This window comes from uncultured Clostridium sp., assembly GCF_934754915.1.
Classification (GTDB): domain Bacteria; phylum Bacillota; class Clostridia; order Clostridiales; family Clostridiaceae; genus Clostridium.
Genome location: NZ_CAKVKB010000020.1, coordinates 1 through 44,979 on the forward strand (window position 1 = coordinate 1; position 44,979 = coordinate 44,979).

23 protein-coding genes and 1 pseudogene are annotated in these 44,979 nt (G+C 27.5%); 18 read left to right on the plus strand and 6 right to left on the minus strand.

The window, feature by feature from the left end; genetic code table 11:
* Positions 1-14: 14 nt before the first annotated feature.
* The 3 genes from Q0F58_RS05350 to Q0F58_RS05360 form a co-directional block, all read right to left on the minus strand.
* A complete protein-coding gene (locus tag Q0F58_RS05350; RefSeq protein WP_294373355.1) occupies positions 15-356 on the minus strand; it encodes a hypothetical protein in 342 nt (113 codons plus the stop codon).
* Between the two features lie 226 nt (positions 357-582).
* Positions 583-1,263 (minus strand): Bax inhibitor-1/YccA family protein, encoded by a 681-nt coding sequence (locus Q0F58_RS05355; protein WP_294373358.1) that lies wholly within the window; start codon positions 1,261-1,263, stop codon positions 583-585.
* A 67-nt stretch (positions 1,264-1,330) separates the two neighbouring features.
* Entirely contained in the window at positions 1,331-1,960 is a 630-nt protein-coding gene (locus Q0F58_RS05360) for an adaptor protein MecA (protein WP_294373360.1), read from the minus strand.
* A gap of 238 nt (positions 1,961-2,198) precedes the next feature.
* Between Q0F58_RS05360 and Q0F58_RS05365 the strand changes: the two genes are divergently transcribed.
* The 7 genes from Q0F58_RS05365 (at position 2,199) to minC (ending at position 8,395) form a co-directional block, all read left to right on the plus strand.
* Positions 2,199-2,456: a DUF4321 domain-containing protein gene (locus tag Q0F58_RS05365; RefSeq protein WP_294373362.1), complete on the plus strand. Its 258-nt coding sequence runs from the start codon at positions 2,199-2,201 to the stop codon at positions 2,454-2,456.
* Between the two features lie 38 nt (positions 2,457-2,494).
* Positions 2,495-3,205, plus strand: a complete 711-nt coding sequence (gene radC / locus Q0F58_RS05370; RefSeq protein WP_294373363.1) for a DNA repair protein RadC — start codon at positions 2,495-2,497, stop codon at positions 3,203-3,205.
* Between the two features lie 5 nt (positions 3,206-3,210).
* The gene (locus Q0F58_RS05375) at positions 3,211-4,242 is read left to right on the plus strand and encodes a rod shape-determining protein (protein ID WP_294373365.1); all 1,032 of its coding nucleotides are present in this window, start codon (positions 3,211-3,213) and stop codon (positions 4,240-4,242) included.
* A gap of 21 nt (positions 4,243-4,263) precedes the next feature.
* Entirely contained in the window at positions 4,264-5,079 is an 816-nt protein-coding gene (gene mreC, locus Q0F58_RS05380; RefSeq protein ID WP_294373367.1) for a rod shape-determining protein MreC, read from the plus strand.
* 191 nt (positions 5,080-5,270) lie between these two features.
* The gene (gene mreD / locus Q0F58_RS05385; RefSeq protein ID WP_294373370.1) at positions 5,271-5,636 is read left to right on the plus strand and encodes a rod shape-determining protein MreD; all 366 of its coding nucleotides are present in this window, start codon (positions 5,271-5,273) and stop codon (positions 5,634-5,636) included.
* Positions 5,637-5,672: 36 nt separating this feature from the next.
* Positions 5,673-7,769: a penicillin-binding protein 2 gene (gene mrdA, locus Q0F58_RS05390; RefSeq protein ID WP_294373373.1), complete on the plus strand. Its 2,097-nt coding sequence runs from the start codon at positions 5,673-5,675 to the stop codon at positions 7,767-7,769.
* Positions 7,770-7,783: 14 nt separating this feature from the next.
* Complete coding sequence (gene minC / locus Q0F58_RS05395; protein ID WP_294373375.1) at positions 7,784-8,395, plus strand: septum site-determining protein MinC; 612 nt, start codon at positions 7,784-7,786, stop codon at positions 8,393-8,395.
* 84 nt (positions 8,396-8,479) lie between these two features.
* Here the strand turns inward: minC and Q0F58_RS05400 are convergent, their stop codons facing one another.
* From Q0F58_RS05400 to Q0F58_RS05410, 3 genes are read right to left on the minus strand one after another with little or no spacing between them, the layout of a single operon-like run.
* On the minus strand, positions 8,480-8,857 hold the full coding sequence (locus tag Q0F58_RS05400) for a hypothetical protein (protein ID WP_294373377.1): 378 nt from the start codon (positions 8,855-8,857) through the stop codon (positions 8,480-8,482).
* On the minus strand, positions 8,857-9,321 hold the full coding sequence (locus tag Q0F58_RS05405) for a hypothetical protein (RefSeq protein WP_294373378.1): 465 nt from the start codon (positions 9,319-9,321) through the stop codon (positions 8,857-8,859). The genes Q0F58_RS05400 and Q0F58_RS05405 overlap by 1 nt, the downstream gene beginning before the upstream one ends.
* 19 nt (positions 9,322-9,340) lie before the next feature.
* Entirely contained in the window at positions 9,341-9,496 is a 156-nt protein-coding gene (locus Q0F58_RS05410) for a hypothetical protein (RefSeq protein ID WP_294373380.1), read from the minus strand.
* Positions 9,497-9,847: 351 nt separating this feature from the next.
* Between Q0F58_RS05410 and Q0F58_RS05415 the strand changes: the two genes are divergently transcribed.
* The 11 genes and pseudogenes from Q0F58_RS05415 to Q0F58_RS05465 all read left to right on the plus strand — a co-directional run bounded on the left by Q0F58_RS05415 (position 9,848) and on the right by Q0F58_RS05465 (position 44,708).
* Positions 9,848-14,776 carry an SdrD B-like domain-containing protein gene (locus tag Q0F58_RS05415; protein ID WP_294373383.1) on the plus strand — a complete coding sequence of 1,643 codons (4,929 nt, stop codon included), beginning with the start codon at positions 9,848-9,850 and terminating at the stop codon, positions 14,774-14,776.
* A 16-nt stretch (positions 14,777-14,792) separates the two neighbouring features.
* The gene (locus tag Q0F58_RS05420; protein ID WP_294373385.1) at positions 14,793-19,460 is read left to right on the plus strand and encodes a collagen binding domain-containing protein; all 4,668 of its coding nucleotides are present in this window, start codon (positions 14,793-14,795) and stop codon (positions 19,458-19,460) included.
* Positions 19,461-19,706: 246 nt separating this feature from the next.
* Entirely contained in the window at positions 19,707-24,719 is a 5,013-nt protein-coding gene (locus Q0F58_RS05425) for an SdrD B-like domain-containing protein (RefSeq protein WP_294373387.1), read from the plus strand.
* Between the two features lie 27 nt (positions 24,720-24,746).
* Positions 24,747-26,180: a Cna B-type domain-containing protein gene (locus Q0F58_RS05430; RefSeq protein WP_294373389.1), complete on the plus strand. Its 1,434-nt coding sequence runs from the start codon at positions 24,747-24,749 to the stop codon at positions 26,178-26,180.
* Positions 26,170-31,038: a SpaA isopeptide-forming pilin-related protein gene (locus Q0F58_RS05435; protein WP_294373391.1), complete on the plus strand. Its 4,869-nt coding sequence runs from the start codon at positions 26,170-26,172 to the stop codon at positions 31,036-31,038. Before Q0F58_RS05430 ends, Q0F58_RS05435 begins: the two co-directional genes overlap by 11 nt.
* A gap of 226 nt (positions 31,039-31,264) precedes the next feature.
* Positions 31,265-39,946: an SdrD B-like domain-containing protein gene (locus tag Q0F58_RS05440; RefSeq protein ID WP_294373393.1), complete on the plus strand. Its 8,682-nt coding sequence runs from the start codon at positions 31,265-31,267 to the stop codon at positions 39,944-39,946.
* Between the two features lie 162 nt (positions 39,947-40,108).
* Positions 40,109-41,635 carry a WG repeat-containing protein gene (locus Q0F58_RS05445; RefSeq protein ID WP_294373394.1) on the plus strand — a complete coding sequence of 509 codons (1,527 nt, stop codon included), beginning with the start codon at positions 40,109-40,111 and terminating at the stop codon, positions 41,633-41,635.
* Positions 41,636-41,717: 82 nt separating this feature from the next.
* Complete coding sequence (locus Q0F58_RS05450) at positions 41,718-42,566, plus strand: patatin-like phospholipase family protein (RefSeq protein ID WP_294373397.1); 849 nt, start codon at positions 41,718-41,720, stop codon at positions 42,564-42,566.
* Positions 42,567-42,610: 44 nt separating this feature from the next.
* Positions 42,611-43,751 (plus strand): annotated as a pseudogene (gene nifS / locus Q0F58_RS05455) (cysteine desulfurase NifS).
* Between the two features lie 113 nt (positions 43,752-43,864).
* Positions 43,865-44,293, plus strand: a complete 429-nt coding sequence (locus tag Q0F58_RS05460) for a YitT family protein (RefSeq protein WP_294373401.1) — start codon at positions 43,865-43,867, stop codon at positions 44,291-44,293.
* Positions 44,229-44,708, plus strand: coding sequence for a YitT family protein (locus Q0F58_RS05465; RefSeq protein WP_294373403.1), 480 nt, complete (start codon positions 44,229-44,231; stop codon positions 44,706-44,708). Before Q0F58_RS05460 ends, Q0F58_RS05465 begins: the two co-directional genes overlap by 65 nt.
* Positions 44,709-44,979: the final 271 nt, after the last annotated feature.

A 44,979-nucleotide genomic window follows, 5' to 3' on the forward strand; every position in this document is an offset into this window, starting at 1 on the left:
TATACTTTTTTGGCTTACTTTATTTTCGTTAACAAAAACCCTGTTTCATCAGCTATAAGCGAAAAAACTCCTTTTTTGAAATCCTTTTTAAAAGTATCAACGAGGTTTTTAGAAATCCTTGAACTTTCATAATTTTCAACAATGTCATTTTTCATATCGTGAGTAAAAATACCATTTTTACCACAATTTATAGTTACAATGACTTTAGCAGGTTTTGTTAAAACCCAATAGCCATTACGGGATTCCTTTATTTGATATCCCTGATTTAAATAGCGGTCAATTGACTGCCGGTTACCTTGCATTTCAATAGTCGATGACTCAACATATTGAGGATAGATCCGTTCTGCTTTAAACATATGCAGAACCTCCTTTCTAAAATTTTACAATATTGTATCAAAATTTTATTAAAAAGTCAAATTATGTAAATTGGCATTTTTATATAACGGTTAATATATATAATATAAAATACTTTTCAGGCTATATCATAAACTTTTTATATTTTTCAGACTATAAATATTTTACATACTCATTCAATAATAAAAAAATACACTGCATTTAAAAGCAGTGTATTTAACTATATTTTTAATCTTTAGACTTTCCAAATAATGATAAAATGTTTAAAAATATGTTAATGAAATCTAAGTACAAGTCCATTGCACCATAAACATATAATTTTTCATCATTACAGAATTCACTATCATACATTAATTTAATCATATTTGTATCATAAATTGTTAATCCGAAAAATATAACTAGCATCCCCCAAGTTAAAACTATATCTAAAATTGTATTTCCCATAAATAAATTAATAAATGTTAGTACTATACCAACTGTAAGAGAAACTAAAAGTGGAGTCATCCAATTTGAGAGATCTTTATCTGTTTTATATCCAATATAAGCCAAAATACCAAACATAGCAGCAGTAGCAGAAAAGGCATAACCAATTGAAGTTATTTCGTAAGCAGAAAAAATAGTAGACAAAGTAAATCCATTTAAAAATGCATATCCAAAAAACATAATAGTAACAACTTTTGGAGAAGCTTTTTTAAAGAAGAGTGTAAACAGAATTACTATAATAATTTCAAAAATGGCAAAAGCATAATAAGCACCACTTTCAACCATATAAATATATATGTCTGAATAATATGTATATATAGCAGTGACAGCACTTGCGAGTAATCCTAAAAACATTCTAAAAAAAGTATTTGTAAGTATGGAATTAAAATCCATTGTGTGTGTTGCATTTGAAACATCAGACTCCATAAACTCACCTCCTATTAATATAATAAAATACTGTATCATATACAAGAAAAATTTACCATAATTTTCATTAAATATTCACAAAATATTTTATACCATTTCCTATAGCATTAGCCTTAAAAATAATTTTTCCGTGTTCCATCAATTTACTTTTTAGAACAATAGAATTACTAATCAAATTAGAAAATTCTGAAATTGATGTATAAAACAAATTTGTATATTTATATTCAATATTAATATTAGTAAAGACTAAATAATAAAAATTCTTATATTCATACAAAGAAATATTTTTGGCAAACCCTTTAAGGTCAGAGAGTTTACTAGAGTTACAATATGTACAAAAATTACAAAATTCGTCAAAATTATTAAATTTATAAATTGCATTTTTATATGAAGCTGAAAGAGTTTTTCTTTTGTATTTAACCTTTTTAGTTGTACTATTAGATAATGAATCATTTTTATATTTTGTCAAAGTAAAAACGATATAACCATCAGCAGTTGAAAAAGCTTCTACTAGTAATTTGCAGTTTTGAACTTTAAATCCGACTTGTTTTTCTGCTTCATTAAGAATAGTTTGAAACAGTAAATGAGCTTTATCATTATTTTTAATTAGGCTATTAACATCGATATTCTTTTCGGACAATTCATCTAAATCTATAATAATTCTAATTTTATTATCAGTAAGTTTTTCAATTTTCATATTAGAAATCCTCCTAACAATTATATGCTAATAAAACATATATTGTTTCTTTTATAATCTACTATGTACATTATACTACGAAAATCAATAGATTTAAAGAAACAAAATATGGTAATATAGACTGTAACACAAAAAATAAAAAAAATCTACAATTTGCTTGAAAAAAATGTAAAATGAATATATAATATAAAAGTCTTATAAACGCAAAAATCCGTAAGGAAAACAAAGGAGGAAAGAAATGGCTGCAAGAGATAAAAGTTTTTGGATATTATTAATATTTATTTTAAGTGGACTAGTAATAGGAGGATTATTGGGAGACTTAGCAGCAAATGTAAATGGACTATGGTGGTTATCATTTGGACAAGAATTCGGTTTAGAAAGTCCATTTGTGTTAAATTTGAGTATACTAAGTATAACATTTGCATTTTCAATAAAAATAAATATCGCAAGTATAATAGGAATGGCAATTGCAATATTTATTTATAGAAAAATATAATAAAAAAGAGGTAAAATAGGGGCGGAAAGGAAGCAAAATTGACAATAAAAGAATTACCTCAAAGTGAGAGACCATATGAAAAACTAGAGTTATATGGAGAAAAAAGCTTAAGTAATGCAGAATTATTAGCAATAATAATAAAAACAGGAACAAAGGAATATACAAGTGTTGATATAGCGAGAAAAATACTAAATTTAAATGAAATGTATGACGAAACAAGCTTATCATTCCTAAGAGATTTGAGCATTGAAGAAATAACAAAAATAAAAGGAATGGGAAGAATAAAAGCCATACAATTAAAGGCAATATGTGAACTTGCAAACAGAATGAATAAACCGTCCAACTATAAAAAAACACAAATAAAAGAACCAAATGATATTGTAAAAATACTAATGAATGAAATGCAGTATGAAAAAAAGGAAATAGCCAAGATAATATTACTAGACACAAAAAACAACATACTAAAAATAAAAGATGTTGCAATAGGTGGAAATAACTTTGTAAATATAGGAACTAAAGATATATTATCAGAAGCAGTAAAAATAAATGCACCTAAAATAATACTTGTTCATAATCATCCAAGTGGAAATTCAAATCCTAGTTTGCAAGACATAGAAGTTACCAACAAACTAGAAATGTCAGCTAAACTATTAGGAATAAAATTATTAGATCATATAGTAATTGGAAAAGGAGAATATACAAGTATAAAATCCATACAAAAATGGAAAACAAAAATAGAAGGGAAGTAGAGAAAATGAAACTATTTACATTTGGTTCAAAAGACATAGGAATTGATTTAGGAACAGCAAATATTTTAATGACATTAAAAGGAAAAGGTATAGTTCTAAAAGAACCTTCAGTTGTAGCTATAGATAGAAAAAATGGTGAAATAAAAGCAACAGGTTATGAGGCAAAAGAAATGTTAGGTAGAACACCAGAAGATATTAAAGCTGTAAGACCTTTAAAAGATGGAGTAATAGCGGATTTTACAGCAACTGGATTGATGCTTAAAAATATGATAAGAAAAGTGTCATCAAGATATAGTATTGGCAGACCAAGAGTAGTAGTTGGAGTGCCATCAGGAATAACAGAAGTTGAAGAAAGAGCAGTTGAAGAATCTATAATGCAAGCAGGAGCAAGAGAGGTGTACATTATAGAAGAACCAATGGCTGCAGCAATAGGAGCAGGGATTAATATAACAGAACCAAGTGGAAGCATGATAGTAGACATTGGTGGTGGAACTACAGAAGTTGCAGTAATATCGCTTGGAGGAATAGTTGTAAGCAACTCTTTAAGAATTGCTGGAGATGAATTGGATGAAGATATAGTAAATTATATAAGGAGAGAAGAAAATTTATCAATTGGAGAAACAACTGCTGAACAGATAAAAATGCAAATTGGATGTGCAACACCACTTATGACAGATATGTCAATGGAAATAAGAGGTAGAGATTTAGTAACAGGGCTTCCAAGAAATATAACTATAAAATCATCTCAAATAATGGAAGCAATATCAGAATCAATTTCAAAAATAGTAGAAACAGTAAAACAAACACTAGAAAAAACTCCACCAGAATTATCAGCCGATTTAGTAGAAAAAGGAATATATTTGGCAGGTGGAGGAGCATTAATTCAAAATTTAGATAAATTACTAAGTCAAGAGACAAATATGCCTGTTTATGTTGCAAACTCACCATTAGAATGTGTTGTAAATGGAACAGGAAAAACATTAGAGGATTTAGAAAAACTAAAAACAGTTTTAATAAATAGTAGAAAAAGAAGATAGAAAAAGAAAGGATAAATTATTATGTATAAAAATAAAAAGGGCGAAATAATAGGAATTATAGTAACTTTAATAGTATTAATATTACTAGTTATTTTAACAAATACAGAAAACAGTAATTTATCTTATGTCGAAAATGTAGCAAATAAATTAGTTAATCCATTACAAAATGGACTAACTTACGTAAAAAACAGAATACATGGAAATTCATCTTTTTTTACAAATATAAATGAATTAAAAACAGAAAATGATGAATTAAAAAATAAGAATAACCAATTAGAAGAAACACTAAGAGAGTTGGAGACAATTAAAGCGGAAAATCAAACTTTAAAAGAATATTTGGATTTAACAAAAAAATATACTGATTATAAAACAGTTGCAGCAGATGTAATAAGTAGAGATATTAGTAATTATTCAAAAACAATAGTAATAAATGCAGGAACTAAAAGTGGAATAAAAGAAAACATGACAGTAATTGCCGCAGATGGATTAGTGGGGTACGTAATATCAGCTACTGATACAACTTCGAAAGTTCAAACAATTATAGATTCTTCTAGCAATACAAGCGGTATTTTAAGCTCATCAAGAGAAAGTGTTGTATGTAAAGGACAGTTAGAAGAATGCAATAGTTTAAAAGCTGTATATATTCCAACAGATGCAACAGTCGCACAAGGAGATAGTGTTGAAACATCAGGACTTGGAGGAATATATCCTAAGGGAATTCATATAGGAAAAATATCAAAAGTAGTAAATACAACAAACCTTAATGATAGATATGCAATGGTTGAAACAGCTGTAAATTTCAATAAATTAGAAACAGTTTTAGTAATAACAAATTAGCAAAAAGGGAGGATAGGTAAAGTGAAAAAAGTATTAATAAATATATTTTTAGTAATATCATTCATAATTATATATTTTATACAAATAAACCTATTCTCTTGGTTAAAAATTGCACGGAGTAATGCCAAATTTATTTATAATATTTATACTTTTTATAGGACTTTTTTATAGTAGAACAGCTGGAATGACATATGGAATTGGTATTCGGAATAATGCTAGATTTATTTATAGGTAGAAAAGTAGGAATTACAGCAATAATGCTTGGAGCAGTTGGATTTATTGGTGGAATGTTTGATAAAAATTTCTCAAAAGAAAGTAGAATAACAATAATCATAATGGTTGTAGTAAGCACCTTTATTTATGAGATAGGTGCATATTTAATTGGATGCGTAATATATGGATATGCTGTAGAATTAATAAGTTTTATAAAAATATTATTAATAGAAATATTATACAATATTATAATAACTATAATATTATATCCATTAATACAAAAATTCGGATATCAAATTGAAGAAGAATACAAGGGAAATAAAATTTTGACAAGATATTTTTAAACAGCTCTAAATAAATTGGCAAGAGAAGGTGAAATATTGAAAAGAAAAATAAAAAAAGAACATACAAATTTTAGATTTAATATTTTAACTATTATAGTATACATTATAGGAATCATATTAATAATAAAATTATTTGAGCTGCAGATTATAAAAGGCTCTCAATATAGAGAAATTTCAAACACAAGACTTTCTAGGGAAAGCACACTAGAAGCTTCAAGAGGAGAGATTTTAGATAGGTCAGGAAACATTTTAGCAACAAGTACAAGTTCGTTTAATATAGAAATGTATAAAACTAAATCAGATGATGAAACATTAAATAAATGCATTTTAAACATTATAAATTTATTTGAAAGCAATCAAGTTAATTATCCTAACAATTTTCCGGTAAATGATGAATGTACAGGTTATACAATAGAAGGAGATACATTAAAAAAATGGCTTGCAAAATATAAATTAGCTGAAAATACAAAAGCAGAAGATACAATTACATATTTTAAAAACAAATATGGTATAAAATCGTCAGATATAAAAGAGGCAAGAAAGATAATATCAATTAGATATGAAATGACAACGAAAGGATATAGTAGTACAAGGTCATTGAGTCTTACAGAAAATGTATCAAGAGAAGTGGTTGCTCAAATTAGCGAAAGAAATTCGGAATTTCCAGGAGTTACAATAACAACGCAAAGTTCTAGAAAATATAATTATGGAAGTTTAGCATCACATATATTAGGATATATCGGAAAGATAAGTGAAAAAGAATATAATGAAGCACAAGATATATATGGAAATGATGATTATGTGGGAAGAACAGGAATAGAATCATTATTTGAAAATTATTTAAGAGGAAAAAAAGGAAAAGAAGAAATAGAAATGACAGTTGATGGAACAGTAACAGGAGAAACAGTTACAAAAGAACCAGAACAGGGATCAACTGTTGTATTAACAATAGATTCAAAATTACAAGAAGTTGCTGAAACAGCATTAAAGAATAATATAGAAAAAATAAAAAATGGTGGTTTTTCAAATAGGTATGATGCCAAAGGTGGTTGTGTTGCAGTAATAGATGTCCATTCTGGTGAAATACTTGCAATGGCGAGTTATCCAGATTACGATCCAAATTTATGGGTTGGAGGAATAAGTGTAGCAGATTATAACCAAATAAAGGAAAATAATTCGTTATTTAATAAAGCAATATCTGGTTCTTATGCACCAGGTTCAATATTTAAAATGGTAACAGCATTGGCAGGACTAGAATCGGGAGTAATATCAACAACGGAAAAAATAAATGATACAGGTATATATACAAAATACAGGGATTATCAACCAAGATGTTGGTATTACAATAGTTATCATAGAGGACATGGATATTTAGACGTTTCTGGTGCTATAGAGAAATCTTGTAACTATTTCTTTTATGAAACTGGAAACAGAATGGGAATAGGAACATTAGATAAATATGCAAACTATTTTGGTTTAGGTAGAAAAACGGGTATAGAGCTACCAAGCGAGACCGCTGGAACTTTGGCTTCGCCTGAAGCAGCAAAAAAATTAAATGAAACATGGTCATCAGGTCAAACTTTGCAAGCAGCAATAGGCCAAAGTTATAATAATTTTTCACCTATTCAACTAGTTAAATATATAGGAATGGTAGCGAATGGTGGAAATAAAATAAAACCAACACTAATAAAGAGAATATTAAACGCAGATGGAACTGAAAGTGCTAAATCTGAAATAAATCAATATGTAAAAGAAAAACTAGGATTAGATGATGATAATACAGAAGATTTAACTTTTTCACAATCAAATATAAACGCAGTATTAGAAGGAATGAGGTCAGTTACTGAAGAAGGTGGAACTGCAAGTAGTATATTTAAAAACTTTGATATAGAAGTTGGAGGAAAAACAGGATCAGCAGAGGCTGGACAAAATGTAAATGCTTGGTTCGCTGGATTTGCACCATTTAATGACCCTGAAATAGCGGTTGTAGTAATGGTTGAAAATGGTGGACACGGATTTTATACAGCAGAAGTTGCAAGAGAGATAATTGCAGAGTATTTTGGAATGAATATAAATTCAAATGAAATACAAGAATCAAACCAGGCAACAAACTATGTAGAGACAATACAATAAAGAGGGAGATAATAATGAGAAATTGTATAAATGTAAGTCAAAAAAATAATTTGGTAATTATAAAAATACATCCAGAGGCAAAAATTGAAGACATAATACCACAAATAAGAAAAAAAGCATCACAATTACAAAAAATATACAAACAAGAAAAAACACCAATAATGATTACGGGAAAAGTACTTAAAAACAAGGAAATGGATGAAATTGAAAAAATAATCAAAGAAAAACTAGAAGTAGAAGTTGATTTTGATATGCCAAAAGAATTGGGCCTTCATAATATCAAAAAAACATTTATACAAGAAGTGTCAATATCAGAAACAAAGTTTCACAGAGGATCATTAAGGTCTGGTCAAAAAATAGAAGAAGACGGAAGTATTGTAATAATAGGAGATGTAAATTCAGGAGCAGAAGTAGTTGCAGCTGATAATATAATTGTACTTGGGACACTTAGAGGTTTAGCTCATGCAGGGGCAAAAGGAAATGCAAAAGCTATAATTGCAGCAGGAAAATTAGACACAGTTCAACTTCGTATTGCTAATATTGTTAGAGAAATTGATAGAGATGAAGAACCTCTTCATAGACAAGCATATGTTTATATAGAAGATAACAAAGTTGTAATTGAATAAATTTTTATTGGTAGCAGAAGATATTATAGGTTCTTTTGTGGAGCACTAAAAAAGGGACCAAAAAGAACCGGTCCCAATGGTCCATTAACTTAAAAGTAACAAAATTAAACTAATGAATAGTTCATCATCTTTTACACCTTCTTGATACAAAAAGAAAATTAAGCAAATTAAAAGAATATCATCAAAATAAAGTTTTAAACCAAATAATTCAAAAAAATAGTCAGAGTTAGAATCTGATTTTTTTGAATTATTTTTTTCGTCCAAATTATCAATATTGTTATGTAAAGTATCAGAATTACCTTGAGTGTTATTATGATATTTATTCACATTATTATGTAAAGAATTACGGGAATTGCTTTTTTCCGTAGAAGCAGAAAGACGATTACTATAATTAGCATATGGGCGATTATAATAATTACTGTAATAATTATTGTAAAAAAAAGGATAGCGAAAAATAGGCATTAACTTCCAGCTCCTTTTTCATTTTTAAATAAATTAGATATTTGTGTAATTTTAAATAAATTTACATACTGATCTATTTTTTTCTGCTTACTTTCTCTAAGATATGGTTTTAGAGAGTAAAGTAGTTTACTTCTTGGGTCATCTTTTTTATTAAGAGTTTCCATAATTGTTTTTATTTTTAAAATAGTTTCAAAATCTATATTATTTGTTGAAGAATTATTGGTATCAGTTGAATTATGAGGGTTTACCGAATTATTTGAGTTGGACAAGTTTGAATTAGCAGAAGAATTATCTTGAGGATTGCTTTTTAAAATATTAGCCAGATTTCCAATCATTTCAGGAGTTATATTCAGATTTTGCGACTCATTTATATTTTCTGAATTATTTGAACTATCAGATTTTTGTGTATTATTAAGAATGTTCTTAAAATTATTAATAATATTTGAAATATTGTCTTCTGCCATAAAACTCATCTCCTTTAATTTAACTCATATTATTTTTAGAATTTAAAGCTTGAATTATTCGCTGTTTTTCTTCTGGACTTAAAATTTGATTTAATTGATTTAGCCCATTTGATAACTGATTTTTGTCCATTTTATTTAACATACTCATTAAATAAGAAATATCGACATTATTCATATTCTTCACCTCTTTATAATTATATTATATGAGACATAAAAATATGTGTTAATAAAATTAACTATATTACATAAAAAGTTACAAAAAATGTAAAAAACTATTGCAAAAAAGCCTGAAAAGCTTTATAATAAGAAGTATGGTGTATAATTATGTCCAAAATAAAAAATGTAACATAATTGTAATAAAAATTTAATAAAAAAGTCAAAGAAAAACGAAAAAAAGCATCCGTAAAGATAGAGAAGAGACTATCACAGAGCGAAAACGGATTGAAGGCTTGAATTATTGACTTAAAAATAGCACTTTTATATAATAACATAAGTATGAAGTGTACAAAAAAGGGAGGAATTTAATATGAACAGTACAAGAACAAATTTAATCAATAAAATTTGTGCGATCCTAGCGATATTTGCATTAACAGTTTCAGACTTTGTATTTGTTGGAAAATCAGCAGTAAGTTATGCTATAGATGTAGTAAAAACAAATCATGCAAATGTCGAATTTTCTGCGTATTTTCAAGATGAAAACGGAGAAAAAATACAAAGAATCGAAGAAAATATAGATAAAGAAGCATATCTATATGTAGATGTATCGGTTAAAAATGAAGGATATTTCGATGGAGAAATAAAAGTGGCAGATGGAAACTTTAATGTAAAAAGTGACGAAATATCTGATGGAGTAAGTGAGATAAAAGATAATGTTGTAAAATTAAAACAAATAAATGCTGGAAGTACGTCAAAAATTAAGTTAGCAATCGAAGCTAAAAAAGAAAACAGCATAAATGCATCAACATTAGATGGTAAAACAAAAATCGAATTAAATGGTCAATACATTAACAGTAAAAATGTTGAAAAAAATAAATATATAGAAATAAGCGGAAACGATGAAGTAGATGTAAAATGGAAATCAAGTGATGATTCAAAAATAGAGCTTGATGGAAGATTGCTTACAAACTCTATATATGAAATTGAAGGAGAAAATAAAAGGTTGGTACAGATGGTAGTAAACAGCAAAGTAGCAAACAATAGCTACCCTGTAAAAACTACAGAATTGTCACTAAATGTTCCTGAAAAAGTTGAAAACGTAAAAGTAACAGCAAGAAGTGTAAAAGGAACAAATAACCAAGCTGAATTTGGAGAATCAAACTATGAATACAAGAAAGAAGAAAAGAAACTAACAATAAAAGTATCAAATGAGAATACAGACCAAATAAGCTGGGAAAAAGATGCAGTGGATACATTTGTTGTAACATATGTGCTAAATCCAAGTGAAAACATTGCAAATGAAGATATTCAAATAGATGACAAAATAACATTACATGATGGAAAAGAATTAACAGACTCAAAAAATGTTCATATTGAAGAAGAAATAGATGGAGTAATATCAAGTACAATAGAGAGTAGTGAAAATGAAATCTATAAAGGAAAGATATATACAGGAGAAGAAAGAGACTATACAGAAATAAACAAAATAAATGTAGATTATATAGAATCAGAAGACAAAATAGAAATAGAACAAAAAGCAGCAACATACTTAGAAGGAGAAAATGAAAAAGATGCAAACATTCTATATAAAGAAACAAAAATAAGCAAAGATGAATTCTTAAAAATCTTTGGAGAAAATGGATATATAACAATAAAATCTTCAGAAGGTACAGTAATATCAAATATAAACAAAGATACAGAAGCAAATGAAGAAGGAAAAATAGTAGTAACATATCCAGATGGACAAAAAGAATTAAAAATAGAAACAAGTAAACCTGAAAACATAGGAACATTAAATATAGAAAATACAAGAGCTATAATTGATGCAGGATATGGAAGAGATGAAATAAAGAATATAGTAGGAATAAAAGAAAGAGTAACAACAAATACAAAAGTTGCAGAAAAAATAATAACATTAAAAGAAACAGAAACAGTAGGAAACATGTCTGTAGATGTAGAAAAAATTTCAACAGTAGCAAATAGTCAAACAATAACAGTAGATGCAACATTAGATGCAAGTGATGAAAGTAAAGATCTATATAAAAATCCTACAGTAACAATAAAATTACCAAAAGAAATGACATTAATAAAAGCACAATATGCAACATTATATAAAAATGGACTAGAAGTAGAAAGTGCAAAAACAAGTAAAACATCAAATGGAGAAAGTCAAATAAGTGTCAAATTTAAAGGTGAACAACAAAAATATGATGTAGCAGGTGGAACAAAGGTAAGCTTTAAATTAGAAGTATCAACAGATAAATTAACACCAAGTAAAAAGAGTCAAATTGAAATGATATACTCAAACGAAAATAAAAATGAAGAAAAAACATCAAATACAGAAATTAGTTTTGAATCACAATATGGAATAATGATATATAACCAAATAGTAAATTACAATGATGGAAATTCAATTGTAACAGTAGATAAAGAAACAGCATATGGAGAATTAAGTACAAATGCACCTGAAAAAGAAATGGTAATAAATACTGCTTTAATAAATAACTATGGAGAAAATGTAACAGATGTAACATTAATAGGACAGATACCAGCTAATCAAGATGAAGAAAGCTATGTAGCAAAGTTAAATGAATTAAAAACTAATAATGAAAAATTAAAAATATATTATTCAAATAAAAAGGATGCTAAAGCAGAAGACGAAAGTTGGGGAGAATATAAAGAAGATGCAGTATGCTACAAAGTAGTAGTAGATGAAATGGAAAAAGAAGAGGTATTAAAATTAAATGTACCAGTTACAATTCCTGAAAATATAAAATATAACAAAAAAGGAACATTTTCATCTGTAGTAACAGCAGATTATAAAGGAAACATAGAAAGTAATACTTCAAATATAATATTAGCAACAAAAACAAGTATGGCAGAAAGTTCAAAAGAAAGAGAAGTTTCTAACGAAACAGAAACAGGATTTAATACAAAAATTAGTGCTTCAGTTGGAAATGACAGTTTATCAGAAAATGATAATATTTATGAAGGACAAACAATCAGATATAAAGTAACATTAATAAACAATACAGGAAAAGATTATACAAATGTAACTGTAAAGGCTAATCAAAAAAATGGATATGTATGGGATAATGTAGAAAAAGAAGGAACAAACCCATATTATGGAACAACAACAAGAGAACATTTCTATGAAATTTCAGATTCAAATGATATTACATTAGGAAAAATTGAAAGTTTAAAAAATGGAGAAAGCTATACATATGAATATGAAGCTTCTGTATATACTTTAAACAACGAAAAAATAGATGGAAATAAGACTTTTGGAACAATAACAGCAATTTCAGATGACAAATCATTAAATGAAACAATTTCAACAATAAAGAATAACATTAAAAATGCTGAATTACAAGTAAATATACTTAATGGTTCTTCAAATGAAATAGAATTGCCAAGTGGTAGTGCAATAAAATCTGTATTATCAATTAAAAACTTAACAAATCAGGCATTAACAGATATGGATGTAAAAGTAGCATATTCAAAAGGACTAGAATCTAGTGTGAAAATAATAGAAGAATATGAAGGAAATGTGTTATATGAAGGAAAAGAGACAAACAGTGATGGAATAACAATAATGACATTAAAAATAAAATCTATTGGAGCAAATGAAACAATAAACTTAGAAATGTTCCCAGCAACAGAATATGATCTTGGAAATGAAAAGAGCTTAGATGTTTGGATATTAGGAGAAGTAATAACATCAGAAAAAAATAGTTATATTTCTAATAAATTTGAAAAAACAGTAAAAGATTATACACCAAATATAGAACTAGCTCAACAAGGAAATTTTGAAGACGGAAAAACAATAGATGTTAAAGTTGATAAAATAAATGATGGAGAAAAAATAGGATTTAAAGCAACAATAACAAATCATGAAGAAAATGAATATACAGTACAAATAGAATACCTTTTAGATAAAATGATAGATGTTCAAAGTGCAAAAATTCAAAGCCAAAGTGGAGAAGAAGATGTATTAAATCAAATTACATATAATGATTTGAAAAAAGATACACAAACAATTAAACCAGGGGAAACAGTGACATTGAACTTAGAAGGTGTTGTTGATGCGGTAGAAACGGAATCAATAACAAACAATTTAAAAGTTATCGACAATGTAAGTGGAAGAATAATAAAAAATAGTCAAACATTTTCTGTCAATAAAGGAGAAGATATAGACGAACCAGATGAAGATAACAATGATAATAACAATAATGGAGACAATAACAATGGTGACAACAATAATAACCAAAATAATAATAACGGAAATAATTCTAATTCTGGAAATAACCAAGATAATAACCAAAATGAAGGTATAACATATACTGTATCTGGAAAGGCTTGGATAGACAATGATAAAGATGGTATTAGAAGTTCCACTGATGAACCAAAAGGAGAAATTGAAGTAACTGCCATGGATGCTGAAACAGGGAAAATAGTAGGTAATACAAAAACATCAGCAGACGGAACATATAGTCTTCAATTACCAAAAGGAAAATATATGATTATATTTAAATATGATAGTAATCTATATACAACAACTGTATATCAAGCAGAAAATGCAAATCAGACAGAAAACTCAGATGCACTAGAAAGAAAAGTTTCAATAGATGGAAACACAATAACAGCAGGAGCAACAGATACATTTATGCTAGAAGAAAATATATCTAATTTAGATATAGGATTAGTTTTAAGAAGTTCATTTGATTTGAAATTACAAAAATATGTAAGCAAGATAACAATAAATAATGATACAAAAACACAAAACTATGAACAAAAAGATAATACAACATTAGCCAAAGCAGAAATTAAATCTAAAAACTTAAATGGTTCACTAGTTGTAATAGAATATAAAATAAAAGTAACAAACGTAGGTGAAGTTGCAGGATATGCTAGAAATATAGTTGATTATATGCCAGCAACATTAAATTTTAACTCAAGTCTAAATTCTGATTGGTACATATCAGGAAATAACTTGTATAATACAAGTTTGGCAAATACAAAGATCGAACCAGGGGAAACAAAAGAGTTAACATTAGTATTAACAAAAACAATGACAGAATCAAATACTGGTTTGGTAAATAACAAAGCAGAAATTGCAGAAAGTTCAAATGAACTAGGAATTAAAGATGAGACAAATGAAAAAGGTTCAGCAGATGTAATCATAAGTGTAAGTACAGGAGCATTAGTAAATTATGTTGCAACAACAGTAATTACATTAATTATATTAGCAGGATTAGCATATTTAGTAAATAAAAAATATTTAAGTAAAAAAATATAAGTTGGAGGTGGAATGAATGATAAAGAAATATAGAAATGGTATAATAGCTACTTTAATTAGTATTGTATTTTTAGTAGCAATATATGTATTGACTGGTCATGTGTATTCACAAATGTACAATCCATCTTCAGAAAAAGAATTTATGACAGTAAAAGCTTCAGCAATCCTAGGAAAAGAATTAAATACAAATGGTCCTGTTTGGTTAGGCCTAAATTCAAAGGGAATGCTAGGATGCTTCTGGCATAAAGAAAGCGGATATAATGGACTAGGTATGAATAACCAAATTCACTCAGTTTTTGATATAAAATTTGATGATGAAAAAGGTGTAATGAAAGTGGATTCCATTATAAACGAAAATACAAAAAATGAAAAGGGTCAAATTGTTAAAGTTTCTAAAACATCTTATGAAGATGGTTCAGGTATAGTTGCAACTTTAGCAGCACATGCATCAAGAAATAATAATGCGTTATATGTACAACATGCATTATATAATGCAATAGCTTCAGGAAAAACTGTACATGAAGCAGCAATTTTAGCAGAAATGGGATGGAGTAGGCAACAAGAAAGAAGTAATCCGGCAACAGACTCAGAGATTAATGAGTATAAATACATTAAAATACAACAAGATACGAAAAAATATACTCCTACAGAACGAAAAAGTGTAGCTAAAATAGATGGAAAAGAATATACAATAATAGGACAATTTAAAATAAAATTTGGAGGAAAAGGAATCAAAAAAGTAACAGTTGGTAATGCAAAATGGCAATCAACATCAGATAAAGACATTTATTACACAACATCAGCATTATCAAGTGGATCAATTAGTTGGTCAAATGATTTCAATGCTGCAACAACAGGAAAATATAAGTTAAGTGGTAAAAAGTTTTACATAGCAGTTCTAAGCTCTAAATTACCAGAAGGAAGCCAATATACAGTAAAGATGGAACAAGATAAATTTACATACAGAAATTCAAGAATAGCTGTGTGTGTGGGAGTGCAACAACAACAAACAGGTTTCTATATGTATGATAACACTTTACAATCAGTAGAAGGAGAAGTATCTTGGAATATTAAGAGAAATGGTTTAAAGACATTATCAATATCAAAAGTTGATGAAAGAACTGGCCAAGAATTAACAGGAGCAGGATTCAAGATTTATGCAGAATTAACAGATGGAACAAAAGGTTGGGTATCAGGAGATGTCGCAGCAACAAAGACATATGGAAATAATGCAACAGAATATGCTTCAAAAACTAATATAAATAATCTAAAAAAAGGTACATATTATATATATGAAACAACAGCCCCAGATAACTGTATTTTAAGTGAACAAACAGGATATCATCAAGCTGCTAATGGCTCTAATGATTTAGCAGGAGATTGGGTATTTATAGGTACTCAAACATTAACCCAAAATTCTGGAGGAAAAGTAACATTTACAGCTACAAATAAACCTCTTGCAGCTACAGAAATTATTAAAAAAGATATGACTACAGGCCAAGTATTAACAGGAGGTAAATTCAAACTTTATGCAGTTCTAAATGATGGAACAAGAGGATGGATCTCAGGAGAGGCTTCAGGTAATAAATCATATGGGGATGCGCAAGGAGAATATGCGTCATCAACTAAAATAGAAAAATTAAAATATGGAACATATTATATATATGAAACAGAAGCACCAGGTGGATATAACATAACAAAACAAACAGGATATCACCAAGCTTCAGAAGGTTCTAGCTCTTTAACAGGAGATTGGGCATATCTAGGAAATCAAATAATTGATATTAATTTCCCAGCAGACGGCGTATTTAAATTTGAAGCTGTTAACAAAAAGGTTGTTGAGGGAATAGAAGGAGATGTTTGGGTTGATAATCCACAACATAAAAACAATATAATAAATCATATTCACGATAGTGGTGATGGAGCTAAAGCAGGAATACCAGTAGTTTTATATAATTCTGAAAACCAGGTACTTGCTACAACAACAACAGATAGTAATGGACATTATGAAATTAAAAATAAAAATGCAATATCAGGTGAAGATAAAGATATTTATTATGGTGACTTAGAAGGTGCTTGGATAGGATTTGCTTATAATAATAAAACTATCTATAACGAAGATGGAACAGTAAAAGAATATGGTTATGTAGTAGTAAATCCATATACAGGAACAGATGCAAAGGTTAATTCAAAAGCTCAAGAATGGACAATGACTAAAGAGAAACTAGATGATAATATGTTAACAGGAATAGATCAAAATAGTGCAAATCCTGGTATGGCAGTAACAAATAGAACAGACATTAAATATTATTATGACGAATCAACATACAAAGTTTCAAATATAAACTTAGGTTTAATAGAAAAACATGATGCTGATTATGATTTACAAGAAAATCTAGCATATATTAAAGTCAATATGAAAGGATATACATACACATATAAATATGGTGACTCACCTGTTAGTACATCAACAAATGTACCAACAGTCGAAGAACAAAATTCAACAAAATCATATGGAGGAAAAATATATCCATCAGATATAGTATATAATATTGCAAACCAAACAGATGAATTAAAAGTATATGTAGTATATAGTATTGATGTAACAAATAATGAAACTATGTATCTAGATGATCTTTATACAGAAGAAAGATTATATTTGGATTCTTTAGTAAATACATATGATACAAATAGATATGAATTATGTACTAACGAAAATAATTCAGATAAATCAGACTTCGCTTTATGGAGAGATGAAGGAAATGGAAAAGCAAGCTATGATGTAAATAATGAAAATAGTGTTTATAGAAATGGTATGGCAAAACAAGAAAAGAAAACATCATATATCCAATTTAGAATAAAAGAAGAAGCTTTAAGGAGAATTTTACAAGATAGAGTAACAGACGGCGAACTTGAAAATGCACCTACTGTAGCCACAGCTTCTGCATATCATGAATATTTAAGAACAGATAATGTATGGGTACATGATGAAAATGTTAGAGCATTCGAAGGAGCAAAAGGAGTCAACATTTATCCTATAACAAGTGATAATAATAAAAAGAAATACTATGTACACAAAACAATTAGCAAAAATAAGAAATCATCAGACTTATACTTAAAACTATCATTAGGAGAACAAAGAAAGATTTCTGGTACAGTATTTGAAGATACTAAAACAGAAAAAAGTGAAAAGGCTAAAACAAACTTAGGAAATGGTAGAATAGATGATTATGATGCTAATAGAGCTAAAAAGGTAACAGTTGAATTATTAAATTCAGATAAACAAAAAGTATCAAAATTATATCAAGAAAAAGATGGAAAAGTAGTATACAATGAAGATGATTTACCAGATGCTACGATGGAAACAGTAGAAGGCGGAACATACGTATTTGATGGTGTTGTACCAGGATATTATTATATAAGATTTACTTATGGTGATGGTTCACAAAAAATGATGCCAGCAGGAACAGATATAAAATCAAATGACTATAAATCTACAATAATAAATACTGAAACAGATGGAGCTGGAGATACAATTAAAAATGCAATGGAAGTAAGTGAAGAAGAATTAAAATCAGCACAAGCTACATTGCCAGCAAATCAAACAGAAGCTCAAAGAAAAATTGTTGAATGGTATAAATACTTAAATGATAAAAATTATTCAACTGCTGTAGATGATTTACAACAAAGAGCTAAATTTGATAATTATAAATACGGTGTTGATAAAGTATATGAATCAGAAAATGTTGTAGAAGGCTATCCTACAAGTATTAATGCATATACACCAATGACAAGTATTTCAATAGAAAATGATACAAATATTTCAACAGATGAAGGAGATGTACATAAACCTAATTATGATGGATTTAACTTTGGTTTAATAAAACAACCAAAAACAGAAATAAGATTAGATAAAAAGATAACAAATATTAAGCTTACAGCACAAACAGGTACAACTATAGTATCAGCTAATCCAACAGATAAATCTGCTATAAACTTATCAGCACTAGATAACATTACAGGAGGTAGCAAAAATGCAAGTATGGAAATTGACCAGAGTTTAATATATGGTTCATCATTAGAAACAACATATGAGATATCAATTAAAAATGAATCTGATATAGAATATATAGAAAAAGAAAATACAAGTGACTATGGAAAATATTATTATTATGGTGAACAATCAAGTACATCTAAATTAAAAACTGTAAAAGTTGAAGAAATTGTAGACGAATTAGACAAAAAATATAATTATACAGAACAAAAAAATACAATTGCAAATTTAATACATTCAAATGGAGATACAGAAACTGTAGATGTTTCAATTACACAAAATAATCCAGATGGAAGCACAGAAACAACAAATAGCCTAAAAATGACAGGATGGAAAGAATTTGAAAGTGGTGCAACAGAAACTTTAAGTTATGCGGTTACATCGTTATTATCTAAGGATAATGATACAGCATATAAAAATAATGCAAAGGTAACTTTAATATCACTTGATAAATTAACATCATTAAAGAGCAACTTTGAATGGAGTTTAGCTGAAGATAATACAGTATTCACAATTACACCACCAACAGGTAGTGATAAGAGACCTATTTACTGGATTGCAGGAACTATAGGATTGATAGTATTAGCAATAGGAATTGTATTTATAAAGAAAAAAGCATTAAAAAAATAATGTGAGTTAAAGAACGGTATTCCGTAAGGAATATCGTTCTTTCTTTTTTTAGCAAAATATTTGTAACAAAAATGTAATTGAAATATAATTTTTATATAAATTATATTGATTAGATCCTTTTTCCGTAAAGAATTTATTACTTTTCATATGTAATATTTGAAAGAGAGAAATAATAGAATCATTGAAAATCATTGAAAATATTGTAATAATATACATAGGAAAAGAGCATAGAAAGGGGATATTATAATGTTAAAATTAAAGAGAAAACTAAATGTTTTAATAGCATTGGAAATAATACTAACAATGACATTATATTATTTTATTTTTGTTGGAGTTACAGCTGTAACATATGCATTGGATGTTGTTAAAACTAATCATGAAAATATTGATTATGAAGCATATTTTCTAAATTCAAATGGTGAAAAAGTAAATAAAATAGAAATGACAACTGATAATGAAAAACAATATTTATATGTTGACATATCTGTACATAATGAAGGATATTTTTATGGTTCTATAAATTTAGAAAATAACAATTTCAGTATAAAACCTAATAAACTTAGTCCAGAAATATCTGAAATTTCAGAAAATGAAGTGAAATTGAACCAGATCAATGCAGGAAGTACAGTTACATTAAAGTTAGAGATTGAGCCAAAATTTGAAACGAAAATTACAGAAGAAAGCTTATTTTCCAATACAAATGTAATATTAAAAGGACAATATATTAATAGTAAGAATGTTGAAAATGAAAAATATATAGATATTTCAGGAAATTCTGAAGTCGCAATCAATTGGAAATCAAGCGAAAACAATAAAACAGAGTTAGATGCAAAGGTTCTTACAAATTATATCTATAGCATTCAAAATAAAGATAAGAGAATTATACAATTATTAATAAATAGTAAACTTACAAATAATAATTACCCTGTTAAAAGTACAGAACTGAATTTAAATGTACCTCAAAATACAGAAAATGTACAAGTACACGCAAGAAGTACAAAGGCAACTAATAGCAATATGGAATTTACTGAAAATAATTATATATATAGCAAAGAAGAAAACAAATTAACAATAAAGTTAAGTAATGAAGATAATCAAAATATAAGTTGGGAAAAAAATTGTAATGATATTATTGTTGTTACTTATGTACTAGATTCAAATAGCAATTTTGCAGAAAATAATCTAACTGTTAATGACAAAATAATAACATATGATAATAAAGAGATGAAAACCAATCAAACCATAGACATAGCAAAAGATATAGATGGAATTATTACAACAGAGTTAAATTTTGATGAAAAAGCTATATATAAAGGAAAACTATATACAAGTGAAGATAGAGATTATACTATTTTAGATAAAGTAAACATTGATTACACAAATACAAATAAAGCTGTAATTATAAAAAAAGAGGAAGCATCATATTTAGAAGGTAATGAAGAAAAAAGCTCAAATATAGTATACAAACAAACTAAAATAGATAAAAATGAATTTTTAAAGATATTTGGACCACAAGGAAATATAACAATTAAAAACGACAAAGGAACAATTATTGCTAATATTGATAAAAATTCAGAAACTGATGAAAATGGAAAAATTATAATAAATTATCCAGCTGAAGAAAAAAGTATAAGTTTAATAACAAGTGTTCCAGAAAAAATCGGAATGTTAAATATTGAGAATACAAAAACTATAAAAAATATAGATTATACAAGAAATGATATTGAAAAATTAACAGGAATAAAAGAAAAAGTATGGACAAATGAAATAGAGTCTGAAACAACAATTGAACTTAAAGAAACTGAATCACAAGCAGATATAAAGTTAGATACAAATAAAATATCAACATTGTCTGATAAACAAACAATAACAATAGATACAACATTACTTGCAAATAATGAAAGTCAAGATTTGTATAATAATCCAACAGTGACAATAAGATTACCAAAACAAATAGAGTTAATATCAGCACAATATGCAGCATTATATACAAATGGCTTAGAAGTACAAGATGTAAATACATGTGAAAATGAAGATAGACAAGTAGAAATAAATATAAAATTAAAAGGTGAACAATTAAAATACGATACAACAGGTGGAACAAAAATACGTTTCAAGCTAGAAGTAAAAACAAGTAAATTAACGCCAAGTCAGAAGACTCAAATAGAAATGCTATATACAAATGAAAATAAAAATATCCAGAATAATAAAAATATAGCTCTTATGTTAGAATCACAATATGGATTAATGTTATACAATAAAATATCTGGATACAATGATAAAAATGAAAATTTAGAAACAATTGATGTAGAGCCAGTATATGGTTTATTAGATGTAGAATCTGGAAACAGAGAAGCCAAATTACAAACAGCTTTAATTAATAATTATGAACAAGAAATACAAAACATAGTTTTAATCGGACAAGTACCATCAAGTAATGATAAAAACAAACTTAATGCTGTTGTAAGTGAAATAAAAACAAATAATGAAAATGCAAAAATTTATTATACAGTAAATAAAGATGCAAATGCAAATGATAGTTCATGGAAAGAAAGTAATGAAGGGGCTGTAAAATATAAAATTGTTATAGGTCAAATGGATCCAGAAGAAAGATTGGCAATAGAAACAACTATTAATATACAAAAAAATTCGGGATACAATATAGAAGGAAATTTCGATACTAATGTAACTTATAATGTAAATAATGTTGAACAAAAAAATAGCTCCAGAATTGTTTTAAAAACAGAGAATGGAAATAATGACAATTCAATAAATGAGATTAGCAATCAAAATGCATCTAATGATATTAACAAAAAATCTTTAGAAAATGAAAATATTAAAATAGATGTAAATACAACAGTTGGAGAAGACGTATTATCAGATGGAGCAGATGTAAAAGAAGGAGAAACGGTTAAATATACAATAAAAATAACCAACAATAGCGGACATGATTACTCTAATATTAATGTAAAAGCAATACAAAAAAATGGATATGTATGGGATTTAGTAGAAAAAATAACTAAAAAACATACTAGTGCATCTGAATATACAGAGGTTAAGACAAATTGGTATGAAATTACAGACAAAAATGATATTAATTTAGGAAAGGTTACAACTTTAAAAGATGGGGATAGTATAGAGTTTTCATATAAAGCTGTTCCTTATATGTTAAATAATGCTAAGATAGACGGAACTAATACATATGGAACGATTTATTTAACATCAGATGATGGAAGCCTAAATCAACAGATTACAACAACAAAAAATATAATTAAATCAGCAGAATTACAAATTATATTAGCAAATACTAACAATGAAAGTTATCAATGGTTAGAAGGTGGAAACTGCATTACAAGTTTAGTTGTAAAAAACTTACAAAATGAAGACTTAAGTGATGTAGATATGCAAGTTAAATTAAGTAGTAAATTAAGCGAACATATAGATATAGATAGTTTTAGATTTTCAAATATGTTTTTATCATTTAATGAAAAAGATGAAGAAATAATAGATGATGATAATATCATATTAGGGGAGGCAGAAAAAAATGAAAATGGTGAAGCAATAATAAGTTTTAAAATACAAAATATTAAAGCTAATAATAGTATAAAAATGAATATGGTATTATATGCCGAAAATATTAATGAAAGAAAGGCTGAAGTATGGATAACAGCAACAGCAATCACAGCAGAAAATTCAGAAAAGTACTCAACAAAATTTGAAAGAAATATTTATAAAAACCATACAAATATTGATGTAAATCTAAATACATTAAAACAAGGAGCTGCAATAGATGAAAATACTAAATTAAACAATGATGATGTTATTAAATTTATTGCTAAGATTGAAAATAACGACAATAGTGATACAAAAATCAATATAGAATATGAGCTAGATGAAACATTAAAAATTCAAAAAGCATATATTTATGGAAAAGAAACAGAAGATTTAGTTTCTCAAATGAGTGATACAGATTTAGAATTACACGACCTAGATTTAAAATCAGGAGAAAGTATTGCAATTGTTGTAGAGGCCAAGGTAGATGGAATAAATGCTGAAAAAATAACAAATACAATAAATGTATTTGATAATAATACAGGAGCTTCATATTCAAAGAGTGTATCATTTGATGTTAATACTCTAAATGATTATGACGATTTAGATGACTCAGATAAGCCGGATAAGCCAGATACCCCAGATAAGCCAGATAATCCAGACACCCCAGATAATCCAGATAACCCAGATAATCCAGACAATCCAAATAATCCAGATAATTCTGATGACAAAAATAATTCGGAAAATAAAAAATATAAAATAACAGGTGTAGCATGGATAGATAAAAATGGTGATGGAAGAAAAGATTCAGAAGAAAAAAGAATAGCCAAGATGAATGTAAGTGCAATTGATACTAAAACAAATAATACAGTTGAAACTACTCTAACAGATTCAAATGGATGTTATGAATTAAATTTATCAAGTGGTGAATATATAATAGCATTTTATTATGATAATACAATATATAAAGTAACAACCTATAAAGCAAAAGGAATATCAGAAAATGAAAATTCGGACGCTATTGATAGGGAATTTACAGTAGATGGAAAAAGTTTAACAATAGGTATGACAGATATTATATCATTAAATAATAATTTAACAGATATAGATATTGGTTTGATTAATAAAAGTAACTTTAATTTAGATATACAAAAATACGTAAGTAAAATTATAGTACAAAGTGGAAACGAAACAAAAACATATGAGCAAAAAGAAGGAACAACACTAGCAAAAGCAGAAATAAAGGCTAAATATTTAAAAGATTCGTTAGTGGTAATAGAATATAAAATAAAAGTGACAAATGTTGGAGATATAGAAGGATATGCAAAAAATATAGAAGATGTTTTACCTTCATCATTGACATTTAAGTCAAGTATGAATTCAGATTGGTATAAATCTGGTTCAAATTTATATAATTCTAGCTTAGCAAATACCCCTATAAAACCAGGCGAATCTAAAGAGTTAACTTTGACTTTGACAAAAACAATGACAGAATCAAACACTGGATTAATAAATAATAAAGCAAAGATAGAAAAAAGTTCTAATTCACAGGGAATTGAAAATCAAAATAATAATATGGGTTCTGCAAATGTAATTATAAGTGTAAGTACAGGAGCATTGGTAAATTACGTAACAATAGTATTAATAGTATTTGTAGCTATGGGATTGTTAGCATATTTATTTGTAAAAAAATTGGTAATAAAATAAATTAATTTTAGAAGAAAGGAGGAGAAGATGAAGACTTTGAAAAAACTTACATTAATAATAGTTCTAATTTTAATTTTTATGCAATTAAGTTGTAAATATAGTTTAGCTTCAAATGGTCTTGATAAATATGGAAGAGTGGGATTTTCTAGTAATTGGGACTGTAAAGATATTAAAACTTTTTTAGGACTTACTATTAATGACTTTGGAGGAGAAAACGGAGGATGGTATGATGGTTGGAATTCATGTTCACAAGCAAATAATGATTCAGGATATTCAAGCACTATCAGAGCAGTATATGAAACATTTTATGACGACAAGCTTAAAACAATAGCAGCTTGTAGTATATCAGTAGACCGTGAAGGAGGAGACGGGAAAAAATCTGAAAATACGACATCAAAAAATATAAGAAATTTTGCAGCATCTATGTCGATTGGATATAACATTCCTGGAGTAAGAAGTGCTTTAATGAAATGTGTTTCGGGAAAACAACTGTCATATTCATCTACTCTTATGAGTAATAACTATAGTGGTGGAGCATATGGAGGCTCATCGGCTGCGTGGGAAACGACAAATAAAGAAACTCGACAAAAATACATAAACTATTATAAAATAACAGCGATTGGTAGTAAAACTTCTAAGGCAAAATATGAAAAAATTAATAATACTGATTATGTTGTTATGGGACCATATAAAATGAAATTTGGTGGTTCTAAAATAGAGGATATTAAAATAAATGGAAAATCAATTGTAGGTAAAGATGTTGCAATGTATAGAATAGCAGGTGAAAAGACACTACATAAGTATATTAATGATTTAAAGGCAAATGGAGGTGGAGCATATGCATTTAACAATAAAAAGTTTTATATTTATGTAAAAGAAAATAAAATAAAAGATTATGTCGGAAATAATAATACAGCAACAATAACATTTAAACAAGAAAAATTCACATATCAAAAGGGAAGAGTTTTTATATGTAATCAATATAGTAGAGATCAAGGAAGTGCATGGTATACACAAACTAATGATAGTGTTGAAGGAAGAGTTTCATTTGAATGTATTTTAGATGATAGTATAAACATAAAAGTGAAAAAAATATGGAATGATGGTAAATCCAAATCAAGACCAAAATCTGTAACAGTTACTTTAACAGCAGATGGACATGCAATGAATTCTGAAGGAGCTACATCATTAACTAAAACGATAAAAAGTTCAAATACATGTACATTTACAGGATTAAGGAGATATGACGAAAATGGAAATTTAATGAAATATACTATTACAGAAGCGGTTCCTAAAAAGTATGAAGCTAAATATTCACCACAATCTATTACTGTAAATAAAAAGAGTTCAGTATATACATTTAATATAACAAATGAAGGACCTGGTAAAAAACAGGAGTCAGAGGATCCAAATGCAGGCGATTTGGTAATTACCAAAGAGCGGAGGAGAAATGTCTTTTAGAGTTTGGGAAGACTCTCAACCAAAATGGATAAAAAATGTAACAACTGAACATAAAAAAGGAGAGAAAAAGAAACCTAAAAAAATAATAAAGAACTGTAGTGACGAGGACTTTAACAAAATACGTAATGGAGAAAAATTAGGAAATTATACTCTTATAGAAAATACCAACATAAAAAAACATGCAGTAAAAAATTCAGCAGGAGAAGTAGTATCGTATACTTATTCATATACAAAGACAACAACATATATACAATGTGTACACATAAAAACACAAGGATGGTTAGGTCAATATACAACAGAAATGGGAGAATACACAATTTCTGGTTTATATCCAGGTTCATATGAAATATATGAAATAGGAAGTGATGAATATTATGACTTAGAACTTCAAAACGGATATAGTACAGGTACATATCATGATGTTCCAAATATAAGATTGGCTGCAACAGCAACTTTAGCAGAAAATACAAGTAAAGAAGTCAAACTTGGATTAAGTTCAAGTGCAACAGTACATAATGACATGACAAGAGGAGACTTAGAAATAACAAAGAATGATGCTGGTGGTACGCCATTAGATGATATTCAAATTGCTATATATGGTAATGTAAAACAAACAGTTAGTGGAGTAGAACAACATTATGAAGGATGGTTAACTGGTGAAGAAAGTTATGAAAATGTTCCATGGAATAATATAGGCAGTATTTTTAGTGGTTCAACAAATAGTATATATACAACACAAGATGGAGAAATTTCTGTAACGGGACTACCAGTAGGAATATATTCAATATATGAGATAAAGACTCAAAGTATCGAATATGCATTAGAAGGGCAAGGTACATTTGACGGATCTAAAACACTATTAGGAATGTGTGAAATAACTAGAGATATGGAATCTGCAAATTTGACACTTCAATATACTCAGTACAAGAGACCAAAGGGAAATTTAACAATTAGAAAAAAAGGTATATATCGAAATAGAAACTTAGCATCTCCAGATGTAACAGAAAACTTAAATAAGGTTCAATTTATATTAAAATCTAGTGCACAAGATAAAGGTGGCTGGAAAGAAGGAGAATATGTATATATTACGACAAATGATCAAAATGAGCAAATAGTTGATTTCACTTCTGATATGGATGAAGCTACAATATTTACAACAGATGTAAATGGAGAAGTTACGATTTCAGGATTGTATACTGATTTAGGACCATATACATTAATAGAATTAGGAAATGATGAACAAGATCAATATTATACAGATAATATCCAAATAACAGGAGATACAACGGTAAATATTGGAGAAGGTAACAATGTTGCAAATGTTCTAAATTTAAGAACGTCAGGAGACTTGCAAATAACAAAAGTTGATGATAAATATAATGACTTGAAATTACAGGGTGCAGAATTTAAATTAAAATTAATATCATCACAATATGTTGGAAAATCAGAATTATGGATAGGTAATGATAGTTCATATGAAAAAATCGAGAACGGAAACATTTATAATTATTATAATGCAACTAGTGATGAGTATTTAGTAAATACAGTAGAACAGGCTACTAAATTTACAACAGATGCAAATGGAGTAATTAACATTAAAAAAATAATAAATGGAACATATGAAATATATGAAACAAAAGCTCCAAATGGATATGACATAACAAAACAAGATGGATATGATGGAATTACAGGAATGGTATATAAAGGAACTGTAACAATATCAACTGATGATAACGTTGTATATTATCAAGTAACTAATAAAAAAATAGTTGAGAAATTAAGCGGAATGGTTTGGGAAGATAAAATACCTTCAAATAAAGCATCAAATACATATAATCATTTATATAAAGATGATAGTGAGAATTATCCGGACAAAGAGGATATACCTAAAAAAGGTGTACAAGTATTTTTAGTTGATAAAAATACAGGAAAAAAAGTGGCAGAAGCGAAAAACGGAACTGATGAAAACGGATATTGGGAAATTACAAAATATGATGATGGAAGTGACATTACATATTGGGATTTGGCACATTCATATATAGAATATATTTATGATAATGAAGCTCCAAATAATAATGGTAAATATGGATATGTAGTTGCAAATCCATTTACAGGTGGAGTAGAAAAAATTGATAAAAATTCAAAAGTACAAGCAATAGAAATAAAAAATGAAGAGTTATATGATGCTAACCTAACAGGAACAAAAGAACCATATCCAGGAAGAGCAGTAACATATACAGAAGAAACAACACCAGGATTCAGTGAAATATTAAGACAGAATTATGAGGTTGAGTCAAAAGACAAGAGCACAGATTTGGAACATAAGTTAATAACAGCATATTACAATAATGATAAGTTTATCATAGAAAATATAAATCTAGGATTGATTCAAAAACCAAAGCCTTCATATAGTGTTGATGAATCAATAGCATATGTAAGAGTTGTAAAGGGAGGATATACATATACATACAAATATGGTGATAAAGCGAAAACAGTAGATAACAAAGTTCAATCAAGTATAGAATTCCAAAATTCGTCAAAAACATTTACTAAAGCAGTATATCCATCAGATATAAAATATAATGTAGCAAATGATTTAGTTGGAAATGGTAAAGATGATGAAATAAATAAATATAAAATTTATGTGGTATATAAAATTCAAATCAAAAATACTACAACAGAAAATAATATTGATATATATAAAGAACAAGGTCTATATTTAGATGAAAATGATAATGGACTAACTAATACATATGATACAAGTAGATATACATTAGAAACAGAATTTAACAAAAACGAACGTACAGAGGGAGATGCAAATACTCAAGTTATAACTTCAGATTTTGCAAGATGGAGTGATAATGGAAATGGTACAGCATCATTTGCAATAGCAGGCTCTAATAAGAAATATGACAGTCAATCTGAACAAGGTGGGATTAAGCCATTAGAAATTGAATCAACATATATTGAGTTTAGAGTAAAGGATGAGTTATTAACAAATTTAGTAGGAAAAGGACAAGACACAGATCAAAACGAAACTGAACCTACAGTTGCAACAACTAATGCATATCATGTATATAGTAGAAAAGATAAGAATTGGAAAAACAAAGATCCATATCCACACGAAACTAAAAGAAATAAACAATCAAGTGGAGCATTATTTATAAAATGGCAATTAATGGACACAAGAACAATATCAGGAAAAGCATTTGAAGATAGTAAAGTTGATAATCTAAATGGAAACTCACGTAAAGATGAGAGATTAGGAAACGGTGAATATGATTCTTCAGAAAAGAATTTAAAAGATGTTGTAGTAAGTTTGATAAATGCTAAAGACAATGGTAGGGAAGATGAAAAAGAAGGAACAATAGCATATTTATATGATGAAAATATTCAAATACAAGATGAATCTGGAAAGTGGAGTCGTGCTAAAACAGTTGCTGTAACAAATGTTGATGATAATGGAAATTATACATTTAAAGGTGTAGTACCAGGAGAATATTATTTGAAATTTACATATGGAAATGGAAAGGTAAAATTTGAAGATGCAAAAGGAAATGATTTAACAAATCTACTTACAAACAATAGTGGTAAAGTTGAGACAGAAATAAAAGATGAATCTAAAATTAACAGTATTTATTATAAATCAACAATTGTAACAGGCTCAGCTAAAAATGAAAATAATAAATGGTGGTTTATAGATGACATTGGAAAAAATAAATCTATAGCTACAGATTGGATGGGAACATATTATAATAAAGATGAAAGTATAATTAAAGTGGACGATAAAGAATATTATGATATGATTAAGGCAAGAACAAAATCAAATTGGGAAAGTAATTATACAACGACTCAGAATAAGGTTGTTATAGATGCCAAATCTCCAAATATGAAGATTGAATTTGAATATAGAGGAGGAGAGTTAAATTTCCAAACAGAAAATAATGAAATAGGGGAATTAAAGACAGATTGTACTGAAATGAATTTTGGTATTATGGAAAGACCGCATGTTGATATTCAATTATCAAAAGAAATAAAAAATGTTAAATTAACATTACAAAACGGTACAACGATTATAAATGAAAATCCACTAAGTAAAAATGTACCACAAGAATTACAAGGAATAAAAAAGAGTGTTGCAGCAATAGAAAGAGATACAGATAGTTTATATGGTGCTGAATTAACTGTGACATATAGATTATTGGCTCAAAATAAATCAGAAATAGATTATATATCGTCAAATTACTATAAATATGGTGATACAGAAAATTCGCAAGTTGCAACTACAACAGTTACCAAAATAATAGATTATTTATCAGATTCTAAAGCTACTTATAGCAAAGAAAACGAGAGCAATGTAGAAAGTATATTAAATGAAGGCCAAACAGTTGATAGTGACAATACAAAATGTGATGAAGGAACTTATATTGGACCAAAAGAAACAAGAGATTATAATAATCAAAAATATGCTAAGAAATATATAATAGCAAAAAACACTACAGAATTAAAACCAGAAAAAGTAAATTCTACAAAATCTATAGCTGATTATACTTTATCAGTAAGTAAATTAATGGGAAGTGCAAGTAGTGAAAACTCAGGATTAAATAGTTATTCTGAAATTATAGGAATAAGGAATGCAGGATTTTTGACACAATATTATAGCAAATCAGGTAACTATAAAGCAGGTGATACAGGAGTAGAAGATAATACTACAAAAGAAAAAGATGATGCATTTAGTGTACTTACAGTAACTCCGCCAACGGGAAAAAATAAAAACATGATAGTTTATGTATTTATTGCAGGAGGATTAATTGCATTAATATCTGGAATTGTTTTAATAAAAAAATTTGTATTATAAGTTTGAAAAAAGGAAATCCGTAAAGGATTTTCTTTTTTTGGAAAAATTTTCATATTATTGTAATATAAATGTAATATAAATATAAAAAAAGTACATAAAAAAAGCCATAATATAGCTCCCGTAAAAGGATAGAAGCTTTTTTTGTAATAATTGAAAAAACCAGAAAACTCCCATATTGTAAAAAATCATATAACAAAATATAATGATATAGAAGGGAGAAATGGCGATGAAAGAACAGATTATTAAATTTTTAGATAAGTACATACTACCAATAATAATAGGAATACTCGCAATAAGTGCAAGTATCTTTATTTCGAGAGCATTTTATAATGAAGAAGGTAAAGAAATTGTATCAAGCGTAAAAACTAATTTCAGTTTAGTAAAGCAATTTAATTACAAAGAAGAAGGACAAGAAAAATCTATAATTGAATTTAACTTAAAAGAAAAACCAGCATATACAGAAGATTACTATAGTCCTGTAAAAGAAAACGCAACATATCTAAAAATACCAGAAATTAATGGTATCATACCTGACACAATAGACGTTATTTCTATTTCTTCAAAAGCAACAAACGGAAAAGATGAGCAAAAAGAAGCAAAATATGAATATGACAAGGAAAGCAAAATTTTACATATATATGACAGTAATGAAGCAAATGAAAATGGAGAAGTTTATAGTGGAAGTACAAATGATTTTGATGAATATGAAATAATATTCTATTATAATCAAAAAATAGAATTAACAGAAGAAAACTCTAAAATTACTGTACCGGTACTTATAAGATATGAAAGTCAAAATGAGAAAATTGGAAGAATACAAGATTTAACTAATAATGATATAACATTAGAAGAGTCTGGAGATATTGTATCAACAAAAATAAATACACAAGATATTTATAATGGATATATAAATTCAAATATATCAAACGAAACAAATTATTCAACAGAGTTTTCTCAAAACAGTAGAATAATTGTAAGCAAATTAGTCGATGATGAAATAACATTAGAAGAAACAAATGGATTTGAAACAGAAAATAAAGAATATAAAGAGACAAATGATGTAACATACAAACAAATAAAAATAAATAAAAATGATTTAACAAGAGTATTAGGAGACGAGGGAAGTCTGCAAATATTAGATAATAATGAAAATATATTATTAGATATAAACAAAGATTACAAAAAAGAAGATAATGAGATAACTTTTAACTTCGAAAATGAAGTTACAGGTTTAAGTTTCAAGATTTCAAAACCAGCAAATAAAGGAACAATAAGAATTCAAGAAACAAAAATAATAAGTTCTAATATGAAAGACTTAAAAAATAAATATATAGTAACGAAACACCAAATATCAAGTGAAAATTTAGAAAGTTTAACAACAGATGAAAAAGAAATAAAGAATGCCGTTACAAAGGTTAATACATCTATAGATAAAACAGAATGGACAAATAATATACAAAATGAAGTAAAAATAACAGCAACATTAGTAACATCAAAAAGTGATTGCAATTTATTTAAAAATCCAGAATTACAAATAGAATTACCATCAGCAGTTGAAAAAGTTGTAGTTGGAGATAGTTATTTATTAAATGCAAATGGGCTTAACATAAAAGATGTAAATGTTAAAGAAAACTCAAATGGCAAAAAAGTAATTGTAGTAAAAATAGAAGGAGCACAAACAGAGTATTTATTTGATAATATGATAGATGGAACAAATGTAGTAATTCCAGCGACTATTATACTAAATAAAGAATTTTCAGGCTATTCAGATAATATAAATATCAAATATACAAATGAAGTTGGTAAAAATATTGAAAGTGGAGTAAATCAAACTCCTGTTAATTTGCAAGCAACAATAGAAAATAAAGATGAAAATAAAACTGAAGAATTAAATAATAATGTAACTGAAGAAACTGTTGACAGAGAAAATGAAAACAAGTCAGTAATGCATTTGTCTCAAGTAGAAAGCTTAAAACAAAATAATGGATTGAGTGTTAGTGCTGTAGCAGAAGTTGGTGGTGAAATAACTGCAAAGTCTGGAACAAATGAAAGTGATAATGTTCAAGGTGGAATAGTTTATGAAAGGCAAGTTATAAAGTATAAAGTAACATTAACAAATAATACAAATGAAACAATTAATAATATTGTAGTTTCAGGAGATATACCTGATTATTCTAAATATGTTACATTAGAAAGTGGGAAACATTGGGATGAAAAAGAAGGCAAGTATGTATATAATGTAAGAGATGATCTTATATATAATTATATTACAGATGAAACAGTAAAGAACTACATGTTTAAAAACATAAATACTTTAAAGGCTGGAGAAAGTGTAACAGAGTATTATGAAGTTGTTTTAAATGACTTAGAAGATGATAAAGAAAACGAAGATATATTAAATAATATAAATGTAGTTATAAATAATGAAAAATATGATACATATGTATTAAAAAATAAATTATCACAAGCTAAAGTAGATTTTAAATTGAAAGCACAGACAGATGGAACGGACAAGTTTGCATACAAAATTGACTTAAAAAATTTAACAGATTCAGATTTGAAAAACATTCATATAGAAACAAGTGAAATACCTAAAGAATTGAAATATGATATTTCATATGTACTATATTCAGATGATACTACAAATGATAATGGAAAAATAGAAGATAATAAATTTAAAATAGATATACCAAGTATAAAAGCAAATGGTTTACAAAGTATAATGATCCGTTTCTCAGGAGCAAATTACGAAGAAAATAAAAATCAAATAGAATTAAAAATGGTTGCTACAGCTACAATTGATGGCACAAGATATACATCAAATGAAAATAAAATATATGCATATCCACAATATGTAAAAGCAACTATGTCACTTGAACAAGAAGGACAAAATGTAAAACCTGGTGATGAATTGACTTATAAAATAACAGTAAAGAATGAATCTAAAGTTAGAACAAATGTAACAATATCAGATAATTTGCAAAAAGGATTAATAGGAGTAGAAGCAACATATTTATCATATAACATAAAGGAAGAAACAGTTCAAGAAGGAGACTTTAAAGCTGATAAACAAAATTATGATATTGAAGAAGAAGCAAATCTGCAATATGATTTAGTTGAGAATAAATTAGATTTATCGGTAAAAACAAACGATTATGATGATATTAATATAACAACAGTAATTCCAGCTGGAAAAACAATAACTATAATGGCAAAAGTTAAAGTAGATGAAGTTGACCAAAATACAGAAATTTCTAATTTTGTGACAGTATCTGGAGTGGCAATAAATACAATAACTTCTAATATAGTTAAAGTAACAGCTATTACAAATGTTGATTGGGATTATATTGATGGAAAAGATTTAGACTTAGATGATAAAGACGATAATGAGGATGATGGCAATAAAGATGATAACAACAAGGATAATAATGATGATAATAAAAATAATGACAATCAAGGGTCAAATAATAACAATGGTGGTAATAGCAATAATAATTCAGGCACAACATCAAAATATAGTATAAGTGGTATTACATGGTTAGATGAAAATGAAGATGGTAGAAGAATAGAAAATGAAAAAAGATTAAGTGGAATAACAGTAAAATTATTTAATGCAGAAACTAATTCAATAGTTTCAATAAATAATAAAAAGATGATTTTACAAGTTAATGATAATAGTGAATATAAATTCGAAAATATACCATCAGGAAAATATTACTGTTTATTTGAATATGATACAGCTAAATACGAAATTACAAAATATCAAGCAAAAGATGTAGATAAAGGACTAAATAATGATGCAAATAAATCTAGTGTAAATATTGATGGTGTAACAAAAGAAGTTGGTATTACAGATGTTTTAGAATTAAATAAAAATCTTGAAAATATTGATTTAGGATTAACTGAAATTAAAGTATTTGACTTAAAATTAGAGAAAAATATTAGCAAAGTAACAGTAAGCAATTCTAAGGGAAATAAAGAATACAATTACAACAATACATCACTTGCAAAAGTAGAGATTCCAAAGAAGCAATTAGAGGGTTCAATTGTAAAGATAGAATATAATATAATAGTAACAAATGAAGGAACACTTGAGGGATATGCAAATGAAGTTACAGACTATCTTCCAGATGACTTAACATTAGATGATTCTAACAGCAATGGATGGACTGTTAATAAAGATGGAAGTTTAAAGAATACATCTTTAGCTTCAAAAACTTTGGCACCTGGGGAAAGTAAAACTTTAAAATTATATTTAATAAAAACCTTAGGTAGCAATTCTGTTGGAATTACAAAAAATAGTGCAGAAATAACGAAAAGTAGTAATGCTAAGAATTTAAAAGATGTAGATTCAACAGCAGGAAATAAAGCACAAGGTGAAGATGACAATGACTCTGCAGACATACTTATTTCTGTAAGTACAGGTTTATATAGGAATACATTGATAATAATTTTAATTGGTGGAGTAGTATATTTACTTATAAGAGTAATAATAAAATATAACAAGAAATTACCTACAATAATGATTATGATAATGGCAACAGTGTTAATTGGGACAACTGTTAGTAATGCAGGCTGGTATGAAATAATTAACTGGGAAGGAGCTAACGGTCAACTAAATAGACAGTGGTGGTGTACAGCACACGGAGCACACCAATGCGCAGTTGGAAGTCATAAGTATTGGTGTACATCAACCGGAGATTATGTAACGAGTAGCAGTACAACAGTTTTAAAAGCAATACAATTAACCAAAGAAAGAAATTCAAAAAAATTTACTTATTTGAATGATAATTATAATATAGTTGGACCATATAAATTAACAAGTAATTATGCTATAAACAATTCATCTATAACAGTATCAGTTGCTGGAACTGGATCAGCTAGTATTTGTGATAAAGATGGAAATGCTGTCTCGTGGACATCAGGAAAGAGTAAAACATTTTATGTAAAGGTTCCTAAAACAGTAACAGCTGTGACAAAAGTTACAGTAGAAGTTACAGTAAGTAAAGCTACTCAAGTGATTACGAATTGGAGAAATGATTATAGTGCGAGTTGTGTAAGCATTTCAGGAAACCACCAAAATGGTGAGGGTAAGAATATTTCAACATCTCCTGGTGCTTGTCAAACAGCTGGAAAGCATACAATAAGTACTACAACCTCAGAATTAGATGGATCAGCATCTGTATCTTGGGGACCAGTATATTCCGGTTCTTTAGTAATAAGGAAATATAACGCAGATTGGAAAAATAGTGATGGTTCTTATCGTGAGTTAAAAAGCGATTGTGGAGCTAAGTTTAAGGTAACAGATTCAGCAGGTCATGTGATAGCAGAAAATTTACCAATAAAAACAACACTAAGAGGTCTACCCCCAGGTACATATACAGTAACAGAAACAGAAGCACCAAAAGGTTATAATCTAGATTTGCAAACAGAAAAAGTAAAATCAGCTTTAGTAAGTGGTCGTGTTGGAGAAAATGGTAAACCAACAACAGTAACATTTGAATTTTATAATCAAAAGTATGTAGATTTAGAGCTAAGTAAAGTAGATGCTGATGATAATACAGCAATAGACCAAATAGGATTTACAATATATGACAATTTACATAGAAAATATATAAATTCAGATGGAAGTCAGTCTGATATACCAGTAACAATATATACAGATAGTGCTGGAAAGATAAGTATAAAAAATATAAAAATGCGTAATGAAGCACAAACATTTACAGTACAAGAAGTGGATTCAAAAAATCCATATTATAAATCAGATACAACAGTAATACAGACATTAAGCTGTCAAAACGGAACAGTGTCAGGAACATATGTGGCTAGTGCTACAATAAAGAATAAGAAACCATATTCTTTAACTTTAGAGAAAAAAGATCCGGATAATGTAGACCAAAAATTAACAGCATATTTCTACATTCAATATGAAGATGGAACATGGCTTGCACAAGATTCTCAATATGTTTATAGTCCTTCTCCAATAGAAGTAAATGAGAGTCTAAAAATAGTAGTAATAAAAAAAGGAAGATATCATGTTTGGGAATATCAAACATCAAAAGGATATGATATAACTCAACAAGAAAATTATGGTTCAGATCCTTCTAATCCTACTTGGGTAGATTGTGGAACACATCTTGTAGGAGTGGATTCATTCGGAAATGAAGATAATAATGCTGCAAATATTACTGTTAGAATAGATAATAAAAAATGGGTAAAACATGTAACAGGATTTGTATGGCAAGAAAACATATTAGGAAAATTAAATGATTTTGATAATGTTTTTGGAGATGGAGACAAAAAATTATCTGGAATAAAAGTAGAATTTGTAAAAAATAATGGAAATAATACGGTAACTAGAGTGGGTGAAGAGACAACAACTGGTGAAGATGGAAGTTATAGCTTTACATTCTTTAAAGAAGTTTTATATTGGGACTTAAGAGACTACATGGTAAGATTTACATTTGACAATGAAACATTTGTAACAGTTCCAGCAGATTTAGCAGTAGAAAATAGAAATGCATCAAGAGCTTTGGAAAACCACGACTGGAGCTGGGAAAATGATCCATGTGCAAATGGTACAGGAATAGCAACTACTATACCAAATGCAAATACATTGGAAGAAAGTATAGCAAAATACTATAATGAAGATAACTATACAATAGAAACATTAAACTTAGGATTGATGCAGAAGGTCAAGGAAGAAATATCAGTAATAGAAGATCTTGATTATGTACAATTGAAAAAAGGTAATTATACATTTAAATATGAATATGGAAAACCTGAGGTTGTACAAAATGTACCAGAAAAAAATAATATATATGATAGGGTTGCGATTCAAAATTCATCAAAGTCATTTACACAATACTTATACCCATCAGATATAGCTTACAATAAAACAATTTCTGATGATCCAACAAAGGATAAATTTGAAGTATATGTTTCATATAAAATAACAATAACAAATACAATGACAACTAACTTTGAAGATTTATATGTAGAAAAATCTTTAAATGTCACATCTTTAAGAAATAGTTTCAATTCTGAGATATATGAAATAAGTGATGACAACTGGCAAGACAATGAAGAAGGTAATGTGAAATATAACGGTCAAATCAGCCCTATAGAACCAGGAGCTAAAGCAAATATATCAATAAGATTTAAAGTAAAAGAACAAGAATTACAACAATTGATAGAAGGTTCAAAAAATAATCCAAATATATACAAAGAAAGTATAACAACAGCAGTAGCAGATGGATATCATGAATATGAAAGAAATGATTATAGTTGGATGTATAATAACCAAAGTCAGTATAAGGCGAAAAACCAACATAGAACAAAAGATTTAACTGATCAAAGTGGTGCATTATCATTAAAATTACAATTAGCAGAAGAAAGAACTATTTCTGGAAATGTGTTTGAGGATACACGAACAAAAGAATCAAAAAGTGAAAATACAAGAATAGGAAATGGACTATATGATGAGGGTGAAAAAAAAGTAACAGGGGTTAAAGTATCACTTTTAAATAGTGACGGATCAGAAGCTTCTTTATATAGTATAAAAGGAAATTGTTTAAGACAAGAAAATGGTATTTGGAGATTTGAGCCACAGCATGGAACGGTAGAGGCAGATGAAAATGGAATATATAAATTAGAAGGTGTTATTCCAGGAGAATATTACTTAAGATTTACATATAGCAATGGAACACAAATTATAAAGGATGTTAATACAAATACAGAAATAAGTATAACAGACTATAAGTCAACAATAGTAACTGATTCAGTAGCAAATAATTCTAAAAACAATTGGTATATAGATGTTATGGGAGGAAAAAATTCTATTGCAACAGATAAATATTATTATGATAATGAGACTGCTAAAGATGAGGATATAATAAAAATTAGAACAGAGTCTGATAAAGAGATTAACTATAAGTCAAAAACAACCTTTGACAGTGGAAATATACAAGCTCTTTCAAAAGTTATGAATGTAAATTTTGAGTATTTGGAAGAACAAAGCAAAGCAATTGATTGGGATACATCACTTGAAACAAAATTTGAATCAAACTGTTCTGGAATGAATTTTGGTATAATAGAAAGACCTCATGTTGATATCCAATTAGACAAAACAATTAAAAATGTAAAATTTACATTACCAAATGGAACAAATCTAATTAATGGAAATCCTGATGATCAAACAGTATCAGAAATGTTAACTAGTGTAAATGATAATAAAGAAATAGGAATAGAAACTGATAGCACAAATCTATACGGTTCTACTCTAACAACAACATATAAATTAACAGCAATAAATAAATCTGAAATAGATTATGCATCAGAAGATTATTATACAAGAGGAATAAAAGGCTCTTCAAAACCTGTGAGCACAACAGTAACTAAGATAATAGACTATTTATCATATAAACAATGTAATTACATAGATACAACAAAAGAAAAAGACAATGTTGACATATCAGATAATAACAATATAGGAGATTACTGTTCGGAAAATATTGTAGATAGTAACAAAGAATATAAAAATCAAATCTTAGAAGCAAAAGAACAATCTATAATGCCAGAAGGAACTGAAGGTAAACATAAAGCTGATTATACAGTAACTGTAAGTAGATTACTACCAAGTTCAAATTCAAGTGACAATTTGGGATTAGATAGTTATTCTGAAATTGTCGGAATAAAGAATGTAACTTATACAGCTCAACATATAAGTAACATGGGAAGTTATAATGTTAGAGATAATGGAACAAGCGAAAACGACGATTCATATTCTATAATTACGATAACTCCACCAACAGGTAAAAATAAAAGTTACACTAATTATATTATACTAGCAGGAGCACTTATAATAATAGCAGGAGGAGTTATAATAATAAAGAAATTTGTTCTATAATTTAATAATAAAAACTGTTCTTTTTGAAGATAAAAAGAACAGTTTTTTTGTTAAAGGCAGTAATTTTATTGAAAATGAATTTCCTCTATATCAAAAAGACTTGAAATTATTTAATATATATTGTATTATAAATAAAAAATCAAAATGAAAAGAGGAAATAAAATGAAGAAGAAAATTTTGATAATAATAACAGTAATTTTAATAATTCTAGTAGGAATATTTATAGTAAAAAAAATAAATACAGAAAAATATAATTATGAAATAGATAAAGTAGAAGAATATAATTATTACATTTCTCAAGAAAATGAACTATATGGAATAATAGATAAAGAGGGCAAAAAAGTAATAGACGCAAAATATACCAACATAATATTACCAAATCCGCAAAAGGATTTATTTGTATGCTATGATGGACAAAAAACAGAAATATTAAATTCAAAAAATGAAAAAGTATTTACAGAATTTGAGGATATTGAACCAATAAAATTAAAAAGTGTAGCAAGTACATTATCATATGAGAAGGGTACATTGATTTATAGAAAAGATGGATTTTATGGATTGATGGATACAAATGGAAAAAAGTTAACGGAAAATATTTATGACTCTATAGAGAATTTATCACCAACAGAAGGAAAATTTTTGGTATCTCAAAATGAAAAATATGGTGTAATAGATGTAAAAGGAAATATACTTGTAAAAACAGAATATGATAAGATATTATCAGATGGGTATTATACAAAAAAAGACGAATATAAAAAATCAGGATTTATAGTATCTATTAAAACAGATAATGGCTATAAAAATGGATATATATCATATACAGGAAAAATAATATTAGATACAAAATATAATGAAATAGAAAGAATCAATAAAGAAGATGATAAAAATATATATTTAATAGCAGCCGAAAATGGTAAAAACGGGTTATATAGAAATTCTAAAAATATAATTCCAAATGAATATCAGGCAATGACATATTATGAGGATAATGATATAATAATATTACAAAAAAATAAAAAATACGGGGTAGCAAAACTTGATGGAAAAATAATTATCGAAGTAGAACAAGATTCGATAGAATCAAAAGGAATATATTTATACGCAAAAATTGCAAACAACAATAAAGTATATGATAATCAAGGAAATACTGTAGATATAAATTATAATAGAACAGTATATAAAACAGAAAGTCCAGATTATCAAATATCAACAATATTGAATAATAATATATTATATTATGGAATTATAGACAAAGATGGTAACAAATTGGTAGATGAAAATTATAGATACATAGAATATTTGTATGGAAATTATTTTGTTGCAACAGATGATAATGGAAATCTTGGAGTAATAAATAATAATGGAAAAGTAATTTTAGATATGAAATATAGTTCTTTACAAAAGATAAAAGGAAAAAATATAATTCAAGCAGTAGAAAAAGGACAAAATATAAATGAATTTTATTCATCTGAAATGAAAGAAATTATAAAGGTTGAAAAGCCAGAAATCCGAAGCGAAAACGAAGACTATATAATAATAATAGACAATGAAGAAAAAATGTATTTTGATAATAATGGAAATAAGATTCAAGATTTATCAAATTTAAAAAAGGAAAATTATCCCGATAAAATAGGTGATTATAGTAAAGAACAAGTAACAATTGAAAATGTATATTATGTGAAAAAGTAGTTAATAATAAAAAAGTAGCAAGAATTGGAAATCAATTGCTACTTTTTTTATTTCCAAATTTGGAAAAAAAGGGGAGGATAATATGAAATTAGGTTTGGCTTTGTCAGGTGGAGGCATAAGAGGAGCAGTTCATATAGGAGTATTAAAAGCATTTGAAGAAAATAATATAAAAATAGATGTAATAGGTGGAACAAGTTCAGGGAGTTTAGTTGCAGCACTTTATGCAATGGGGTATACACCAGTACACATATATGAATTGTTTAAAAGATACGGAAAAACAATTACGAGTATGGGTGCAGGTTCTATTATAAATGGAGTAAGCGGATATATTGTAAATAAAAAATTTAATATATCAGGAATAAGTGACGGAAATTCTATAGAAGAATTATACAATGAATTTGCAAATAGAAAAAACATATATAAAATGTCTGATGTGAAAATGCCTATTGTTATACCTACAATTGACATAAAAAATGGTAAAGAGTATGTATTTACTTCTAAAAAAAATCGTAATAAAAAATATATAACTGATATATCAGTTGGTGCAGCAGTAAGGGCAAGTAGTAGTTTTCCAGGTGTGTTTTGTCCATATGAATATAAAAATCATATATTTTTAGATGGAGGAACAATAGATAATATTCCTGTAAGTGAAGTTGCAAGATGCGGGGCAGATAAAGTAATTACAGTAAATTTTGCACCAATAGAAATTACAAATAATAGTAATGTTATGGATATTGTATTAAGAGCGATAGATATTATGGGAAATAAAATAATAGAAAGTGATGTAAAAAAAAGTGATTTTATATTAACCATTCCAACTGATAATGAAATAGGATTTTTAGATAGTAATCAGATTGAAAAATGTTATAAATGTGGTTATAAAATAGCAACTGAAAGAATGGGTGAAATTCACAAAATTTTGTCAAAATAATATAATAAACTAAACTTATATGTGAAGAAAGGTAGGTTTAGAATATGAATACATACTATTTTGATAATGGTGCCACTACAAAAGTAAAAGAAGAGGTTATAGAAGAAATGATACCTTATTTTGGTGAACATTATGGAAATCCATCTTCTGTATATGGAATTGCAAGAGATGCTAAAAAGGCAATTGAAGAAGCTAGAGAAAAGGTTGCAAAATTAATTGGGGCTAAAAAACAAGAAATTTACTTTACGGGGTGTGGTTCAGAAGCGGATAATACTGCAATAAAGGGGATTGCTTATGCAAATAAAAAAAATGGAAATCATATAATTACTACAAAAATAGAACATCATGCAGTTTTAGAAAGTTGTGAATTTTTAGAAAAGCAAGGATTTGAAATTACATATTTGAATGTTGATAATCAGGGTTTTATAGATTTAAATGAGCTAAGAAGAAGTATAACAGATAAAACAATTTTGATAAGTATAATGTTTGCAAATAATGAAATAGGTACAATTGAACCTATAGAAGATATTGCCCAAATTGCAAAAGAGAGGGGAGTGATTTTCCACACTGATGCAGTTCAAGCTGTGCGGAAATGTGAAAATAAATGTACATGACATGGGAATTGATATGCTTTCTTTATCTGGACATAAATTCCATGGACCTAAAGGAATAGGAGCATTGTATGTTAGAGAAAACATTAAATTTGAAAAATTTATGAATGGTGGACATCAGGAAAAAGATAAGAGAGGTGGAACTGAAAATACAGCAGGAATTGTTGGAATTGGAAAGGCGGCAGAATTGGCAGAGATTGGACTAGAGGAGCATGTTAGAAAAATGAAGGAGCTTAGAAATTATTATATTAATGAAGTAGTTAAAAGAATTCCTAATAGTAAAATAAATGGAGCTTTAAATGCAAGACTGCCTGGTAATAGTAACATTTCATTTGAAGGGATTAATGGAAATGATTTACTTTTAGAACTTGATAATGTTGGAATCTGTGCATCTAGTGGCTCTGCATGTAATTCGAAAGACCCAGCACCTTCTCATGTTTTGTCTGCTATTGGTTTAAGTGAGGATTTAATTAGAGGAGCATTAAGAGTTACTTTTGGCGAATTTAATACTTTGGATGAAGTTAATTATTTAGTTGATAACTTGGAGAGGTGTGTGAAAAAACTGAGAAAATAGAAAAAAATAATTTATGTAATGAAAATAATTAAAAGCATAAAAAAATAAAAAAAGCAAATACTAGGAAAAATACCATGAAAATTAAGTGAACCAAAGAGTAAAGGAGGTTCAAAATGCAACTAAAACAATTTATAATAGAAATAATAGAGACAATATTAGGATCATTCATAATGGCTGTAGCAATATCATTATTTTTATTACCTAATGAACTATCTTCAGGAGGGTTCTCGGGAATAGCAACAATAATGTATTATATATTGAAAATACCAATGGGAACAACAATATTAGCTTTAAATATACCATTGTTTTTATTTGCAACAGTAAAAATTGGAAAAAGATTCTTAGAAAAATCAATAATAGGAACAATAAGCCTCTCAATATTTATAGATATTTTAGATAGATTTGAACCACTAACAAATGATAAAATTCTTGCATGTATTTATGGAGGAATATTAACTCGGATTAGGAACAGCTTTAATCCTAAGAGCTCATTCATCAACAGGAGGGTCAGATTTAGCAAGTATTTTGATAAAAGAATATAAACCAGCATTCAGAACTGGAAATTTGATAACAATGATAGATTTTGGAATAGTTTTATTAAATGTAATATTCTTAAAAAAAATAGAAATAGGATTGTATTCTGCTATTACTATATACTTGATGGGAAAGGTAATTGATATATTATTTGAAGGAATATATTTTACAAAACTGTTATTTATAATATCAGATAAAAATAAGGAGATATCTAATTTTATTGAAAACAATGTAAAAAGAGGAGTAACAGGTATTTATGGAAAAGGAATGTATACAAACCAAGAAAAACTTGTTTTAATGTGTGCAATCGGAAGAAATAATTTAGCAGAAATAAAAGCACAAATTAAAAAAATCGACCCTAATGCTTTTTTAATTATAACTAATTCAAGAGAGGTTCTTGGAGTGGGATTTAAAGAAAAATAAAATTTTTCAATAGAGCTATTTTATCACATAAAAAAATTGACAATTAAAAGCTTTTATAGTAGAATAAACTTGAAAAATTATAAATAATTGGAGGAAAGAAATGAGCAAAGGGAGAAGATATGACACCGAAGCAAAACTAAACTACAAAAAAGTATTTGCAGTCATAATAGCAATTATAGTAATAATAATAGCAATAATTGCAATAGTGAAACTATTTACAAAAGCCAAAAACACCAAAACTCTCGAAAAAACAGACTACTTTGCACTATAC

What these genes read in the sequence shown, in the direction of transcription:
- Q0F58_RS05350 (WP_294373355.1), bottom strand. Translation starts at nt 356, where the DNA reads ATGTTTAAAGCAGAACGGATCTATCCTCAATATGTTGAGTCATCGACT.
- Q0F58_RS05355 (WP_294373358.1), bottom strand. Translation starts at nt 1,263, where the DNA reads ATGGAGTCTGATGTTTCAAATGCAACACACACAATGGATTTTAATTCC.
- Q0F58_RS05360 (WP_294373360.1), bottom strand. Translation starts at nt 1,960, where the DNA reads ATGAAAATTGAAAAACTTACTGATAATAAAATTAGAATTATTATAGAT.
- Q0F58_RS05365 (WP_294373362.1), top strand. Translation starts at nt 2,199, where the DNA reads ATGGCTGCAAGAGATAAAAGTTTTTGGATATTATTAATATTTATTTTA.
- Q0F58_RS05375 (WP_294373365.1), top strand. Translation starts at nt 3,211, where the DNA reads ATGAAACTATTTACATTTGGTTCAAAAGACATAGGAATTGATTTAGGA.
- mreC (WP_294373367.1), top strand. Translation starts at nt 4,264, where the DNA reads ATGTATAAAAATAAAAAGGGCGAAATAATAGGAATTATAGTAACTTTA.
- mreD (WP_294373370.1), top strand. Translation starts at nt 5,271, where the DNA reads ATGGAATTGGTATTCGGAATAATGCTAGATTTATTTATAGGTAGAAAA.
- minC (WP_294373375.1), top strand. Translation starts at nt 7,784, where the DNA reads ATGAGAAATTGTATAAATGTAAGTCAAAAAAATAATTTGGTAATTATA.
- Q0F58_RS05400 (WP_294373377.1), bottom strand. Translation starts at nt 8,857, where the DNA reads ATGCCTATTTTTCGCTATCCTTTTTTTTACAATAATTATTACAGTAAT.
- Q0F58_RS05405 (WP_294373378.1), bottom strand. Translation starts at nt 9,321, where the DNA reads ATGGCAGAAGACAATATTTCAAATATTATTAATAATTTTAAGAACATT.
- Q0F58_RS05410 (WP_294373380.1), bottom strand. Translation starts at nt 9,496, where the DNA reads ATGAATAATGTCGATATTTCTTATTTAATGAGTATGTTAAATAAAATG.
- Q0F58_RS05415 (WP_294373383.1), top strand. Translation starts at nt 9,848, where the DNA reads ATGAACAGTACAAGAACAAATTTAATCAATAAAATTTGTGCGATCCTA.
- Q0F58_RS05420 (WP_294373385.1), top strand. Translation starts at nt 14,793, where the DNA reads ATGATAAAGAAATATAGAAATGGTATAATAGCTACTTTAATTAGTATT.
- Q0F58_RS05425 (WP_294373387.1), top strand. Translation starts at nt 19,707, where the DNA reads ATGTTAAAATTAAAGAGAAAACTAAATGTTTTAATAGCATTGGAAATA.
- Q0F58_RS05430 (WP_294373389.1), top strand. Translation starts at nt 24,747, where the DNA reads ATGAAGACTTTGAAAAAACTTACATTAATAATAGTTCTAATTTTAATT.
- Q0F58_RS05435 (WP_294373391.1), top strand. Translation starts at nt 26,170, where the DNA reads ATGTCTTTTAGAGTTTGGGAAGACTCTCAACCAAAATGGATAAAAAAT.
- Q0F58_RS05440 (WP_294373393.1), top strand. Translation starts at nt 31,265, where the DNA reads ATGAAAGAACAGATTATTAAATTTTTAGATAAGTACATACTACCAATA.
- Q0F58_RS05445 (WP_294373394.1), top strand. Translation starts at nt 40,109, where the DNA reads ATGAAGAAGAAAATTTTGATAATAATAACAGTAATTTTAATAATTCTA.
- Q0F58_RS05450 (WP_294373397.1), top strand. Translation starts at nt 41,718, where the DNA reads ATGAAATTAGGTTTGGCTTTGTCAGGTGGAGGCATAAGAGGAGCAGTT.
- Q0F58_RS05460 (WP_294373401.1), top strand. Translation starts at nt 43,865, where the DNA reads ATGCAACTAAAACAATTTATAATAGAAATAATAGAGACAATATTAGGA.